Genomic DNA, 57671 nt, shown 5'->3' with positions numbered 1-57671 from the left:
CTACGGGTGAAGCTGACCCCGGCTGGTGTTAGAACCTTTGAGCGTAGTCATGGAGTGGCTGGTAACGTAGAAATTTATGACGATGGCAGTGGACGATTAGTGACCGACATGCATCGAAGTAATTTATCGTACTTTTCGAAGTATTTTCTCAGTTTAGGTGCGGACGCATTCGTTGAAGAGCCCTTGGAGATGGTGAATTGGATTCGGGAGCAAATTCGTGTGATGCAGCATGCATACGGGAATGATTTGACCTGACATGCGGATTTAATATGACCGTTGCAATGGCGGGCACCTTACATTTAGATGCAGATAGTGCATCTATTTTACACTATTTCGGCGTAATCGAGAGAATATATGCAAAAAGTACATTTAAATGAACGAATACATTGAAATTCCCTTGAAAATGGATATATTTGATGCACAAAATACATCTATTCTGCAAAAAAATGATCATTCAATCATTTTTTGATGTATTTTTTACATCTCTTTTTTTTGAATCTGCTACATGCCTTCTCATTTAAAACATCCTCTCCTTGAGTCTAACGATACATCTCTCCTGCGCCGCCAAATACTATGACAAGAATTGTCATGGATTCGTTGTAACATTAAAACTGAGCAAACGAATCGAATGATGCTGCCAGTTTTTCTGACGAAAAACGCTAAGTTCATGCTTACAATGCCAGTTTTCTGGCAAAAAACTCTAAGGAGGCATAACGATGCAAACAAAAAACTTGCAAGGACGAGTTGCCTTAGTTACCGGTTCCAGTCGAGGCGGAGGCCGCGGCATTGCCTTAGCACTTGGGGAGGCTGGGGCTACTGTCTATGTGACAGGACGCAGTACGAGAGCGAAGTCCACGAGAACAGATCTCACGGGTACGATTGAGGATACCGCCGAAGCCGTTACACAGCGCGGTGGATTAGGAATCGCCGTTCGTTGTGACCATACGATTGACGCAGATGTCAGAGCTTTGTATGAACGTATTAAACAAGAACAAGGCACACTCGATATTGTGGTTAATAATGCGTGGGGCGGTTATGAGGACTATTATGATGTCGATTTCTCCGTTCCTTTTTGGGAGCAGCCGATGTCGCGATGGGACAAAATGTTCGAGGCAGGACTGCGTGCTCAAATGGTTTCAAGCCGGTATGCGATGACTACCTTTTTCCTCGAACAAAATCGTGGTCTTTTGATTAACACAGGCGTCTACTCTGACTATGGCATCGACTACCCTATCAATGTTTTTTATGACACGGTGAAACGAGCAGTTGCGAATATGACACGCGCCATGTCTCAGAATCTGAAAGCAAACCATATCGATGTAATCGCACTTACTTTAGCACCTGGCTGGATGCGTACGGAAGCCGTTTATAAACATTATGGATTAGAAGCAGGTGATCCTGATTTCATGAAAGTTGAAGCACTTCATACAACAGAATCAGTGGAATATATCGGTCGCGCGGTTGTAGCTTTGGCATCCGACCCTCATGTAAGTCAAAAGGCAGGTCAACTTCTCGAGGTAGGTGCGCTAGCTGAACAATATGGCTTCACGGATATCGATGGCAGACAGTTGCCTCCGTTCCGGATTTAAGTCGTTCGTATGTGAGATTACTTCATAAACCATTTTTGAATAAAATTCGGCGGTTGGATGCGGCAATTGTGAAAAGCTGCAATTTTCCAATCGCCTTTTTCTTTTACTATCACATTCGTATTGATGGAATCTCTGTTCATTGGTGCTAATTTCTGCCATCTGAGTTTAACAGCTCCAACACAATGAGCAATAGCCATGTCGGGAGTTAGAAATCGGATTTGAACTGAACCACCATTCATCATGGACGAGCCTCTTAACACACCATTGAACAGCTTCTGATGAATTTCCGTAATGTCTTGGCGTCCCTTTATATGCTGTCCGTTGAAGGTCACATAGTCCGCATCTTCTGTAAAACATAAACCAAACGCCTGCCCATTATGTTCATTCCATGCTTTGCCCAGCGCCTCGAAAATGGCGTGTATCGCTTTCGTGTCTTGTTCTTTCACATCCACCATTATTAATCTCATCCTCTCTTTCAAACATCCCTCCACACAACTCCATTTTGACATAACAATCTCTTCAAGAAATCGCACCAGAGTAGAAAAAAATCCCAGTCCACAGACCGATTACATACCAAATTGATGAAATTCCACAGATTCCTCTAACCCTTTGACCTCCGAATGCATATGATATATAAACAAAACTTATCCATTCCCCAATAAAAAATGATAAAAAGATAGCATTAGCCCAGGAGGCGGAAACCATGACCTTATTAAGAGCAATTGAGCAGACATTCTGTAAATTGCAAGAACCTTCATTAGAACAGCTGAAAGAAGCCCTACAATCCTTAGACAACTTATTCCATGAGGTACCCGCTTATAAAACAGAGCCCAAGCAACTGCCTTATGGTCGGAATGTCGTTTATAGCACGAAAGATCTCGAAGTTATTGTCATTCACATACCTGCTTCGCAGGCAACAGCGATTCATAACCACGGCTTGTCCATTGGCTCGGCTTGTTTAATTGAGGGATCACTAGTCAATACCAAATACGCTTTAGACTCAGAAGGTTATCCAGTCGCCCAAACAGATGACTATATTGGTTCAGGTGAGTATTTTGAAGCTCCTTGCGAGCAAATTCATCAGTTAAGCAACCCTTTCCACGAGCCCGCTGTTTCCATCCATGTCTATAGCCCGCCTCTCCAGGGAGTAACACGCTACTTACCTTACAGTGAGATCTTGGATTATGTCATCTAAAAAAAGCCCCCTGTAATCACGTCAATCGACGTTCTTACAAGGGGCTTGGTATTAAAATTGAAGTGAGTTCTCAATGAATGCTTTCAATTCGGAAATGGGCATCCGTGTTTGTTCCATGGTATCACGGTCACGTACCGTTACTTGACCATCTGTCTCGGACTCAAAGTCGTATGTGATACAGAATGGTGTACCGATTTCATCGTGACGGCGGTATCTTTTACCAATAGAACCTGTATCATCATAATCCACCATGAAATGTTTCGCAAGATCAGCAAATACAGCCTGCGCGCCCTCATTTAACTTTTTGGAAAGCGGGAAAATAGCCGCTTTAATCGGTGCCAGTGCAGGATGGAAATGCAGAACCGTACGACTGTCTTCACCTTCAAGCTTTTGCTCTTCGAATGCATCGATCAAAAGCGCTAAAGTTACACGGTCTGCGCCAAGTGAAGGCTCGATACAGTAAGGAATGTAACGCTCGTTTGTTTCTGGATCAATATAGTTAAAGTCAGAACCAGAGTGCTCCATGTGCTGTTTTAAGTCAAAATCTGTACGATCCGCGATACCCCAGAGCTCGCCCCAGCCAAACGGGAATTTGTACTCGATATCCGTCGTCGCATTGCTGTAATGGGACAACTCATCCTCGTTGTGATCGCGAAGTCTAAGGTTATCTGATTTGGCACCTAGGGACAACAGCCAGTTATGGCAGAAGCTTCTCCAGTACTCGAACCATTTCATGTCCTCGCCGGGCTTACAGAAGAACTCAAGCTCCATTTGTTCGAATTCACGTGTACGGAACGTAAAGTTACCTGGCGTGATTTCGTTACGAAAGCTTTTACCGATTTGGCCGATACCAAATGGCAGCTTTTTGCGCATCGTACGTTGAACGTTTTTGAAGTTGACGAAAATCCCTTGTGCTGTCTCAGGACGTAAGTAAACCACGTTGGTGCTAGCTTCCGTTACACCTTGGAAGGTTTTGAACATCAAATTGAATTGACGAATATCCGTGAAATCCTTGCTGCCGCAATCCGGACATACGATGTTGTGCTCTACGATAAGCTTCATCATGTCGTCAAACGTCATGCCGTCAACGATGATTTCGATATCTTTCTCAGCTAGTTTATTTTCAATCAATTTATCCGCACGGTGACGAGCTTTACAGCTTTTGCAATCAATCATTGGATCGTTGAAATTACCTACGTGGCCGGATGCTACCCAAGCTTGCGGGTTCATCAAAATCGCTGCATCAAGACCCACGTTATACGGGGATTCTTGAATAAATTTTTTCCACCAAGCGCGCTTGATGTTGTTTTTTAGCTCGACACCAAGCGGACCGTAATCCCATGTGTTGGCCAAACCGCCATACACCTCTGATCCTGGGAATACAAAACCTCTGTGCTTTGCTAATGCTACAACTTGATCCATAGTAACGCTCATTGTTCATTCGCTCCTTCAGCTTCTCGTTTATAGGTCAATGACCTTTGACGACCCTTTGGATATGAGCAGACGCAAAAAAAGCTCAACATCCAAAGGCATCAAATAATGCCTAGGGACGAGAGCCTTACGCACCCGCGGTTCCACCCTAGTTGATACACCATTAAAGCAGCGTATCCCCTTTATCGCATTGGCTCCGGATAGCCTTTTCCTTGAGCTTCAATCTGGGCTCTCACCGTCCCCAGCTCGCTGAACTTGAAGTTGTTCAAGTACTATTCATCCTTCACAGCCACAATTGATCATTCAATTGGCTTTAGTTTACAGAAAAACCGACAAAAAATCAAATAGTTGCAGGTACATTTTTATTTAGACTAGTACAAATGTGGACGACGGTCTTCGAAGACCGGAATTTTAGCGCGAACACGTACGACTTCCGTCAAATCGATGGTTGCATGCAAAATCGCTTCGCTCTCATCGCCTTCCACCAGCACTTCGCCCCAAGGATCGATCACCATCGAGTGCCCAAAGAAATTCGTCGTTCCACTCGTCCCAACACGATTACAGGAAACGACATACATTTGATTCTCAATGGCTCTGGCCATGAGCAGCGTACGCCAGTGGTGCAAACGAGGGTGCGGCCATTCCGCAGGTACGAATAAAATTCGTGCCCCATCCAGCGCTAATTTGCGCGCAAGCTCAGGGAAACGAATGTCATAGCAGATCATCGCGCCAGCAGGAACACCTTCAAGTTCAAATCGGCCAAGCTGGTCGCCGCTATGTAGAAACTTTTCCTCGTCCATAAGACGGAACAAGTGAATTTTGGAATACTCGGCAGTTTCCGCGCCTTCACGATCAAACGCATAAATCGTGTTCAGAACACGATCGTCTCTTTTATCTGCAATGGATCCGCCGATAATATTGACATGATGGGTCCGGGCGAAATCACTCAAAAAGGCTTTCGTCCTAACACCGTTAGGATCAGCCAACTGCTGAATCTCCGTTAAGGCGTAGCCGGTGTTCCACATCTCAGGGAATACGATCACATCAGGCTTTTGATCTCCACTCACCGCTTGATGTAGAAGCTTCTCCAATTGAGCAAAGTTCGTATCGGGTTCTCCGATTTGAATATCCATTTGAATAAGTGCAATATGAAGTAATTGTGATTCAGACATATGGTGAAGACTCCTTCCAGCGGTCAGTTTACCAATATCTCTCTATAGTAGTCTAATTTTTGTTTGAACTCAATGGAACTCATGATGGTTTGAACGCTTTGGATTGTCCTCTTGCTATACTTAAAGTCTCCCAATGAGACTTTGCCCAATGCTTACTGAGCAGAACGATTTGACCCACATGGTAGCCATAATGAGACACTTGGCGCTGAATGGCTTGAAGCACAGAATGCCCTTCGCCTCGAATTTGAACAGTCCTAAGAACATCATCCGGAGTGAGTGCGTGCAATGTATCAAACAGAACCTGCCAGCCTTCCTCCCACTTGGAAATGAGCTCTTTCCGCGTGTCTTGGCTGCTTTCAAATTCACCGTCACGCTGGCGTGTTTCCTTTTCCCCATCCGTTGTTAAGAAATCTGTCCACCGTGACAACATGTTCCCATGCATGTGCTTAATCAGCATTTCTAACGAATTCGACTCCACATATAACGTTAGATAAAAATGAGCATCTTCCGTTTGTGCGAAAGCTTTATCCGCCAGCTTCTTCATATTTTCAAATGCACGTATGGATTCCTGCAAAAAAACCTGAGCCACTATTGTGTTGTCCGACATGGTCTTCAGCACCTTCCCTTAACTTATGAACTAACTTTATGATATTGGCTGCTTGATGTAAAATCGATTATTTTCATCACTATGAAAAAAAGATTAATCATGTTACATTAAGGTTAATAATTAAAATCCCGACCTCCGGAGTGTGAATTAAATCATGACAAAATTATCCCCAACAACAAGCCCATTTACTATACAGCCTGCTGAACGTATGAATGGACTTCCAACTCAATTTTTTGCAACACTCGTACGCAAAGCAAATGAGCAAATTGCTGCGGGTCATGACGTCATTAATCTCGGCCAAGGTAATCCTGACCGCCCTACGCCTCCGCATATCGTGGCATCCATACAAGAAGCTGCTGCTAACCCTTTGTATCATAAATATCCGCCGTTCAGCGGATTTCCATTTCTGAAACAAGCCATTGCTCAGCGTTATAAGGAAGATCACAACGTAGATCTTGATCCTGAAACGGAAGTAGCGATTCTTTTTGGCGGTAAAACAGGACTGATCGAGATCGCACAATGTTTGCTTAATCCGGGCGATGTCTGCTTGGTTCCAGATCCTGGCTATCCGGATTATTGGTCCGGGGTTGCTCTTGCCGGTGCCGAGATGGCATTCATGCCCTTGCGTGAAGAAAACAACTTTCTTCCTGACTACTCACAGCTCAACGAATCCGATTTGAACCGAGCGAAACTGATGTTCATTAATTATCCGAACAACCCAACGGGTGCAACAGCTCCCGCTTCCTTTTATGAAGAAACGGTCGAATTTGCGCACAAGAATGGCGTTGTCGTCGCCAGTGATTTCGCTTATGGTGCAATAGGGTTCGACGGTCAGAAGCCAGTTAGCTTCCTGCAAACACCAGGTGCCAAAGAAGTGGGAATCGAGTTCTATACCCTCTCCAAAACGTATAATATGGCTGGCTGGCGTGTAGGCTTTGCCCTTGGGAACCGTGAAGTTATCCGCCTTATTAACTTGATGCAAGATCATTACTACTGCTCTCTGTTCGGCGGTATCCAAGCGGCAGCCGCAACAGCTCTCACGGCCTCGCAAGATTGTGTTACTGAGCTGCGTGATGTTTACGAAAGCCGCCGCAATGCCCTATATACAGCTCTTGCTAGTATTGGCTGGCATGCTCGCCCCTCACAAGGGTCTTTCTTCTCATGGCTGCCCGTTCCAAAAGGACATTCCTCACAAAGTCTTGCCGATTTGCTTTTGCAAGAAGCGAAGGTTGTCGTCGCACCAGGCGTAGGCTTCGGAACGCACGGAGAAGGCTATGTAAGGCTTGGCCTCTTATCCTCTGAAGAACGATTAGCAGAAGCCGTGCAACGAATTGGCAAGCTGAATCTATTTGGATAAGCAAAAAATAGAGGCTGCTGCTTCTTTACAAACGCTTGTACTGCATGCTATTCTAGATAGAATAAAAAAAGGAAGTCCTTAAAAACTTCTATATCGCAATGTTATGATGGGAATAGTAGGAACCGTTAAGCACGTAAACAGAGAGTAAGCTCCATAGACTGAGAGAGCTTGCCGTGAACCGACTCCGAACCCGCCCCTGAACAGTCAACGATGAGTTGAACAGTGCCCTGCTGTTATTTAGGGAATCTAGAGTTGGGTGCAGCCGCTATCGGTGTGCGCCAATCTAAGGTGGTACCGCGGAAGCTACAGACTTTCGTCCTTATGTTATGAGGACGGGAGTCTTTTTTGTTATCTACATACATGTCAATCAAAGGATGGGATCGATATGACTCAGCGAATCGTCGTCAAAATCGGCAGCAGCTCTTTAACTTCAGATACCGGGGGCCTCAATCCGGAGAAGATACGTTTTTTCGCGTCGGAGCTGGCGCAATTGAAGCAGGACGGTCATCAAGTCCTGCTGGTTACTTCAGGCGCAGTTGCCGCAGGCTTCACCTCCCTTGGCTACCGCACGCGGCCCAAGGTGCTGCACGAGAAGCAGGCCGCAGCCGCTGTCGGCCAAGCGCTTCTCATGCAGGCGTACCACGAAGCATTTGCGTCCCACGGTATCAGCGTGGCGCAAATTTTGCTCACAAGGTACGACTTCTCTAACCGCAAGCGCGTGCAGAACGCGCTGATGACGGTCGACGAGCTGCTGCAGCGAGGTGTCGTGCCGATCATTAACGAGAATGACACCGTCGCGGTGGATGAACTGAAATTCGGCGACAATGATACGTTGTCAGCTTTGGTGGGCAATTTGGTTAAAGCGAACAAATTGATCATCATTACGGATATGGACGGTCTGTACACGGACGACCCACGCAAAAACGCGAACGCGCAGCGCATCGATCGCGTGGACGCCATCAGCGATGAGCTGTTCAGCTTCGCTGGAGGCTCTGGGAGCGCGGTCGGCACCGGCGGCATGCGCTCCAAGGTCGAGGCCGCCCGCATCGCGATGCGCGGGGGCGTGCCGGTGTTCATCGGGCGCGTACTCGAGCCCGGTGATTTGCCGCACGCTGTCGACGGCAGCGGCAAGGGCACGTACTTCGACACGGCGCTGAACAACCTGCCGGTGAAGAAACAATGGGTCGGCTTCCACTCGCTGCCCCAAGGGCAAATCATCGTTGACCAAGGCGCGAAGGCGGCCCTGCTCAGCGGTGGCAAGAGCTTGCTTCCTGCCGGCATCACCGGCGCTGCAGGGGACTTCCACCCCGGCGACGTCGTCGAGGTAATCAGCATCGAAGGCGCGCTGCTAGGACGCGGCGTTGTCAATTACGCGGCTTGGCAGGTGCAAGCCGCCGCAGGATTATCAACTGATGAAGTCCAGAAACGTGTGGAAGTTGCTCGTATCGAAGTCATTCACCGTGATGAATGGGTTCCTTTGACTTAATGACGAAAGTGAGGTTCTCCCAGCCATGAGACAACAACGATTGCTTAACCCAACCTTACGAGATATTCCGGGAGATGCGGAAGCAGCAAGCCACCGACTCATGCTGCGTGCGGGATTAATTCGACAGCTCTCCAGTGGCATTTACTCCTATTTACCCTTGGGTCTTAAAGCCCTGCACAACATACAACAAATTGTCCGAGAAGAAATGGATGCAGCCGGTGCACAGGAAATGCTTATGCCAGCTCTCCACCCTTCCGAATTATGGAAAGCCTCAGGCAGATGGGATGTCTATGGTCCCGAGCTGATGCGTCTTGAAGATCGGAACGGCCGAGAATTTGCGCTTGGAGCTACCCATGAAGAAGTCATCACGACGATCGTGAAGGACGAGATTCATTCCTACAAGAAGCTGCCTGTCACGCTCTATCAGATTCAAACGAAATACCGCGATGAACGCAGACCCCGATTCGGTCTGCTCCGCGGACGTGAGTTCCTCATGAAGGATGCCTATTCCTTCGACCGTACGGAAAGCGGGCTCGATGCGAGCTATCAAAGCATGTATAACGCTTATGTTAACATTTTCACACGATGCGGATTGGAGTTCCGAGCAGTTGAAGCCGATTCAGGCGCTATCGGCGGTACGGATACCCATGAATTCATGGCCTTGGCTGATGTTGGTGAGGATACAATCGTCCACTGCACTTCCTGTCAGTATGCTGCGAATATTGAAAAAGCAATTGGAACGGTACCAGAACATCGAATATCCATGCGAGTAGATACCATTTTATCAGCTTCGCAACCAGTGAAGGTTCATACGCCGCAAGTGACAAGTATCAAACAGCTTAGTCAATTTCTACAAATAGATGCCAATCAGATCATTAAATCTGTTGCCTTACAAGCTGATGGAATGCCAGTTATTGTCCTCCTGCGAGGCGATTATGAATTAAATGAGGTTAAGCTGAAGCAAGCCCTTGGGGCTGATGAGGTCTCTATGCTTTCCGAAGTTGATATAGAGAAGTTAGGATCCATTGCCGGATTTATCGGTCCAATTGGACTTCAGAATGTAAGATTCATCGCTGATACTTCTATCAAAGGCTTAAAAGATGCTATCGTCGGAGCCAATGAGCCCGATTTCCATCTGATTCAAGTGGAGGTCGAAAGGGATCTCGGAGCGATTTCTTTTCATGACGTTCGAAATGTTGCCCAAGGCGATTTATGTTCCAATTGCGGGCACGAGCTTTCTTTTGCGAAAGGGATTGAGGTTGGTCACGTATTTAAGCTCGGCACCAAGTACAGCCGTTCCCTTGGCGCATCGATCAGCGACGAAAATGGAGTTTTCGAGCCCATTATTATGGGCTGCTATGGCATTGGTGTCTCGCGTGTGCTAGCTGCCATTATCGAGCAAAATTATGATGAACGAGGCATTGTATGGCCTGAGTCCATTACGCCATTCTCCATTCATCTACTGACCATTCATGTTCAGGATGAAGTTCAAATGAAATTATCCGAAGAGATTTATACAACGTTAATTAGGGCAGGCTACTCCGTCCTATGGGATGATCGGGATGATCGTCCTGGCGTTAAATTCAATGATTCGGATCTACTAGGCTTCCCTCTTCGAATCACAGTCGGCAAGAAAGCAAGTGAGCGAATAGTAGAATGTAAAGAACGCCGAGACGGCAGTCAATATGAACGATCTGTAGAGCATATACTTACGCATTGCCATTCCTTATTCCAAACAGGAGGTCGATCTTCTCATGAGTGAAGTCGTTCAAAAATCTAAATTAGCCAAACAAGCTGCCCAGATCATGGGTAATCTTACAACAGAGCAAAAGAATGCGGCACTACTCCTTATGGCGGATAGCCTTGTATCGGAGCAGCAAGCGATTATCGAAGCGAACGCTAAAGATTTGCAGCGAGGCAAAGAGTTAGGCACAAGCGCTTCTCTACTCGATCGTCTAGCCCTGAATGAATCCCGTATCGCAGCGATCGCTGAAGGGCTGCGCCAAATAGCCGAGCTCCCCGATCCGGTTGGGGATACGTTGGAAGCATTTGAACGTCCAAACGGATTGCGTATTCGCAAAATCCGTGTGCCCCTTGGCGTGGTCGGCATTATATATGAAGCAAGACCAAACGTGACCGTTGATGCAGCTGGTTTGTGTCTTAAGACAGGCAACGCAGTCGTTCTGCGTGGCGGTTCTTCTGCTTTATTTTCCAATGAGAAAATCGTTGAAGTTCTGCACGGTGCATTAAGCCGTTCTGCCATTCCCGCTGATGCCCTTCAATTAATTCTAAGCGCAAACCGCAGCTCTGTGGATGAAATGTTGAAATTGAATGGTCTCATCGATGTGCTTATTCCAAGAGGCGGGCATTCACTTATTCAAAATGTTGTCAATAACGCCTCTGTCCCTGTCATTGAAACAGGTGCGGGTGTATGTCATACTTTTATAGATGAAAGTGCACAGCTCGATATGGCGGTTCGCATCGGGATCAACGCCAAAGCTCAGCGTCCTTCTGTTTGCAATAGCATGGAAACATTACTTGTGCATGAGGCGATTGCAGAAAAGCATTTAAGTGCCATTGCGGAGGCTTTCAAAGGTGCTCATGTAGCGCTTAAAGGTAATGAACGTGCTCGTGAGTTAGTGCCTAGCATGCAGGTTGCCGAAATCGAAGACTGGAAAACCGAATATGGGGACTACATTCTTAACATTAAAGTTGTGAAGGATCTAGATGAAGCCCTTGATCACATTCGTGAATACGGTACGATGCACTCCGAATGTATCGTGACGGAAGATGCGGCTAATGCCGAAAGATTTTTACAGGAAGTGGATGCAGCGGCGGTTTATCACAATGCTTCGACTCGTTTCACCGATGGTTTTGAATTCGGCTTCGGAGCGGAAATCGGCATCTCCACCCAAAAGCTTCACGCTCGCGGACCCATGGGGCTACCGTCATTAACTTCAACCAAATACCGCGTTTATGGAAGCGGACAAATACGCGAATAACACTTCAAAATCAAGGAGGAATGAACGATGTCCACTACTTTATCCCAAACCAAAATAGCCTTTGTCGGCGCCGGTTCGATGGCGGAAGCGATCATCCGCGGACTCATTGAAACCAAAGTCGCTGATCCCCATAATCTATTTGTAATGAATCGCTCGGATCAAGACCGGTTAGCTTTTCTACGATCAGAATACGGTCTGCAGGCAACATCAGACCCGTTAACGAAGGAAACCTTCCTACGCGAAGCCGATGTTGTCGTTCTCTGCATGAAGCCCAAGGATGTGGAGAATGCCTTCGCCGAGCTGCAGCCGCTTCTGAACGAGCAGCAGCTTCTCGTTTCGGTCATTGCCGGGCTCTCTATCGCGAAAACAGAAGCTCTGCTGCAAACCAATATGCCGATTGTTCGCACGATGCCGAATACGTCCAGCACAATTGGTCTAGGTGCTACAGGGATGAGCTTCTCCTCGAAGGTTAATGCTACATTCAGACAAGTGGCAACCCAAATGTTTGAGGCTGTTGGTATTGTAACGATCGTGGAAGAAGAGAAATTAGAAATTCTGACAGGCGTATCCGGCAGCGGTCCTGCCTATGTCTACTATTTCATGGAAGCTATGATCAAAGCTGGCATTGAAGGCGGTCTTACCGCAGAAGATGCACATCAATTAACACTTCAAACGGTGCTCGGAGCCGCGCATATGGTTCAGTTAACGCAAGAAAATCCTGCTGAACTGCGTCGCAAGGTCACATCGCCAAATGGAGCAACGCAAGCTTCCATAGAAGCTTTGGATCGTTTTCAGTTTAGTGAAGCCATCTCACAAGCGGTGTTTCGTTCGGCAGAGCGAGCCAAAGAAATGGGCGAACAAATTGCTGCGCCAAGCCCTGTAGCGAAATCCTCCTAAGTTTTTTTGAGATCTAATTCTATCTAAAGCAGGTGAAAGTTTACAATGAACGCATATTGTCTAGCCACCTATCGGAGTTTCGATGAGAAAGCCGATTTTCATAAAAAAGCAACAAGCATCGCTGTCGGCCTTACGGTTGGCAGCTGGACCGAACTGCCCGAAGCACAAAAAGCGCAAATGGAGAAGCATTTAGGAAAAGTCATTTCGGTTGAAGTCCATGAGCCTGCTCAGGGAGAAGCTATTTCAAACCGCTATGCCGATATCACAATCGCCTATCCTGATGTGAACTTCAGTCGGGACATCCCTGCCTTGTTGGTCACTGTATTCGGAAAGCTATCGATGGACGGTAAAATAAAGCTTATTGACTTATCCTTCTCATCTGACTTCTTATCTGCCTTCGCCGGTCCCAAATTCGGGATGCAAGGTGTGCGAGACCTTCTTGGTGTGCATGATCGCCCTTTATTAATGAGTATCTTTAAATCGGTTGTCGGGTATGAGCTTCCAGCTCTGCACGAACAATTTTATTTGCAAGCAGCCGGCGGTGTGGATCTCATTAAAGATGATGAAATTCTATTTGAAAATCCATTAACGCCATTGGAGAAACGGATAGAGATTTGCCTGGAAGCAGCCGCACAAGCCACCAAAGAAACCGGTCAAAAGCTGCTCTATGCTGTCAATTTAACTGGACCTACATCCAAGCTTGCAGCCCAAGCCAAAAAAGCTATCAGTGCTGGAGCTAACGCTTTACTATTTAATGTATTAGCTTACGGTTTCGATACGCTGCATGAGTTAAGCTCCGACCCGGAGATAACGATTCCGATCATGGCACATCCAGCCATGGCAGGTGCTACTTATCCTTCACCCCACTATGGGATATCCGCTTCGGTGCTGCTTGGCAAGCTTATGCGGTTGGCTGGAGCAGATCTGGTGCTGTTCCCTTCTCCTTATGGCTCTGTCGTTATGCCTAGGGAAGAGAACATGGCGATTAAGCATGCGCTTCTAACAGATGATTTACGAAAAGATTACATCTATAACGCTCCTGTCGATGTACAATTGAATCTAGCTTCAAGCTTTCCTGTCCCTTCCGCAGGTATTCACCCTGGTCTTGTCCCGCTTATTCTGCGTGATTTTGGCAAGGATGTCATCGTCAATGCGGGTGGAGGCATCCATGGACATCCACTGGGTACGATCGCGGGCGGGCAAGCCTTCCGTCAAGCGATTGACGCGACCATCCAAGGAAAGACACTTCAAGACTATGCCCAAATACATCCAGAGTTACAATCTGCTATTGACACTTGGGGGATTCGAGAATGAGTAAGGAACGCATTATTTTTTGCGACTTTGATGGCACCATTACCGTGAACGATAACATCGTTGCCATCATGAAGCATTTCAACCCAGCTGGTTGGGAAGCCATCGTTGAACGAATTTTGGACAAAAGTATATCCATACGTCAAGGTGTTGGTGACATGTTCGCCCTCCTCCCTACTTCCCGTAAGGATGAGATTGTCGAATATGCGATCAATAACGCCGTGATTCGTGATGGATTCAAAGAATTCGTAAATTATTGCAAAGAACAGAATATCAAGCTTTTAATTACTAGTGGCGGTATCGATTTTTTTATCTATCCTTTGCTAAAGCCCTTTGCAATCCCAATTGAGCATATCTACTGCAATGCCAGCACATTCGAAGGAAGCACCATTGAGATTTTGTGGCCAAACCGTTGTGACGAGCATTGTGCAACAGACTGTGGGATGTGCAAAACAAGCATTATTCGCGCTTATGACGCTAATCGATATGAGCGAATTATCATCGGTGATAGTATAACGGATTTCGAGGGCGCTAAGCTTGTCGACACGATTTTCGCTCGCTCTCATCTCATTGATATGTGCAAGCAGCTTAATTATCCGTATCACCCATTTGAGACATTCTTCGATATTATGAAGCAATTGGAGGCTGAACCTGTAACATGAGTATTTTACTAGAAGAAAAACAGCGTGCTTTCGCTGATTTGCGTGATATTAAAGCTAATTTAGCGGCCAGAGGATGGTTTCCTGCAACGAGCGGCAATCTGTCTGTTCGTGTAGGAGGCTTCGAGCCTGACGCATTCACTTTCGCTATTACATCAAGCGGCAGAGATAAATCCGTTCAAACACCTGAGGATTTTCTACTTGTAAATGAGAAAGGTCAACCGACGGAAGCTACAAGCTTGAAGCCATCGGCAGAAACCTTGATTCATAGTGAAATCTACCGTTTAACAGGTGCAGGCGCCATTTTTCATGTACATACGATATTCAATAATTTGATCTCTGAACTGTATTGGGAACGTAAAAGCATACCCGTAGACGGTGTTGAACTTATTAAGGCTTTCAATATTTGGGATGAAGAAGCTCAAATCGAAATTCCCATTTTACCCAATTATGCAGAAATCCCTCGCATCGCCGAGCTGGTGGAAGGTGCGATTGTCCCGCGAATTCCTGGGATCGTGCTGCGCAAGCATGGTATTTATGCCTGGGGAGCGAATGCTTTTGAAGCTAAGCGTCATCTCGAAGCATTCGAGTTTCTTTTCGAATATGTATACCGTTTGCACTTGTTGCATAAAGGAAACTAATCGCTTTAGTTGAATAAAAAATCAGAAGTCAGATCCTTGCCCAATGGGCGAAGTTCTGACTTTTTTTGTCTCATAGAATCAGTCGTGATGGGTCAAACTACTTTTACTTGTCAAATCCGTTTGCAAAGGAATATAACTACGCCTATGTTCTCAGTCATTAATATCAGTTTATTTCTACTGCTATTCATCGCATATGTATATGTTAAAAAAAACATGAGTCTTTTCGAAGTTTTAATCTATTGGTTCTGGGTCTCACTGTTCGGGGAAGATTTTTCTGAAATTGTCGTAACGAATTTACAGCTGATTGTACCTTTTCGCACTTACCAAATATTTTGGGATACCATGTTTTATTATTTATTATTATTTCCTATGTCCATGATTTGGTTTCTGCATTTTTATTTAAAAATGAGCCGTAAGTGGCAGCGCTTGATTCTCACTAGTGTTTATACCTTCATATTAGCAAGTATGCATATTGTTATGGAACTTGCGGGTTATGTATATGTCGTAGACTGGAAATTTTGGTGGTCTTTAGTAGTTTGGCTAACTTTTATCGTTTCTACTGTGGGACTCATGTACGTACTACGATGGTTGAAAGGTAGGGACAAACAGCCTGTATGATCTTAATTCCACCGATTACTTTTGACGCAAACGAAGGCTTTGCTACAATCATTATGATCGCTTTGATCCTGCTATATTGCATGCTTCCTAAGCGAATTCCACTTCCCATTGCACTGCTTATTATGATTTTCAACTCCTATTTGGGACGAGCCGTTGATAATATCCTGTCGTCCTCGTACCCTTTTAATGTGTATGATTCTATGGATACCCCAAACTATGATTTGTTTGATTTTCTGCTTTACACGATTCCTTTTCCTCTCGTTGGCTATTTCTATGTATATTTTTATGACAAGTATCCAATTCGTGCTCCTTTTCAGTTTATACATATTCTGGTTTGGTCGATTGCCTCTGTTGGTTTTGAAGCTCTTGCTGTCACTTTTTCAGTGTTTCATTATTATCGTTGGGAGATTAGCTACTCGTTTCCTGTCTATCTCTTAACCTTTGGGCTGAACACAATCTTATATAGTCTGGCTAAAAAGCATTACAAAAGCTGGCAGCCCCAATAAAAAACGTCCCATTTTCTCCAGTTGAGAACTGTGAGAAGATGAAGACGTTTTTTACTTATCTAGATTGTCGAAATCGTTGCGAATATTCCTTTGCTTGGTCCACAGTCGCTACTCGATTGCGGCTCCATTCCAGTAATATCCGGTCAATGTAACGGAAGTGTACTTTACCTGCAAATACGGCTTCTTTGAGAGCGGTCATAATGAGCTCTTCTTTGTACATATCCTTATCCAGCCAACCGCTGATTGTTTCCAGCTCCATAGGCGTTAACGGACGTGCAAATTCTTTTTCGAATGTTGTATAAATATTCTTGGCATTCTCGTCAGACGGAGTAGATGCACGGATCGTACTTAACTCTGCCATCTGCTGCTCGGCCACCCGTTTGGCTAACTTTTGGTATAACGGCGTAAGATTGTATCGCTCACTGCGTATCCCCGTTAGTTCTGCTGTATCCTCATCGATCGCGATGAACTGCTCATGAATCAATTTCTGCAGGCTGGCAATGACCAGATCTGGCGAAGCTGACATCCGGAATTGAATCTCATCCGTGGTTGGAAAGTCGTTCTTTTCCTTTTCCAGAAATGATATCAAATGAATCAGTGTCATGACTTCAATTTCGCTCAACTGAAGGGCGCGGTAATTTTTAAGAAGAAGACTTGGGACTCCAACATTCCCTTCCAGAAAGCCGGCCACAAGGACAGCTTCTATCTGCTGCTGTGTACTAAATTGTATACTCATCCGATCCCCTTTCTACCCATGGTCGATAAACCCGTTTACGGGTACAAACGGTATAAGAGACGAGGAAATGGAATCGTTTCGCGCACGTGATCCAGACCACAAATCCAAGCAACCGTACGTTCAAGTCCAAGCCCGAAGCCGGAATGCGGCACGGTGCCATATTTCCGAAGATCAAGGTACCATTGATAAGCTTCTTTCGACAGCTCATGCTCCTGGAAACGCTGCTCCATTAGCTCGGGATCATCAATCCTCTGACTGCCTCCAATGATTTCTCCGTACCCCTCAGGGGCAATCATATCGGCACATAGTACGACCTCAGGACGGCTAGGATCAGGCTTCATATAGAACGCTTTAATTTCTGTCGGCCAATGTGTAATGAACACCGGTGTTTCATATTGAGCAGCAATCGCTGTTTCATGCGGAGCGCCGAAGTCCTCGCCCCATTGGAATTCATGACCGTTCTTTTGTAGATAATCCACAGCCTCATCATACGTAATCCGCGGGAAGCTGCCTTGAATTTTCTCCAGCTTCGTTGTGTCTCTTTCTAAGGTTTCCAGCTCTGGTCCACAATTTTTGAGCACGTTTTGAACAATATAAGAAACGAATTGCTCCTGTACTTCCAGGTTCTCGACATGATCAACAAAAGCCATTTCAGGTTCAATCATCCAAAACTCGATAAGATGTCTGCGTGTTTTGGACTTCTCTGCTCGGAATGTTGGACCGAAAGAGTATACACGGCCAAGTGCCATTGCGGCTGCTTCCATGTAGAGCTGTCCGCTTTGAGTAAGGAAGGCATCCTCATCAAAATATTTGGTGTGAAATAAATTCGTTGTTCCTTCGCATGAGGAAGGGGTTAGAATCGGTGGATCCACCAAATGGAAGCCACGCTCATTGAAAAATTGTTGGACGGCTTGAATGATTTGAGCGCGAATCACGAGCACGGCACGCTGACGTGGACTCCGAATCCACAAGTGTCGGTTATCCATCAAGAAATCAACGCCATGCTCCTTCGGAGTTATCGGATATTCTTCTGTCACTTGGATGATTTCAATGCCTAGGACATCAAGCTCATAGCCGCCTTTACTCCTCGTATCCTCTTTCACTTTTCCTGTTATGTAAAGTGAGCTTTCCTGCGTTAGCTTAGAAGCGGCTTCCCAGACGTCTTCTCCTACATCACTTTTGACCACGACACCTTGTATATATCCGGAACCGTCTCTTAGTTGTAAAAACTGAATTTTACCACTTGAACGTTTCTTGTTTAGCCAACAGCCAATGGTAACCGACTCGCCGACATGATGTTTAACTTCGCTTATCGTACTTTTCATTCTGCTTTTGAACCTCCTTAAAGTTTTCGTGAAAAATCTAACTGAACACTTCTTTATTGTACACTATTTCTATTTCCATGAGAAAAATCTATCTTGGACAATTCCAATCAGACGTTTTGTGACTGAATGAGCCCATATGTATCTCGAGCGATCACCCACTCCTCATTCGTTGGGATCACAAGCACTTCCACTTTGGAGCCTTGCTTCGAAATCCGTCGCTCCAGACCTCTCCCAGTGCGATTCGCCTCTTCATCGAATTCCACACCGAGAAATGTCAGGCGTTCGCAAACCGTTTGACGAAGCAGCTCGGAATTTTCTCCGACGCCGGCTGTAAAAACAATCGCATCGACGCCATTCATCGCCGCGGCGTAAGCACCAATGTATTTGCGGAGCCGATATTCATACATTTCAAAAGCAAGTGCGGCGTTCTTATCGCCCGCCTCCAATGCTTCCACGATCTCGCGCATATCGCTCGAGATCCCCGAGATCGCCTGCAGCCCGCTGTGCTTGTTCAGCATGGAGCTGATCTCGCCCAGCGTCAAATCCTCCTTGCCCATCGCATAAGGAACGATGGCCGGATCGAGATCGCCGCTGCGCGTGCCCATCATCAGTCCTTCGAGCGGGGTCATCCCCATGCTCGTATCCACGGACTTGCCGCCCATTATGGCGGCGCAGGAAGCTCCGTTACCAATGTGACAGGTAACGAGCTTCAGCTGCTCCAGCGGGCGGCCTAGGAAGGCTGCGGCACGCTCGCTCACGTAATTGTGCGAGGTGCCGTGGAACCCGTAACGGCGCACCTTGTGCTTCCGGTACAGTGCCATCGGTACCGGATAGAGGTAGGCGTGCGCCGGCATCGACTGATGGAAGGCGGTGTCGAAGACGACGGCCTGCGGCACGCCGGGCATGTTCGCCTCCACCGCTGAGATTCCGAGCATATGCGCCGGGTTGTGGAGCGGCGCCAAATCGAAGAGCCGCTTGATCTCCTTCTTCACCTCGTCATTCACGAGGACGGAGCTCTTGAAGGATTCGCCGCCGTGAACGACTCGGTGGCCGACGGCGTCGATTTCCGACATAGACGCGAGCACGCCGTGTTCGGGGTGCACCAGCAGCTCAAGCACCTTGCGAATGGCTGTCGTATGCTCGAGAATCTCTCTTACCTCATGAACTTCGGCTTTCCCCGTCGGTTCATGGGTCAATATCGCCGTTTCCATCCCGATTCGCTCCACCCTACCTTTGGCGAGAATATTTCCCTCTTCCATTTGGAAGAGCTGGTATTTAAGCGAAGAGCTTCCTGCATTGATAACGAGAATATTCACAAACGATCACCATCCTTGTCATAACGGAAAAAGCCTTCTCCCGTCTTGACTCCCAGATGTCCCGCTCGAACCATTTGTTTCAGTAGGAAGGACGGACGGTACTTCATGTCTCCATAATCGCGGAACATGCCTTCAAGGGCTGCATGCACCGAATCTAATCCGAATCGGTCACACATTTCCAGTGGACCATATTTGAAATCATAACCGATCCGCATCGCGGTATCGATATCCTCAGCGGATGCCACTCCTTCGGACAGTGTGTGCAGCGCCTCATTAATCAATGTACAAATAAGCCTCGTTGTAATGAAGCCAGGCGACTCCGTGACCTTAATACTTTTCTTTAAAATGAGCTCGTCCACGAAACGACGTGTTTGATTAAAGGTCTCGTCTGACGTTTTCATCGCTCGAATAATTTCGACGAGGTTAATTTTCGCCACAGGATGCAAAAAGTGAAGTCCAATCACGCGTTCGGGATTCGTGGTGACCGCCGCAATCTCCGTCACGCTAAGCGTGGATGTATTCGTTGCTAGAATAATGGCTGGCGAACATATTTGATTCAGTTGGAAAAACACATGCTTCTTCGCGTTCAAATCCTCTGAAATCGTTTCTATAACCATATCGCAAGCGGCCATATCTTGCAGGGAATCGGCTTTTTTGATTTTGGCTAAAATCAGTTTTTTCTCCGCTTCTGTCAATGACCACCGTTCTATTTGCTTGTCTAAGCTAACCGTAATCTGTTCTATGGCTCGATCTAGCTTATCTGAAGTTTTCTCAATGAGTACTACGTCCAAACTTCGGGCAGCGAGCATTTCTGCAATCCCCTGTCCCATCGTTCCCCCACCGATTACACCTATTGTTTTGAATACCATGCCATTTTACACCTTCTCCCACGCTGCGTCTTACCAACTTCTAAATTATCCATATTCTTTATCGTTCAAATTCTCAATCCAACCTCATCTCGGAAACCCAATCCTATCATACAATTTTTGTTCCTCAATTTCATTAGTATACACAAAACATTCGCTGGATTATCTCAGCTTTGACACAATTCCTGCTGGATTGGAGAGGAGAAGATTATCTAAATAATAAAACATTTATCCTCTTAAACACTTGTAACATAGGTGTAGTGCATCAAATATCAAAGCAACCCCCGACTTATCCACAGATAGTTACTGGGAATAATATAATTGGCATATCCTCTCCTTCTTTTTCCGATCGACTCTGAGAAGCCTCATTCGATGCGAATTGGTCTATATTGGGCTAAATTGTTGTACATGATGCAACAATGAAGGGAGAGAGGCGAGATTTAGGCATAAATTGTTGCACTTTCTACAATTTCATTCAACAGCTAATATGAATTCAATCATCTATCAACCTCTAAGTGAGAAGAAATCAACTTCATTGTTGCAGTTTCTACAACTTTACAGCAATTAAGCCGATTGATGGACCGGAACTGAGGAGGAAAAAGCTACACAAAAAAACCGCTGGCCACAAGGCCAACGGTTATCTTATGCACTCTTCGACACAGAAGCATCGAATAAATTACGGAACGTGTCACCAGAAAGAACTTCTTCTTTCATCAAAATCGCAAAGGAATGTTCGAAAACACTACGCTGCTGCTCTAAAAGCTCCTTCGTGCGAATCATGAGCGCATCAAGGATAATCGTATTCTCTTTCATAAGCTGATCCTTCGTCACCATCTCACGATCAATGATACCGAGGGAAGTAAGTCCTGAATCCATCATATTTCGAACCATGGAAAGTGACTGCTCGAAATCGTTACGCGAACCAGTACTGCGTCCGCCATAGAAGATTTCTTCAGCCGCGGCACCACCGAGAGCAATCATGATTTGCTGCTCAATATAATCCTTGGTGTACAAATAATGATCTTTCGGAGGATTATGACGCACATATCCTAGCGCTTTCCCCCGAGGACTAACGGTTACCTGTGAAACAGAGCCAGGGCGCACAATTTCAGCGATAATAGCATGCCCCAATTCGTGATAAGCAACGCGCTCTTTTTCCTCTTGCGCCGTTTCTTTATCCGTTCTTTCCCCCATCATCACTTTATCAATCGCAGAAGCTAGATGGTGCTGTTCAATAGCCAGTTTATCTTCTCTCATGGCATAGATTGCTGCTTCGTTCAGAACGCCTTCTAGCTGTGCGCCAGAGAAACCAAAGGTTTGATCAGCGATCGTATCCAGAGAAACGCCTTGAGCCAGCGGTTTATTTTTGACATGAATATCGAGAATGGACAGACGTCCTTTCTTATCTGGTAAGTCCACTTCAATATGACGGTCGAAACGGCCAGGACGCAATAAAGCACTGTCGAGAATCTCCTTGCGGTTCGTTGCTGCAATAATCAAAATACGTGGAGCATCATTCGTATGAATACCATCCATTTCAGTCAATAGCTGGTTCAGCGTCTGATCGTACTCCCGATGTTGACCGCCATCCCGTTTACCGCCGATTACATCAATCTCATCAATGAAAATAATCGCATTGTCTTTGCCTTCTTTAACAGCACGGGTTCTTGCTTCCTTAAATAGGTCACGCACACGACTTGCACCGACACCAACATACATTTCCACAAATTCACTGCCTGAAGCGGCCATATAAACAGAATTCGTATAATGCGCGGCTGCTTTGGCCATTAACGTTTTCCCTGTTCCAGGAGGTCCAGTAAGCAGAATCCCTTTAAGTGGACGAATACCTAATTTCTTAATTTCTTCATGCTTGATTAGAAAATCAAGAGCTTCCATCAATTCTTTCTTAGCGCGATCTTGTCCGCCAATCTCATCAAACGTCAAGTACGAAGGCGTGCGATTCTTGCTTTTACGATCACCGCCACCTGCAGATATACCAGCACCGCCGCGGCCTCTTATCATATAAAACAAGGATACACCCAATACGCCAACAAACAAGATAGGTATCACATTCACACCTAGAAAGGCCAAAAAGATTAGGAGAACTGGTATAAATCCAATCCCAATTTCTTTATAAATTTTACTCATTCGGCCACACTCCTATCTGTGAAGTTCTAGGTAGCATGATGAATTTAGTGGCATCACCATCTGTCAGGCGAATATATACATAAGTTTGGTCCATTTCACTATCTACTTTCATGGTTGGAACACCCTCAGCATATTTCTGCAAGGTTGTTGGAATATCTGCATAATGCTTTGTTTCCATTGCTTGTGCTACCTCAAATAATGCTTTAGACCACCACTGGTCTAATTTTTCGGACGGGTTGCTTTTCACATCAATATTCACAGTACGCTTTCCGATAATGGATGCACCATCTTTATGAATACGATCCACCACATTTCGTAAATTGGCGTCTGGGTTTAGACTAACTTGTATGTCAACTTGGTTATTGTCAAGTTTCATCGTTGAGCTCGTTACACCGGGAACCTTGCTAATGATATCAGATAATGGATTTTCCATAGCTAAGCTTGTATAAGCGAACCAACCACCGAATAAAACTCCAGCAGAGATAATAACACTCATGACGACAGGTAAGAGACGCAGCTTCATCAGTCAACGTCCCCCTTTCTATACGTATTTTGTTGCCTCAATTGCTATACGATGAGTATATCACGCGATGCATGCATTAGCTCTATGAAATGAGTGGAAACAACAAAACCCAGCCTAATGCAGGCTGAGTCTGTACGTATCCATATAGAGTCCATCTTTGAATTTGTAATAATCATAGAAATAACGTGTACCGCTGTTTTCTTTCTTTTTATAGAAGACTTCCCAGACATAATCGTTACCAAGCTTACCTGGCAGCACGCGTTCTATTTCTATCTCTGGCGCTTTTTTTAGGACGGTTTCCCGTACCTGCGTTTCGGTGAACGCTTCAGCTGTCATCTCCGTATGAATACCTTTGTCTGAAACCCAAACGATGACGCCTTGACCTAGCTTGTCTTCGCCATAAACGATTTGGACAGGTTCATCACCATAAAAGAAGTCCACTTTGGTTGCTTTCGTCATAATACTTTTCTCGTAGGCTATTTCTACCGCTTTGCGCTTATCGTCCCAGTGCTCATTCTGAACATTTAAATAAAAGCGGCTAAGCACGACACCAAGTGTCAAAATAATAAATACACCGAATGTTATGATCCTTGTTCGCTTCGCATTCATGAATGCCGCTCACCTCCCCAGACGAACTTACAAGGAAATCACTTAGCCAATGAGCTTATCAAAGCATAGTTCAAACTCACGCTTAATTTTTTCTTCATCAAGTGTTAGACATTCTCCCTTGCGGACAATCCAATTACCGTCTACACACACATCAACAACATCTTTGGCACAGGCAGAGTAAACAATATGGGACACAAAATCCGTCTTCGGAAGGAAATGAGGTTGATCGATATCCAGTGCGATGAAATCTGCCTTCATGCCTGCCTGCAGTAAGCCTACATGTTCTAGCCATATGGATTCTGCGCCCATTTTTGTCCCCATAAGAAGCGCTTCTGCAGCAGGCACAGCTAAAGGATCGCCAGAAACACCTTTGTGAATCAGCGCGGCGAGTCTCATTTCTTCGAACATATCCAAGTTGTTATTGGAAGCCGCTCCATCTGTGCCAAGCGAGACCTTCACGCCTGCACGAAGAAGTTCAGGAACTCGGGCAACACCGCTAGCAAGCTTCAGATTGCTTCCTGGGTTGTGGGAAATACGAACATCATATTGCTTAAGGACACTGATTTCTTCATCTGTGAGATGAACACCATGCGCGATGAGCGTTGGTCTGCTGAACACTCCATGCTTTTCTAGATGTGCGACGGGTCTCAAACCGTATTGATCCACATTTCCTTGAACTTCACGAAGGGTCTCCGACATGTGAGTATGGATTGGCAGATTTAAATCATGGGCCACTTGAACAATTCGCTCAATAAAGTCCGGAGGACATGTATATGGTGCATGTGGAGACATCATGGTCGTGATTCTTCCATTCGCACCGCCATGCCAATTTCTTGCAAACTCGGTAGCTTCTTTCAGTTTAGCATCTTGAACTTCCGGTGGACAAAGACCAATAATACCTCGGGTCAGAACACCGCGCATACCTGACTCTTCAACGGCCTTAGCCACTTCGTTCATATGGTCATACATATCTACAAAAGTTGTCGTACCGCCTTTAATCATTTCTAAAATGGATAACAGCGTCCCCCATTTCACATCTTGGGAACTGAATTTGGCTTCCATCGGCCACATTTTCTCTTCTAACCAAATTTGAAGTGCTAGATCGTCGCCATATCCGCGTAAAAGCGACATCGCTGCATGTCCATGCGTATTCACAAGACCAGGCATATAAAGCTTGTTCTTACCGTCAATGACTTCGTCATAATTTTCTCGAGGTTCAGGTATTTCCTCACCGATGTATGTAATCTGGCTGCCTTCTATTACCATACAGCCCTTGATAGACGATTTTTCTGCATGATTTAAGATAAAAATACCGTTCATAATTAATGTTTTTTTCATACTAAAAATCCCTCTCTATGCTCATTCTATTAACAAACACTGCCTTATAAACTTTACCTCTTCGGGCTTGTAAAATCAAGGAAGCTTCACTATGTTAAGAAATTGTAAAATTTCACGGAATTTTCGTTGCTTTCCATACAATTGTTATGATATTTTTAACTTCGTGAGTTTTTTCTACCATTTGGTCTGTTTATCTTATATATTCGATCAAAATCTAGTGCATATAGCAAAATATAGGAGGATTATATGACAACGTTATTCACAAAAAAGAACGAAGTCGATTTCTTGCAACTTCTCATCCGAGCTGCAGAAAACGCCTTGCAAACTGCTCAACTATTTCGCACAGCCATGATGGGGGATAAACCGCCTATTGAGTATGTTAAAGCGATTAACGATTTAGAGCACGCAGGCGATACCATTACTCACGAAATTTTTAAAGGTTTAAACAAAGTTTTTATAACACCAATTGATCGTGAAGATATTATGGTTCTAGCCTCCAAAGTGGATGATGTAACAGACGGTATAGAAGCTACAATCGCTCGTTTCGACTATCTTGCTGTATCACATACAGATTCTTATATGAAAGAGTTTTCGGCTGTCATTGTAGACTCTTGCCAGCATATGCTGGATGCGTTCAAGCTTCTGGCGAAGAAAAAATACATGCAAATTCCTGAGCATACGGTTGCTATTAATTCCCTCGAGAATGACGGAGACCGTTTGATGCGCGAAGGGATTCGACAAATTTTCATCACACGCAAAGACCCGTATGAAGATTTTAAACTAAAAGAAATCTATGAGCGTTTGGAAGAAACAACAGATGCTTGTGAAGATGTAGCCAATATCCTTGATAGCGTTGTACTTCGTTATTCATAAGACACATTCGTGTCCTATGTGGTACGAAGAAAGTTTTCCAATGGAAAACTCTTAGGAGGAAATCATGTTAACTTATTTAATCGTTATCGTAGTGCTTGCCTTGCTTTTTGATTTCATTAATGGATTTCACGATACGGCTAATGCAATTGCAACTTCCATTTCCACACGAGCATTAAGTCCGCGTGTAGCCATCGCCATGGCCGCAACACTCAATTTTGTCGGAGCTATGGTTTCCTCAAAGGTTGCCAAAACCGTTGGAGGAAGCATTGCCAACCCAGCCAAAATTGAACATGGCGTTGAAATCGTCATCGCTGCCTTACTTGCCGCCATCATTTGGAACTTATTGACATGGTATCTGGCCATTCCTTCATCCTCTTCGCATACACTTCTTGGTTCTCTAGCCGGAGCAGTTATCGCTGGCGCCGGAGTTCATGCCGTGAATTGGAGTGGTTTTACGCAGATTATTATCATTTTGATTCTATCGCCGATTATTGCTTTCGCCTTAGGTTACCTAATTATGATCTTGATCAAGTACATCGTTTTATGGTCTGGGAACACATCTAGATCGAAGCTAAATCGCGTATTTCGTACCTTGCAAATTTTATCCGCGGGATTGCTTTCTTACTCTCATGGCGGTAACGATGCACAAAAAGCAATGGGTATCATCGTATTTGGTTTAGTCGCAGCTGGTGTTCAAACAGACTTGGAAGTACCACTCTGGGTGAAAATTGCTGCCGCTTTAGCCATGGGGCTTGGAACATCCATCGGTGGATGGCGAATTATTAAAACCGTTTCCGGCAAAATTGTTAAAATCGAGCCCATCAATGGCTTTGCTTCGGACTTAACGTCATCACTCGTTATTCAATTCTCTACTTACTTAGGTAAACCATTATCAACGACGCATGTTATTTCCTCCGCGATTATCGGGACAGGCAGTGTCATGCGCTTCCATGAAGTTCAATGGGGCACGGTTGGACGCATGTTGATCACTTGGGTTATTACGATTCCGATTAGCATCGCTCTCGCATTCTCGATCTACTTCGTTTTGTTCAGACTCATTTTCTAAAAATAAAGGCACGACCCAAGCTAATCGGGTCGTGCCTTTTTCTAATCCAAATAATAAGCTAAGCTTTGCAATTCGGTTGTAAAATCCGCATGGTGCACACGCACTTCGGGAGGAACCTTTATAATGACCGGAGCAAAATTCAATATCGCTTCGATTCCGCAGTCAACGAATTGATTGGCTACATTTTGAGCTTCGTTCGCTGGGACCGTAATGATGCCGATCCGGACACCTAATTCAGATAAAACCTTCTTCATCTCATGCATCGGTTGAACGATTAGGTTGTTGATCGATTCCCCGGCCTTGCTTGGCATAGCATCGAATACAGCGACAATTTTCATATCATTGCGTAAGTAAGTATTATAATTGCACAAAGCGCGGCCTAGATTACCCGCTCCAACAAGAGCAACTTGAATATGGCGATCCAACTTCAGGATCTGTCTAATTTTTTCAATCAAATAAGCAATGTCGTAGCCGATTCCCTTTTTCCCGAATTCTCCGAAATAAGCCAAATCCTTGCGAATCTGAGCCGGATTCAGATCGAGCTTTTGACCCAAATCCTGCGAGGATACCGTCGATACATTTTTCATTGCAAGTTCATTTAGAAAGCGTAAATAAATGGGCAGCCTCCTGACGACTGCTTCCGATATTTTTTGTGTTTTCAACTTTACGCCCCCCCCATCCACTCTTCAATCCTAGGTAACATTTGCTCAGTCGTCATATGCTCAATCTTCGGACCAGGCAATGAATAAAGGAAGTGCTTGCCATAATACGTATCAATCACTCGAGTATCATAGATAATAACGATGCCTTTATCGGATGCACGTCGGACAAGTCGGCCAAAGCCCTGCTTAAATCGAATGACAGCCTGCGGAACTGAAAATTTCATAAATGGATTTTCGTTGCGTTTCTTTATATTTTCACACTTAGCTTCAACTAGAGGGTGATTCGGCGGTTGAAACGGCAAACGGATAATAGCAAGACAGCTGAGTGCATCTCCAGGAATGTCGACACCCTCCCAGAACGAGCTGGTGCCCAGTAGGACGCACATTTTGTTATCTTGGAACATCCGGGTCAGTTTACTCCGATTGCCGCTGTCTACCCCCTGCCCGAGCACGGTAATCCCATGGGGCTTCAATAGGTCCTTCATGCCCGCATAAATTTGCTTAAGCATGCGATTCGACGTACACAAAATCAACATTCGTCCTTTGGTAATACGGGCCACATCACTAAGCGACTCAATTAGCGCGTTGATAAAAACAGGATCACCTGCACCTTTGATCATTGGGAAGTCGCGAGGAATTACGACGAGAGCTTGCTCTCTGTAATTGAATGGAGACGGCAATTGAACGGTTTTCAATTTGCCCGATTCTTCATCCTCAGGAATGGCTAACCCTAATTGATCTGCTGAATATTGAAAAGATTTATTAACAGACAACGTCGCGGAGGTCAAGATAATACTGTCTTTGGTCTCAAAGAAGTGCTGCTGCAGCAGCCCACTTACATCGGTAGGCACGGATACAAGCTGCAGCGACTTCGATTTGGCGTAGGTACCCGCTTCCATCCAGTACACATAACCTTCATCGGCCATTTTCATAAAAAAGTGCAGAGCATCTCGGTGATTATACAGTTCCTTTACCGTGCCATTCAAATCGGTGACTAAACCTTGAACCCCGAAGACTTCCTGCATGTCCTTCACTTCATTTAACAATTTATCCAGCGTGCGTAGTAAATCATTAGCATTCAAATAAATATTGTCTTCCATAATCAAAAGCTCTCGCCACTCGGATGGAAGCGTTTCGGGCTTCATCCGCAGCACGTACTGTGAGTTTTCCGATTGGGAAGGATCGCTTCTAGAAGATAACACCTCATAGAGCGCTTCGCTGAGCCGATCCCAATCCTCTTTGATTTTCACGATTTTGGGAAAGAGCCCGTCAATGGTCTGACTCCAAGCGGCCGCGCGTTCCGGCTGCTCATCCGATTTCTGCAGCCGAAACCGCAGCATCGGCAGTTGGCCGCTGCGATTATCTTTATATAACCATAACAACGAATGATAAAATGCGGAAGAATGCAGCTCAATGCCAAGATGCTTACTAGCCACTTCTTCGAAGTGATGTGCCTCATCAATGACAAGGTGCTTGTAAGACGGTAGAAGGCGGTTCTCAGCCTTCATATCCGTGAAAAGGAGGGAATGGTTCGTGATGATCACATCGGCCGTATTGGCATCATTCCGAGCGCGGTGATAGAAGCATTTCTTATACCAGGGGCACATGCGATTCAAACAAGAATCGGTGTCACTTGCAACCGAATACCAGAACTGTGCACCCTTATTTCCAAAATGCAGCTCCTCTTCATCCCCATGTTCCGTCTCACTTAGCCATACAACCATCTGTGCGGCCGTGATCGGATCTTCCTTCCCATTCTCGTAATCACGTGTCGTTAGCTTTGTCTCGAATTTACGCAAGCATAAGTAATGACTTCTGCCTTTGAGCACAGCAGCTTTGAAAGGGATAGGGAAAATTTCCTTCAAGAGAGGAATATCCCGCTCACGAAGCTGTTCTTGTAAGTTAATCGTGTGCGTAGAGACGATCACTTTCTTCTCATACTTGATGCCATAATAAATGGATGGAATCAAATACCCAAGCGACTTCCCGGTTCCCGTTCCCGCTTCGATCATCAAATGCTGATCTTGCTCAAGTGACTTCTCGACTTCCCGGATCATTTGCTCTTGGGATTCACGGTCTTCAAAGATCTCGAATTTTTCCCGTAAGGCCGTTTTCAAACCTTGATGGAACTCTGTAAAAGAAGAACCTAAATCATCCGCATCGGAGTCTTTGCGCGTATCTTCCTCTTCGCCCCAATCCGTGACATTCAGCGTAAATTGCCGGAAATATCGATTCGTATCCATATCCACACTAGTGATAGACTCTTTGTAGATGCATATTTCATCGAGGAACCAGCCTAAATCGCTGTTGCCGTTTTCGAAAATATGCTGCAGGCGCTGAATAGTTAGAAGTGGCAACCCCAGCAAGCGTTCCAAACATATAATCCATATGGCCGCCGTTACTTCCGCATCACTATCCGCTTGGTGCGGCCTTTCATGATCAATACCAAACAAACCGGCCACCATGCTGAGCTGAAGACTCGAAATAGAGGGAAATAAGATGCGCAGTAAATCCATCGTATCCAACACACGTCCTGTGAAGGGCGGGTATCCTGTTTTCGTTAATCCTTTTTGCAAAAAAGAAAGATCAAAAGCCGCATGGTGCGCCACAAGTACACTATCGAACAACAGCGGAAACATATCTGCCATGACTTGGTCTAGTGAAGGTGCATCCGCAACCATTTCTTCCGTAATCCCTGTAAGCGTTGTAATCGAAGAAGGTATACTTATCCCTGGTTTTACCAGAGAAGTATACCTGTGAGTAATTTGAAATTGATCTATAATGACGAGTCCAACCTGAATAATTTCGTCCGCAGGCTGACTTCCTGTCGTTTCAAAATCCAAAACCGCAAATTTCATGACGTGTACCTTCAATCCTTTCGTCCTGCACTTCTCCTAGCATACCAAATCTTATTAGGAAAAGGGAATACCCAGTTAGCCGCTTCCGTATTAGGATTCGTCCAAATTGATCAGCGGCTCCATGCAAGAAGGATCAGTGTGATACGCTTTTTGAAAATATTCAAAGGCTTTTTCCATATTCTGATTTTGCACTTGTATGCAGCCCATTGCGTTGTAGGAAATGGCCTTCATCTTGGTATTGTCGGTCAAGGGCAGAAGGAACTTGAAGTGTTGATAAGCTTCTCCAAACTCCCCTTTGCGCAAATGCCCCATCGCTAAATACACCCGAGCCAACAAGAAATCCGGCTGCCTTTGAATCAGCACTTCGAATTCTTTGATCGCTTGATCGTACATATAAAGTTTGTAAAACCCCTGGCCCCGCATGAACTCATCCGTCTGCTTCCCAGACACATCTAGATCCATTAGCTCATCATGAAGGGTTTGGGTACTCATCGGTACGGCCCCATAAAACTTTCCCAACTTCTCCTCAAAAAGCAGCCATGCCTCGATGAACTCATCGCTCATCGTCTTCAACACCTGCAATTGTTCGTCGAGCTCCGCCTTTTTTTCCACATCACTATTCGGATATTCTTTTTGGATTTCTTCCAAAACCTCGTTCATTGTGGAAAATAAATGCTTAAACATTTGGCATCCCACCTTTGCTTCGAAAGCTTATCCTCATTCTTTGTAAACAGAGCCGATTTCATGCATGGAAGTCATCCTCTTAAAGGATCGTGGAATGCTCTTCTTCCTTCAAAAGCTGTGCAACTTTATTATTTTCACTCATAATGGCAACCGTTGGTTGATGCTTCTTGGCCTCTTCATCTGTCATCATCGCATAGGAAATAATAATTACCGTATCTCCGGTCTGAACTAATCGGGCAGCCGCCCCATTTAAACAAATCACACCTGTGCCGCGCGGCCCTGGAATAATATAAGTTTCGAGACGAGCGCCATTGTTGTTGTTCACAATTTGCACTTTCTCATTCGGCAGCATACCAACCAGATCGATCAAATCTTCATCAATCGTAATGCTTCCGATATAGTTCAAATTCGCTTCCGTAACGGTTGCGCGATGGATTTTAGCTTTCATCATGGTTCGAAACATGGAGGTCACTTCCTGACTTGTAAAATTAAATTATCGATCAAACGCGTCTTGCCGAATTTCACGGCCAAAGCAATAATAATAGAATCGGTATGATGGCTATTTTCAAAAGGTTCTAAAGTCGGATAAGCAAGTACCTCTACATAGTCAATGATGGCTAAAGGTGCAGTTGCAAGATGTTGGCTGACCAAGCTTTCAAGCTCCTGCGGAGTAAAAGCTGCATGTGATTCCACATATGCCTTTGCTTTCTGTAAGGATTGAGACAAAACGATAGCTTGCTTACGTTCTTCCTCAGACAGATACACGTTACGCGAACTCATTGCCAGCCCGTCTGCTTCACGCAATATAGGACAAGGAACAATCTCGATATCGAGATTGAGATCTTGCACCATTTGTTCGATAACAGCAACTTGCTGGGCATCTTTCAGGCCAAAAAAGGCTTGATCCGGCTGCACAATATGAAACAGCTTGCTCACGACAGTCGCGACCCCATCAAAGTGTCCAGGGCGCGATGCTCCGCAAAGTCTGGAGGTAAGACCTGTCACACTGACGGTAGTATGTGTAGGTGCCGGATACATTTCGCTCACAGATGGCATAAACACCAGGTCAACCCCCGCCGCTTCGGCTAATTGCAAGTCCCGCTCCGTATTGCGCGGGTACCGCTCGAAATCCTCACCTGGACCGAACTGGAGCGGATTAACAAATATACTTAGCACGACAAGTCCGCTTTGAGCACGTGCTTTGCGGAGCAGACTAGCATGGCCTTCGTGTAGATAGCCCATTGTGGGCACAAACCCAACCGATTGGTCGTTCTTGCGTCGGAAGTCCTTAATGCGAGAACGCAAATCAGCAATTGAATGAATCACTTCCATGGTCTGGATCGCTTCCACGGCTCTCACTTCTCCTTATCGCCATATAAATATTCAACAACATCGTTGTCCATATGAAACGTATGCTCTGGCGCAGGGAATGCCCGCGCTTTCACTTCTTTCACATATTCGCCTATACCTGCACGAATAGTTTCCCCTATATTCGCGTATGCTTTTACGAACTTTCTGGCAGCACTGTCAGAACCATACTGAAGCAGATCATGATAAACAAGTACTTGCCCATCGCAGTGAATGCCAGAACCAATGCCAATCGTCGGGATCGACAGCTGCTTCGTTATCCACTCAGCCAACTCGTCAGTCACCAGCTCTAAGACCACCGCGAAAGCTCCCGCTTCCTCCAGAGCTTTGGCATCATTGAGCAGTTTCTCGGCTTGCTCGGAGCTGCGTCCTTGTACACGAAATCCACCAAGTTGATGTACAGATTGCGGAGTTAAACCCAAATGTCCAACGACTGGCACACCGGCTTCCGTGATCGCTTTAACGGTTGCCGCAATCTCAGCTCCGCCTTCCAGCTTAACTGCCTTTGCTCCGCCTTCCTGCATTAATCGGGCAACACCTCGAAATGTCGTGTCCAAGCTTCCATGATAAGTTAAGAAAGGCATATCTGCTACAATGAACGTATTTGAAGCTCCTCGCACCGCGGCACGTGTCTGGTAAACCATATCATCCAGTGTGACCGGCAGGGTTGAATCGTAGCCTAGTACGACATTCCCCAGCGAATCTCCAACAAGGATAACATCAATTCCAGCCTCTTCCGCCAATCGGGCTGAGGGATAATCATAAGCAGTTACCATGGTAATGGGAACGCCATCTTGCTTCATTTTTCTCATCTTTGCTGTCGTAAGCGGCTTACGTTGTTCCATTGATATCCCAACTTCCCTATAAAAAATAAAAAACCTTTTAGCTAAGAGCTAAAAGGATCGCATGCAGAAAGAATCCAATGATCCCTCTGTCTCGGTCCCATAAGGCTCAGAGCAGAATCCAACATCTTGTTTCAAGTTCTATTCCTTTGTAACTAATCTAACCGTCAAGCTGCAAGTGCAGTTCCTTTAAGGATACCGCCTTGTCATGTTATTATACCAAATGTTACTTCCATTTGATACCTTTACTTCAGTTCAATATCTCCGGAATAGATCTTTATTTTCTCTCCAGCTTGTGTTATTACCGTTAAAGCACCTGAATCATCCAATGAATCAGCGATGCCTTCAACGACACCTGATGGAGTGTGCGTACGGATTGGACGCTTCAAAGTAACACTGAGTGCCTCCCAAAGCAATCGGATGGGGGCGAAGCCTTTCTCCAAATAAAGCGCATAAAGCTCTTCAAATTCTAAAAGAAAGGCTTGTACCAAACTTTCTCTTGGGATGTCTGCGCCCGATTCAATCGCAAGTGAAGTCGCAATATTTCGAAGTTCTTCGGGATAATCCTCCGTCTTCAAATTCACACTGATGCCAATCCCTGCAATCACATATTTGAGCCTTTCATCTTCCCCGCTGCTTTCTAGCAAAATACCGCTCACCTTTTTCCCTTTAATCAGAAGATCATTGGGCCATTTAATGCCGATGTCTACCTGGCAAACCTTCTGGATGGAGCGACACAGAGCTACCGCGCTAAGCAGCGTTAATTGAGGCATGAAAAAAACAGGAATGCGAGGCGTTAACACGAGACTCATCCAGATCCCTTTACCGGCCGGAGAATGCCACGCACGCCCCATTCGGCCTCTTCCCGCTGTCTGAGCCTCTGCCAGCACAAGCGTGCCCTCAGGAGCTCCTGATGCAACGAGAGCGTGTGCAATGGTCTGCGTAGATTCGACTTCTCCGTAAACATGGATTTTCTGACCAAGAACCTTGGTTCTCAGCCCGCTCAACAGTTCGTTCACTTGCCATGTATTAGGCTTGCTCAGCAATCGATACCCTTTGCGCGGGGCTGCTTCAAATTCATAGCCTGCCGATCGAAGCTCTTCGATATGCTTCCAGATCGCAGTGCGGCTAACGTTAAGTCGTCGGCTGATTTCCTCGCCGGAAACGTAAGCTTCCGGAAATTCTTGGAACAGCTCTAAAATACGTTTGTTCATACGATCACTCACGATCTATCGGTAATTTATTTTGAGATTGATTCATCTGGTAATGCTGCAGTTGTTGTAGTTCGTGCAACATTTGTATCCAATACAACATCGCTCGAGTGGACGGATTACACCCATAATATCATCATTAAAATAATAAAAAAACCGCGCTGCGCTGCTACTTCGCAGCACGCGCGGCTAGTAAAAGTGATTCTCGCTCGTTCGCAATTTCACCGAGCGCGGTTCGTTCAAGGAGCTGCTGCAGCAGCATGCCCATCCATGGGCCCGGCTGCCGGCCAAGCTCCACCGCCAAATCCGTGCCGGATATGGCAAGTTCCTTCAGGCTGAAGCAGGGGACCTCCTTCAGCCAAGCCTCCCCGCGTCGCAGCAGCACCGGCGCGGCGGTCTGCAGGAAGCGCGCGAGCTCGCCGCGCTGCTCCGTGCATTGCGGCAGCACGCGCAGCAGCCGCAGAAGCGCGCGGGCAGCGGCTTCGCCGCTGCGCACCGCGCCAAGCTTCCAGACCCGCTCCAGCGGAGCCGGGTCCTGCACGAATGCGGCGTCCTGCGAAGCGCCGCCGCTCATAAGCTGCGCGGCCACAGCCTCGCGCAGGGCCAGCACCGCCACGACCGCTTGGCAATCGGCGCGGGAGAAGGTCAGCTCCTGGAGCGCCGTGCGGACCGTGTCCGCCGGCATCTCCAGAAGCATGAGCAGCATGGCCCAGCGGTCATGCTGCCCTTCCAGCGCGCTGACAGCGTCCAGCGCGTCATCCCAGGCGAGCCATTGCTCAAAAGGCAGCGGCAGCTGCTTTTTGAGGTGCGCCGTGAGGCGGCTCGCCAGTAGTAACCGCACAGCCCGTGCGGGGGCTGGGCCTTCGATCATGCGCTGCAGCTCGCTGCGCACGCGCTCCATGGCGATGTGGCGCAGCAGCGGAGCTTGCGCAAGCAGCGCCTGCCACGTACTCGCCTCGACCTCCAATCCATAGGTCGAGGCAAAACGAACACAGCGAAGCATGCGCAGCGCATCTTCGCCGAATCGTTCCTCTGCAGCCCCCACGCAGCGGAGCACACCTAAGCCCAGATCCTGTTGCCCTGCGAAAGGATCCAATACAACACCCGCTGCGTCCATCGCCATTGCGTTCATCGTAAAATCGCGCCGCTTCAAATCCTCCGTCAAATCCGAAATGTATTCGACGGAAGTCGGGCGGCGGAAGCCCTCATACTCGGTTTCCTTGCGAAACGTCGTCACCTCGTACGTCCCCTGTGACAGGATAACCGTTACGGTACCGTGCTGCAGACCCGTTGGCGCCGTCCGCGGGAAACACGACATCACCTGCTCAGGCAATGCAGACGTCGCAATGTCGATGTCCTTGATCGGTCTGCCAAGAACAGCATCACGAACGCAGCCACCTACAAGATACGCCTCATAACCAGCTTCCGTAAGCTTAGTGAGAACGATAGAAGCTCCAGGATCTATTACTTTTGCTTTAACAACATCCGACATGTTACTCCTAACCTGCTAACGTCCTTTTATTGACAGGACGAAGCTGTAATACGATGAGATTTTGGCAGTTCTCTGCCCAACACGCGATAATAAATTTCCTCATATTGAACCGTAGTTATGTCATTACAGAAGGTATGTCGAGCACGAGTTAGGCAATTCTGCGATACTCGCTCATACAATACTTGATTGCTAAGCAAATTTACGACATGTTCAGCCATTTTATCAGTATCCCCAACATCTGCTAAATAGCCGGTTTCACCGTGCGTGATGAGCTCGGGAATCCCGCCGGCATTGGAGCCGATTGTTGGTACTCCGCATGCCATTGCTTCTAGAGCCACTAAACCGAAGCTCTCTTTTTCCGATGGAAGCAGCATCACGTCGGCAAGGGAAATCACCTGCGCTACATCATCCTGTTTACCGCAGAACGTGACCTTATCAGTGAGACCTAGTTCCTTAACTTTAGCAATCATTTTGGACAGATCAGGACCTTCTCCTACGAACAAGAGACGCGACGGAATCTCCTTGCTGACTTTTGCAAAAATATCAATGACATCCTGCACCCGCTTGACAGGTCTAAAATTAGAAATATGAATCAGAATCTTCTCATCAGGCCGGGCAAACTCGCCTCTAAGCTTCGTTATATCACGCGGGTAATACACCCGTTTATCGACGAAATTATAAGTTAGATCGATGTCACGATCAATATCCAATAATTCTCTTGTTTCTTTGATTAAATCCTTCGAAACCGCTGTAACCGCATCGCTTTCATTAATCGCATAACGAATCAAGTCGGAAATGGATTGATCCTGTCCTAGAACGGTTATGTCGGTTCCATGGAGTGTCGTGACAACCTTGAGCTTAGTTCCAACCATCTGTTTCGCCAGAAGTGCACACACGGCATGAGGAATGGCATAATGAACATGAAGTAAATCCAGTTCCTCCATCTTGGCGACCTGCGCTAGCTTACTGGCGAGAGAAAGGTCATAAGGCGGATACCGAAAGACATAATATTGACTAACTTCCACTTCATGATAAAAAATATTTTTATGAAATTTGCCCAAACGAAAAGGCATGCTGTGTGTAATAAAATGAACCTCGTGCCCTTTTTCGGCAAGCAGCTTGCCAAGTTCCGTAGCAACAACACCTGAGCCACCTAAAGTCGGATAACAAGTAATTCCAATCTTGAGTTTATCTTTCATCATGCACCTCTTTTCCGATCAAACGAATCGATCTACCACGAACGGCAGCTTAGAAACGAAACCTTCTGCATATTTTAACAAACGCTTTTGACCTAATACGCGATCTCGAGCTTCAACTCTTTCGATATAGCCCTGATTTAAAGGCGTGGCAACCGTACCTTGACCTGTTATAAATTGTGAGCGGTAAGCGCTCAGTGAAGCAATTTTATCATCGTAATAATCGGTTACATCTACCATAAGATCAGCTTCGTATACATCATTTATAAAATAAAAGTACAGCTGCTCCACATTCACAGGCTCTGAATCAGGCAAATACTTGCGAAGCTTTGCGTTAAAAACAGCTTCCTGAACCAGCCCCGAACAGGCCACATGGTCTGGATGCCGGTCCTGCCAGTAGGGCGCAAACACGATTCTCGGCTTGAATTTACGGATTTCTTGCGTAATCCGCTCAATATTTGCCTGCGTGGCAACTAATCCTCGATCCGGCAGTCCCAGATTCGTACGTACCTTCACGCCCAGAATACTTGCAGCTAGTTCAGCTTCCTCGAGTCTTGTTTCCACTGTGCCATTGGAGGACATTTCGGCATAGGTTAAATCACAAAGTCCAACCTTAAGCTCAGACTTGGTATGTTTGGCAATGGTGGCCCCCATTCCAATCTCAGCATCATCTGCATGTGCGCCAAATATAAGAATATCGAGAGTTTCGCTCATCTTATTCAATACCTGGCTTATATTTATGTACTAACTCTCTCCAAGCGAAATCACCGCGGTCCAGCGCTCTGACGAGGAGTTCAGCTGTTGCTACATTCGTGGCGCAAGGAATTCCTTGAACATCACATAAACGCAGAAGAGCAATAATGTCCGGTTCATGTGGTTGAGCCATTAATGGATCGCGCAGGAAAATAATAAAATCCATCTCATTTTCCGCTACCAATGCACCAATTTGCTGGTCGCCCCCAAGTGGACCTGACATAAATCGATGTACGTCTAATTTCGTGCCATCCATAATGCGCTGTGCTGTCGTACCTGTTCCATATAGCTTATGACCTTCGAATACATGTTCATACGCGGTAACGAAGTTCACCATTTCATCTTTCTTGCGATCATGGGCAATTAACGCAATCTTTAACATCTTAACTTCCACTCCCCTAGGGCTCTTTAATCTATAAAATGCTCGAATCCATAAATCATTCCGCTATATGTCATCACTTTACGTACAGCAATCGCGACGCCAGGCATATAAGCTGCACGATCATAGGAGTCATGTCTAATTTTGAGCGCTTGGCCCTGCTCCGCCATAATTACTTCCTGCTGAGCAAAGACGCCAGGCAGTCGAACGCTATGTATTCTAAATCCATTGTAATACCCGCCGCGCGAACCTTCAATTGTTTCTTCTTCTTTCGGATTGCCTTGACGAAGCTCTCCTCTAACTTCGGAGATAAGCTCCGCGGTTTTCACAGCCGTTCCTGAAGGCGCGTCCAGCTTTTGATCCCCGTGATACTCAATGATTTCAAGATTTGGAAAGTATTTTGCCGCTTGAGCCGCAAATCTCATCATAAGTATAGCTCCAATTGAGAAATTCGGTGCTATGATTCCGCCAATTCCACTTTCCTGGCACTGCTTGTCCAATTCAGCAATAGCTTCCGGCGTAAATCCTGTTGTACCCATTACTGGGCGAATTCCAAGGCGAATAGCCAAGTTTGTATGTGAAACCGCTGTTTGCGGTCCTGTAAAATCTACTAAAACGTCTGGTCTGGATTCTGTGAGTGCCTGCTCCAAATCATTGCTCATTTGAACCCCACATTCTTCAAATCCTACCATCCTTCCTAAATCAATTGGACCGGAGGAGCGGTTAACCCCCGCCACCAATTCCATATCGGACTCTGTGAGTACGGTCTTCACGACCTCTCGCCCCATTCTTCCACTTGCACCAATAACGGCAACTCGAATTTTACGATCCATGTTGAGAATATCTCCTTTTTGTATGTTTCAAGCCTATAATTTCATCTTTTGTTGATAGAGAGCCGCATGCTGTCTGGCAATTTCATGGTGAGGCTCCAACCGCACCGCTTCCATAACGGTTTGATACGCTCTCCCATAATCCTTTCGAAAAGCAAATGCTTCTCCTAGAATAAGATACGCTTCAATAGCCAGAGGATCAAGAGCAATCGCTTCTTTTAGTAAGAAAATCGTGCTTTCCGAATGCTCAGATTGGGTACTCAGCTGTTTTTGTGCTTTCTCAACTAATTTTCTTGCATGCAGCACTTGCAAATGATAACGATAAGCTTCATTATCTTTAACCAATTCTAGTGCCTTAGAAGCATGCTCTATGGCTTTTAACAATTTGTTGCTTCTTGCGAAGGTAATCGATAGCTTGTAGTGATAGGCAGCATTGTTTGGTTCTTCAGCTATCGCTTTTTCAAACCATTCAATGGCTTTTTCAAAATCATGACCAAGTATGGATTCGTACGCTTTCTGTATTTGAGTTTCTCCATTCATCTGCCCATCCTCCTCTACCCGAAATCGAGTCTCCTGTTATTGGGGATGGTATAGTTTATGAAGCTTATGTAGTTTCGGTGTTAATTTTAGTCCATCGACCCGCGTCCCGCGTGTTGAATTTATGCATGATTTTATCATGCGCTTCCGTCAAATCAATACCCAAAGAGTTCGCGAAACAGATGGTAATGAATAGAATATCACCGAGTTCAAGCTCTATAGAATTGTCTTCTTCCGTGCTTTTTTTTGGCTTTTCACCGTATGTATGGTTCACTTCTCGGGCTAATTCACCAACTTCCTCTGACATTCTGGCTAGCATAGCTAAAGGACTGAAATATCCTTCCTTGAACTGGGAAATATAAGTGTCAACCTCTTGTTGTATATCTTTAAGAGTACGTTCGGACATGTTCACCCTTCTTTCCATCATCTTCACCGAGCTATCATTACTATGTTAAACTATAGAAGAAAAGTTGACAAATTTTTTTGGCTAAACCCATCAAGTATTTGGAGGAACAGGAATGAGATTCAAGGAACGATTTGCTGATCGATTTACGAATGTAGTTGCAATCATGATCGGCACGGCTATTTATGCGTTTGGTTTGCACTATTTTGTTATTTCTAATGAATTAATGGAGGGCGGGGTTACAGGTGTTTCCTTGCTGCTCAAATATGTACTAAATGTCCCACCTTCCCTATCTACCCTGTTGATTAATATTCCTTTGTTTTATATCGGATGGAAGAATTTTGGTAAAGGACGGATGCTTTACACCATCTTCGGCGTCGTTTCGTTGTCTTTCTTTCTATGGATCATGGAGCTGCTCATTAAAAAAGAATGGCTAATCCCTTTTCACACCACTCAGGATTACTTTCTAGCGACTCTATATGCGGGTATTACACTCGGGGCAGGACTTGGACTTGTCTTCCGTTTCGGAGGTACTACGGGCGGCTCTGACATCTTGGCTCATATCGGCAATAAGAAGAGAGGCTGGAGTGTTGGCCAAGTTATCCTTATTATTGACGTCATCGTCATTGGCTCTTCGTTAATCTACTTACCAAAAGAGAAGGTCTTATATTCACTTGTTGCCGTCTTCGTAAGCTCTCGGCTTATTGATTATATTTCCGAAGGCGCTTACGCTGCCAAAGTATTTACCATTATTAGCGATCAAGCAAATCAGTTAGCACAAGCCATTACTACGGAACTTGACAGAGGAGTGACTTTATTCCCAGCTAGGGGAGCCTACTCCGGCAATAATAAGGAAGTTGTCTATTGTGTCGTCTACCGCCACGAAACGAGAAGGCTTCGAGAGCTCATTCATGCAATGGATCCTAGTGCATTCATCATTATTGGTGAAGTACATGATGTTATTGGTGAAGGATTTAAAAAACACTAACGTAAAAAGTGGGTTGAGCAGCTATTATAGCTTGCTCAACCCACTTTTATGTTCTATCTATTTTCGCCTTCTTTTGTTTGCTTAACATGTACAATATGTCGTCCAGATTGGTACATTCTCCATCCAACAAAGGATAGCACACTGACTATAATGAGACCTATACCTAACGACCAAATGATAGGCTGCCTAGGGTCTGTTATTGGCACGAAAGCGATGGCATCCTTGTTCTTCATGAACAAATCATCCAAAACGTGATTTAAATGGTCAAGCCCTGATTCCAATTGTCGAACCGACATAGGCTGACTATTCAAATTCGTGCGGATAAAAGCAAGCAGCGAATCCAGCTTTTCGACGGAAGCTGCGTCTCGGCTAATCAGCAAGGAAGGATGGATAATGGCAATATGCTGCGAGAGTTTACCGAAATTCGCCACTGCCTCCTTCTGTTTATTCGCTTTAACGGCCTCATTCAGGATATTTGTATCATTTTGCAGCAGTTTATAATATTGCAGCCACATGGGCTGGTTCTTATGCGTTAAGGCATCTGTGGCAAGCCGTATTTTGGCAACAGCGATTTGCCCTTCTTCTGGCGAATAGGCTGCCGCATTGTAAACCCTTTTCGCTTGTGTAATCGTCTCTGTTAAAGCATTTAACCCCTCAACAGATGTAATCCCTTCGAAATGAATCTTAGGTATCTGATCAGACATTTGCATCAGCTTATTTCTCGCTTCAATGACTTGACCATCCATGGTTTGTTTGTACATATCATCGGCAATTTGGTTCAAAAACGCTATCCGCTCTACTTGTTCAGAATCTATTGGCTTAGCGGCTTGTCCGCTTGTACTCGTGCTAACTCCACAAGCTGAGCTTATACTAATAACGGCTGCCAGCAGAAGTGTGGTCGTTAACCATTTCATACCGGAACAATTAAACATGGGACATCCCCTCCTTCACCATCATCATATGGAGGTTTGTCCCAATTTAGACCAGCTGCTATGCGGTTATGTACTTCTTTTCTTGCGGGTAAGCAGGCATACAATAGCTATCAAAATGCCTGTCACACTTAACCCTACTGTGAACCACTCGATGTTATTTAAATAATTGTCCACAAGTACATCAGGTAATCTTGGAAAAACACCTCTTTCATAATCCATGAAATCGTTCCAAAATGTCCAAATGGCAACTAAGATAATAGCCGTTAGCCTGTACCGGTACCATCGAACAAATAGCAGCGCTTCCACAGCCATGGCCAAATGGGAAGCCGTCAACATCCAACCATCCCAGCCGACTGGAACTCCTTGCCAAGCACCAGCCCAAATCATAGTAACTGCCCAGATTCCATATTTAAAGGAAGTAATCAATGCGAATGCCTCAACAAACCCGCGAATAGCACGATAAAGCTTACTAGGTTGCTGTTCCAAAGAACGGTCCATCAGCAGAAAGCCGATTGAAAGAGTGAAAAACAAGCTAGCTGTTGGACTGTCTGGAACAAAATATACGTACCAAGCAGGGTAATTAGCAATCGTATCGACCATCTGTGCCCAGTACCACTCATAACCATAAATAGTTCCTAGAAGGTTTGAAATAAAAAACGCCCACAACATCTTTTTGCTAAGCAGAAAATCCTTACTCCAAAAATAGGAAACGGACAACCCTTGCTGCAAGTAAGCTCCTCCTCTTGTACGAACTTATCTAAAAAAACCTGACCGCTCTCGCGATCAGGTTTTCCTATTTTATTGGGCCTTTTGTTTGGATAGCCACTCCGCAAGCTTTGTGATATCGGCATCAGATAAGCCTTTATCAATGTTAGCTTGGTATTGTTTACCCATGTTACCCTTACCGTTTTTGATAATTCCAAGAATTTCATCTTGAGGATGCTTATCGCCAACACCAAGTAAGGCAGGTACACCTGAAGCAGGCATCCCTTTAAGTCCAGCACCGTGACAAGATAAGCAAGTTGCTTTCTTGTAAATCTCTGCACCAGGATCATCCGCTGCAACGATTGCTGCAGTTTTCTTCGTATCCTTCGCAGCGCCGCCGCCACCAGCAGCTGCACCTTTTTTAGCGTGCATCTCTTCCTCACGCTTAATGTGCTCTGGAACGATGTTTTTATCTTTCAATTCTACTTGGTAATGAGACCAAGATGTATACGTCAAATACGTACAAGCGATAAGAGATAAAATCATCAAGCTTGAAGCAATTGGTCTTCTGTAGAAACGACGCTCTTTACCTGTATCCAAGAAAGGAGCAAGCAGCAAGCCGCCGAACAGTAAACCAGGTACTACAACCGCACCAAGAACAACATAATCTCCTGATGTATATGGGTATTTCAATAATTGATACATGAATAAGAAATACCAATCCGGCATTGGAATGAACGCTGTGTTCTTAGGATCCGCAGGGTAGCCTAGCGGAGCTGGATCCGACATGACCAGTACAAGCATACCGACCAATACGACGACACCAACCATCCATTCTTTCAACAAGAAGTTTGGTATGAACGCTTCTGATTTCCCCGGATATGCAGAATAATCTTTAGGAATCAGTCGTTGCTCTTGTGTTTTTTTAATTACGCGGGAATCTCCCACATAAACGATTTTTTCGTCTGACTTATGACCATGCGCCACGCATTGACCCTCCTTTCAATTATAGCGGTCCGGAAATACCTTGTTTGCGAATCATGAAGAAATGTCCAGCAAGCAAAGCTAGCAGAACGCCCGGCAGGAAGAATACGTGGATGGCGAAGAAACGAGTCAATGTTTGAGCGCCAACAATGCTTCCACCTTGCAGCAATGTTTCAATATAAGGGCCCGCGAACGGTACCGCTGCTGCGATCTTCATACCTACTTGTGTAGCGAAATACGCTTTGTTATCCCATGGAAGCAGGTATCCGGTAAAACCAAGACCTAACATAACGAAGAAAATCAACATGCCTACAACCCAGTTCATTTCACGGGGTGCTTTATAAGAGCCTGTGAAGAACACGCGCAGGGTATGTAAAAACATCATGACAATTACTAAGCTGGCTCCCCAATGGTGCATACCTCTAACAATAACACCGAAAGCCACTTTATGTTGTAAATAGTCAACGCTGGCATACGCGTTGATAATATCAGGTGTGTAATACATAGTTAAGAACATACCTGACAAAATTTGAATGACTGTAATGAAAAACGTCAATCCGCCGAAGCAATATACGAAAGCGGAAAAATGATGAGCAGGGTTTACGTGCTCTGGAACCTCGTGGTCTGCTACATCCCTCCACATTGGCGTAATATCAAGACGTTCGTCAATCCAGTTGTATACGTTTTTAAACATCTGATGCTGACGCCTCCTTATACTCTTGTGTTAGCATGTAGTTGGCCCACATAAACGAAGCCATTCTCTACTTTGGTCGTGTACTCATCCAAAGGCTTTGGCGCTACAGCAAGGTTCTTACCATCTTGCGTATAGTGAGCACCGTGACAAGGACAGAAATACTGATCTTTGTAAGCAGGATTATCGTTCCAGTTAACTGTACATCCAAGATGCTTACAAGTTGGATTCAACGCAAAGAGCTTGCCGCTCTTGTCTTTGGAAATCCATGCAACCAGTTCAGCATCGCTTTCGTACCAGCCGTCAACCTGATGAATTTGGAACGTAAACGCTTGTGGAACATTTGTAATTTTACTTTCTTCGACAACTTTAACCCAATCCGAAGCACTTTTCTTTTGAAGGACAGGATCAATAGCAAACCGTATCATCGGTATAATAATACCGGCTCCCATGAATCCACCAGCGCCACCAAGGGTGTAAGAAAGAAATTGTCGACGAGACATTTCGCGTTTGGTCCCGGGCTTCTTCCCATGCTGTTCTTCTTTGTGATTGTTATGATCACTCATTCTCAGGTCTACCCTCCTACATTGGCCGAAGTCCGAACCCTCTCGGACATCAGTTACCTCTATCACGTGTCGTTCGACATTACACTACATAACTAGGACATTACTAATAATAGCCTACGTCTACTAGGTCGTCAAGAATCCATAACTCCTTTTCATCGGTTGAAATCTCGGCCATCGGACAAATTTTAACGAAATTGTCACAACTTTTTGGAAGCTAAAGAAATTAATTTCTCCCCTTATCCTGCACAACTTTTTTTCCATTAATACGCTTATCTGTTTAAAGTTAATCGTTCTGCTGCCATAGTTCTTGTACTTGTTTGGAAATGCTTGATTTGATTAGTTCCGATTGGCTCGTCCATTGCTCCATATCGACAACAATCAGCAAATCCGTCTGCTCATCTTTCCATAGAGCTGCTTCTGTATGTATGGTAAGACCGATGACATAACGGAACCCCATTCTTTTTAAATGAAGGGAGACGGCATTCAATTGTTCTCGCATATCCGTACCCGTTATGTAGTGAAGCGCTGGATAGGTTACTACTCTGCCCTTATACGGAATTTCAATCGTTTCCAGAGCATCTCGAAGCTGTTCTAAGGCGATTGTCACTTGTGCTGGATCTTCAAACCCAGTCAACCCCGTCATTGGAAGTAAACAAGTGTCCAAATACGGTTTCAATTCAGGCCAATCTTGTGCGGATATATCATTAAACTTCAACGAGTTGTCCTCCCCTATTGTTTGCCAAATGTACGTTTGCTATGTAATGTCATGATACACATCTTGTACTTTAATCCGTCCTTTTCTGCCTGTCAATCTGCTCGCCAGAGTGTTCACCGCGCAAAGCGTCGAATGCTTCCTCTAGATCTTGCTTCTTCACAACCAGATAGGGGCTCTCCCATTCACCTTTTAATTGGATATAGCGAACGGTTGATGGCTTCAAATCTCGGTAGGATTTTGTCAATGTACGAATCTCATCGGCTGGAATATCCGTTTTAATGGTGCTTCCAATGATATCAAGCACTCCTCCCCAAGCTGTCAAACCGTTCAATGTGGTTAACTTATCTAGTAACTGATTAAGTACTAGCTGTTCTCTTTGATTACGCTCTAAATCAGATGATTCTGCCGTGCCCAAATTGGATTTCCGATAACGAATAAAATCTAATACTTGCTTGCCATTCAACTGCTGTGTTCCTTTATTCAAATGAATATCCGTTCCGTCACTTTCGTCCTGATAGCGCATATCCATATCCACGTCAACGGTCATTCCACCTAATTGATCGATCATCTTCCGAAAGCCATCAAAATTAATAACGGCCATATAATCAATTGGAACTTGATAAACATCACTAAATAATCTTTTCGTTTCATATAGGGCTGTGTCTCTATTTTTATTGTAATAATACGCATAGAAATAATTAGCTTTGTGAGATCCGTCTAATCCCGACTTATCAGCTTCAATCTCCAGATCCCTAGGTATGGATACCACAGTTCCTTGATGCGTTTTCGGATCAATGCGGAAGAGCATCATGACATCTGTATTCAACGAGCCTTCATTACCTTCTCGTTCATCTATTGCCGTTAGGAGGAAAGTTAACGGCTTCTCTATGGGATTGGTTGCTTGTGTTACAGGCACCCTACTTTCGCCATTTAAGTTTGATGTTGTAGCGGCTTCAGGCGCAGCAATGTGATCCAACGTCTGATTCAACTTGTTATATAAAATAGCTGCATAAACAGATGCAGCTCCTAGAATTAGCCCTGTGATCATAAGAACGGGTAGCATGATCTTTCGAATTCGGTAATTTTTTATCATTTTTTTCATTCGTAGTCTCCTTATGTTTGGATGTAAGAGTAAGTTTCATAATTAAATAAGGGTTTGGAATTATGAAATTGACTCTATAATGCTCTTTAAATGGACGCGCGAGTCGTCGAATTAGTTCTTTTTTCACCCGATAAGCAGCAAAAAAGACACGTGAAATAGATTCACATGCCTTTCTTTTACGTGTTTATCGCTGCCACCACATAAATAATTAACCCAATGATTGTAACGTTTTAAGCTCAGATGTAAGAGCTAGGAACGTAGTTTGGTCTCCCTTGGCTAAAGCGCGGTCAATCTCTATATAGAGATTTTCTTCTTTATATTTGCGTATGGCATTATCCCAAACCATTTCCGCGAAAAGTGCCAGCAGCGCATCGTTAGATACATTCATTTTTCCCATGAGACCTACCTCCAAATGTTGTCCGCGGTTTGTCAGGAGCTTCTTTTTCGCAAAAACATGCAAGTCTGTTTCTTGGTGTATGCCAATCCCTTTTGTATGCCCCTACTCCATCATATTCACTCGGTACATTACCGCTTCATTCAATCGCCCGATTCACTAGGAATGTGTCTTTACCTATCTATTTGACATCTTCTTTGAACAGTCTGCTTTCTTTATCCAGAAAGAGGACGACTTTATCTTCTTCAGCAACAAAGGTTCCTTGAATGACTTTCGTACCAAGCTTGGTGACTTGAATTACAGCTCCATACTCCTGATCTTCCCCGATCCGAATCAAGCCCAAATGCATCATCATTTGTAGAATACGCTGTTCCACTATCGATTCAGAAGTATCATAATAGAAGGGTTTAACAAGCTTGCAAAGCACCTCAGCTAGAGATGCCATGGTCACCCATTGCCCGCCTAGACGATCAATCCAGGCTGCAATGGTCTGAACATTCGGAATCGGGTTTTTATAAAGGCGCAGCCAGAACTTATACACATCTGATAGGTTTTCTTTCCTGCCTTCTATCAGCCGCTCTTTTCCATCTTCTGTTAATCGAAGTGTTTGTGAGTGCTCACTAATCAGTTGCCTGTAAAAGCAATAATCATAGATGAAAGAAAAACGGTTCGGATACTCTTTAAACATGCGGCCATAGCCGAATCTCCATGTCCCTTTGGTTACCATCTCTTCTTGAACCGATAAACGATTGAGAATTTGTTGAAGCTGTCTTTTGTACATTGAACCTTCAGCAGTGAGCGATAGTTCCTGTTCTTGAGAGATGAACGTCAAGAAATGATAGATGTCATCAACGATAAGGAGTTGCTCATCACGATATACATTGGGTTCGCTAGTTGTTTTCAGGCTTTGTTTGAACTGACCTGTTAGAACATCACTGAATCTACGCTTCAGATCTTGCGGGACATGAAATAAAAACTTCGTTTGCTGGGAATAGCCGTTAAACAACCATCCAAGTTTCTTGAATTTAATGATCATATCCCGAGGATTCCAATCCTCTGAGTTCTCCTTCTGAAATCGTGATTGTTGAACTCTAGCGATAAGTTCTTCAATACTGAAAGCATTGCGAGGATCGAAAAGCAGTGAATTCAAGAAACGAATATCCTCTAAGGCTAGACCTTGAATATGCTTCTCGAAAATCTCTCTGCGCAGCGCCGTGCTCAAAATCGATTGAATCAATTCATTCTTCGAATGACCATTACACTCACACTCGTAGGTATGAGCAATTCGGCCTAATTCATGGATATCGGCATAACTGAGCATATCCGCTAGGTTCATTTCCATCCTACATCCCCCATTTAGCGAAGCTTTCAGCTCCGAGGTTTCTAGTAACCATTATGGGATTTTTCACCAAAAATATTCCAATCGAAATAAAAAACATGACTCTTTCAAAAAAGTCATGTTTTATAGTCATTATTCAGTTATAGATTGTAAGTGAGTTAAACAGTTATATAATTGAAGCTCCCAGCCTTCATCTTGACGCAGTAGAATGGTCAGTGATGTATTCTGTAGAAAGTCTTCACTATCCATGCGAAGCACTCTAAGAATCTGCACGATGAAACCACCATGCGAAATTAATAATATTTTCCCCTTCGGATAGGCCTGAATCAATTCTGCTTCAAGCTCTATCCATCGTTTCCATAGTTCATCATCCGACTCTTGACCTAGTTCCTGAAGCTTCCAATTAGGCCCCCAACGCTCTTCTCTTTCCGCAATGGTAGTTCCTTCGACCTGTCCATATTTACGCTCCCTTAGCCTCTTGTCCGTGCGTATTAAAGGTATTCCCGATAGATCCGAAACAATTTGCGCAGTTTCTCTTGCTCTCGTCAAATCACTGCTAATAATGCCATCCCAGGTTTCTTTAGCTAATCTTAGTCCAAGTAACCGAGCCTGTTGTCTGCCTTCTTCCGTCAAATCCGTATCTAGCTGCCCTTGAAGCTTACCAAGACGATTCCATTCTGTACTCCCATGACGTATGAATCCGATTGTTGTCATTTGCTTGCCCCTCCACATGTCCATAAAATAAAAAATGCTCCTATAGGAGCATTATGCTTTTGTTCGTGACAACCAATTCATAATAATAATTGTTGCAATTAGACCTAGTATCGAAACAACCAGTAAATAATGTGGATAAGAGTGAATAGGTCCAACGTGGAAGCGTAAAGGTTCCATGAAACTAGGATTCAGACTCGCTACCGCGTCTCCCATCTTATGGCCATTCATCGATTCCGTACCGCTGCTCTTCAAGGCTTGCGGCGCTTGGAGATCAAACAAAGAATTATCCGCCGTTGCTATTGAAGATTGTGGCGTTCCATCATACACAATTGCAAATAAGAAGCTGAAAACGAATAAGGCTAAACAAAAAGAAATAACTGCGGTAAGATTCCGTCTAAGCGTGTAAGAGATGGCATACATACGTTCAGAAACTGGAATTCGCCATGACTCATTTCCGTATATCCGATTCATAACCTTACCCGAAACCATTGGCTCATAATCAGGCAGCTCACTCTCGATCGCTGCAGTACGAATGAGTATCGTACTTTCTTCCCATATTTGAAATTCTTCTGCACATTCGGCACAAGTTAAAATATGCTCATCTACCGCGGCACGACGCAGGTCATCATTCGGCAAATCCCAATATACTCCAAATAATTCCTGGATCTCACTACATTTCATGCTCTTTCATCCCTTCGATTCTTCGAATATCGGTTCACTGAAATAAGGATCCAGTTGTAATTTAACGGATGCCCTTGCTCTAAACAAGAGTGACTTCACTGAGCTCACTGTTTGACCTAAAATGTTCGCGATTTCCTGATAATCCATCTGATCGTATTCTCTAAGGATCAAGGCCGATCGTTGTTTCTCTGGTAAACTATTAATAGCTTCGCGAACCATAGTCACTTTCTCATTACGCAGCATAGCTTGCTCTGGCATGGCATCAAAGGATGCATGTGGCGTCAGACCACTTTGTTCCAGCGATACTTGTACGCTTTTATTTTTGCGCAGCTCACTCAGAACCGTATTTCGGGCAATGGTGTACAACCAGGTTGAAAAGGATGCCTCGATTTCTCGGAATGAATGCAAACTGCGATACGCTTTATAAAAAGTTTCGTTACACAGATCTTCAGCGATGGCTTCCATCTGCGTATTCTTTAACATATGAAAAATAAATGCAAGGATTTTACGCTCGTAACGACGCATAAGTTCATTGTAAATCTGAACATTTCCATCCTTGATTTCTCTGATCAATTGGGAATCGGTCATTACGTGGCGGCCCTCCTATCGATCCCGGGTACCACTCCAACTGCTCATACATGTTGTACTGCAGCTGGAGTGAAAAGTTGCGGTTATTTGTAAAAGAATTATGAATTTATGTACGAATAAAATATGAGCCTATAAAACCTTCTTGATTCATCACGAAATTCCTGCTAGTTTCGACAAATTGTTCGATAAAGTTCAATTTGCAGTGTGTCAGATGCACACAACAAACTGTCCTTCCCATTATATAATAAAATCAGAAAAATATGGTACATAAACACAAAAAAAAACCGCCGAATCGGCGGTTGCACTTATGGTGCGATTATCGGATAGGAGTGGAGAGAAACCATACTGTACTTTTATTATATGTATACGGTTTCATTCTGTCAATACTTATTTTGAAAACGTTTACCAACTCATTTTATTAAGATTAAATGGGTTGTATTTGATGCCTCTTGGCTTGTTTAATCAAATTGTTTATGGAATGTGGACGAATGAAAGGACTGCCTGCATTGATACGTGGGATTTGCATAGGATCCGTATCCTTCATAGTTATACCTGATTTAGTTGTAAAGGCAAACTTAACTCCTGCTTCCTGAAGATATGTAATCGTATGATCATCATAGCTTCCGAAAGGATACGCATAGGAATCGACGGATTTTGAGCCATTCACTTCAATGAGTTTAGCAAGGCCTGTACGGGTATCGTTCAGGATTCTTTGTTTGAATTCATCGTCTGTTTCTGTTATACCGTTTTGTGTTAGTTTGTTGGTTAACAGAGGCTTGCCATTGTTCATCGCATGCAGAGCATCCGAATGACATTGAAAATCAATACCAGCAAATTCTTTTCTCATCTTCTTAATCTCTTCTCTAGACAAAGAAGGTAACAGTGTTCCACCCGGGTTGTCCATATCTTTGGTAATAACGAAATTCACAGCAGGTATTTTCATCTTTTTGAGTATCGGGAAAGCATTGGTATAGAAGCTTTTGTAGCCATCATCAAACGTTACAAGTACCGCATTGTCGGGAATTGCCGTCCCCTCTGACTTAAAGCTTTTAAACTCATCCATGCTAATGAAATGGTAGCCTTTCCGCTGCATAGCTTCCAACTGCTTTTCGAACAGCGTTGTCGAAATCGTCACGGAGCCCTGTACTTGATCATCGATATGGTGATAAACCAGAACAACAACTTCATTTGAATAAACAACATCGTTGGCTCGAACTAAAGATGGTAAGAAATTCATGAAAGCGATTAACAAAATAAGCATACTTTTCCATAACAATTGAATTTTCATCACGTTCGCCCCACAAGTAATATATATATGAATAGATTGTCATTATATCACGAAGCTTTTTCTTTGAGAATCTATTAATAAAAATAAAATAAGCTGCTCCCTTCCTCTTTTCGAATTGTGCAAAAAAGGAAAGAAAACAGCTTATTTATGATAAAACGATGAGCGTTATACATGCACAGCGTAAGGACCACTGAGCAGCCCAGATGCCCGATCGGCGTCTTCCTGATTTCGAAATGAAAGTCTGAGTACACCGGGAACATCTTCACGGCTTTCAATAATTTGAATGTTGCTTAAATTTATTTTAGCGTTACCAAGTAAGGTGGTAATTTGGCCGATGATGCCAGGATGATCTGGAATATCTACATAAATATCGAATAAGGACGTGATCATCCCTTTTCTGCGTTCAGGCAATTGACTCCGGAACTCACCTGCAGAACGGAATTGTTCAGCGATCCCTTCGCCGTCACTTTGTTCCAGCAGCTTAATAAAGCGAGACATTTCTAGATTCCAATCCTTGAGCAGTTTAAGCAAGACGTCTTTATTGTTAACAAGAATATCGCGCCAAATCATCGGTTCACTGGAAGCGATACGCGTGATATCCCTGAAGCCGCCTGCAGCCAAATTTTGATACAACGGATTCGTTTCGTTATAGCCTCTTACTTGATTTACCAAGGCAACCGCAATAATATGCGGTAAATGGCTGATTGCACCTACGATGTCATCGTGTTCGCGGGCACCTACTTGAACAATTTGCGCCTTGGTCTTCCTCAGCAGCTCCGTCAGACGATCAACCTCAGCTTGCGGTGTACCCTCTGCCGGTGTCAGGACATAGAACGCATTTTCGAACAGGTGCGAGGAAGCTGCCTCCACCCCATGACGTTCGGAGCCTGCCATGGGGTGACCGCCGATAAAATAGACGTTTTCCTTGACAAAGGATGCTGCACTCTCCGTGATTGAAGCTTTAGTACTACCGACATCTGTAATGATACAACCATCTTTCAGAGGGAGCTGCACGAGCTGTTGGACATATTCCTCTAACATACCTACTGGCACGCAAAGAAAAATGTAGTCCGCTCCTTCTACCGCTTCAGCCATACTCGTTGTAGCCGTATCAACAACATTCCGTTTCAGAAGTTTTTCAACTGATTTCGGATTCGGTGAGTGACCGACGACTGTAAATCCTGGTTTTCCTTTATAGCATAGGGCGAGTGATCCACCGATCAGCCCTACACCGAATATCGCAATTTTCGTCAATGAAATCAACCTTTATGATTTAAATTAGGCCTGAACTGCAACCTCAGCTAGCACTTTCGTTAAAGCCGCAATGATTTTCTCATTCTGCTCGCGCGAACCGATTGTAACGCGAAGCGACGTTGGAAAGCCCAACATGTGACCTCCGCGAATGATGATACCTCTGCGCAGCAAACCATTAAATACATCCGCAGCTGGCTTGCCAACATTCACCATGATGAAGTTACCATGTGCCGGAAATGCTTGAAGACCCATCTTGTTGAACTCTTCTGTTAAGTATTGTAAGCCAGCCGTGTTTGCTTCTCGGCAACTTTGGATAAAATCTTGATCTTTAATTGCGGCAAGCGCAGCGGCTTGAGCAAATCTGGTCGTGTTAAAAGGTTCCCGCACTTGATTAATGGATCGAATAACATCTGGATGTCCGATCCCGTAACCAATTCGCAGAGAAGCCAACCCATAAATTTTCGAGAAAGTACGCAGCGCTATGACATTGCGGTATTGACCAATTAATTCTATGCTGTCCGGGAATTCCCCTGTCGTGTTGTACTCACAGTAAGCTTCGTCTAGAACGACGATAACATGATCTGGAACTTTGGCCAAAAACGCCTTAATCTCCGCATCGGTATTCATCGTCCCTGTCGGATTGTTCGGGTTACAAATCCAAACGATTTTCGTACGTTCCGTAATGGCAGCAAGCATGCCATCCAAATCATGTGTTCCTTCTTTCAAAGGAACCTCAATGGACACAGCCCCTTCGATTTCACAGTTATGCTTGTACTGAGGGAACGTGTGTGAAGCCATAACGGATTCGTCACCTTGAACAAGGAAAGCCCGCGCCAGCATCAGAATAACTTCATCAGAGCCTGCGCCAAAAATAAGCTGATTCGTTGCCACGCCAAGGGATTCAGCAACCGCTTCTGTCAATTGAACAGCTCCCCCATCAGGATACAAGCTGATGTTGGATAATTCCGCTTCTATCGCTGCTTTTACTTTGGGCGAGGAGCCGAAAGGGTTTTCGTTCGATGCCAGCTTAATCACTTCTGTCAAACCTAGCTCACGTTTCACTTCTTCAATAGGCTTACCTGGTTGATAGACAGGTAAATGTACAATCGTTTGTTTCGGTTTCATGATAGTCACCTCGTCAATTAGTTATCCGAACGTTTTAATTGTCCCACAAAGTTACGAATTTGCAAGAGTCCTTCCGGATGTGCAGCATCAGCCTCAAGATGAGGCAGTACGTTCTCAATCGTTCGTACAATCGCACTGCCTACTACGACACCGTCACAAAGACTCTCAAAGCGCTTAACTTGCTCACGATTCGAAATACCAAAGCCGACGACAATCGGAACACTGGCTGCTTCCCGTACGGTTGCAAGGAATTCCTCAATGCCTCCGAAGAATTCGGCGCGCTCGCCTGTTACACCTAATGAAGACACACAGTAGACGAATCCGCGAGCTCCAGCTGCAATTCGCTTAACGCGCTCATTGGATGTTGGCGCAACCAGCGGGATAAGATGAATCCCATTTGCTTCAGCAATCGCTCTTGTCTCACTGTCTTCCTCCAACGGAAGATCAGGAATAATGATGCCGCTGATTTCATTCTCCTGCATCGCTTTGAAAATACGATCCAGTCCAATCTGTAACACTGGATTATAATACGTAAAAAGAATAAAAGGCAGCTTAGAACCTCTGCTTCTTGCCTGAAGAGCGACGTCCATGACATCAAAAATGGAAATTTTGCGCTGTAAAGCACGTTCAGAGGAACGTTGAATCACAGGACCGTCAGCTAAAGGATCGGAATAAGGTACACCTAACTCGATCAAGTCGGCACCTGCACGTTCCATTTCAAGAATAAGCTCAAGGGATGCTTCTAGGGAAGGATCACCGATGGTCAAGAAAGGAATCATCGCTGTTTCTCCGCGCTCTTTGAGCTCGGCAAATCGACTATCAATACGATTCATCGCTTATTCCCTCCCCGTGTCGAGATAGCTCATGATGGACTCAACATCTTTATCGCCGCGTCCGGAAAGATTTACGATAATAATTTCATCCTTGGACATGGTAGGAGCTATTTTAACCGTTTGAGCAATGGCATGTGCACTCTCTAAGGCTGGAATGATTCCTTCCGTGCGACTAAGCAGTTGAAGCGCGTCTAGTGCTTCCTGATCCGTGATTGGATAATACGTTGCTCGCTCGATGTCTTTGAGGTAGGAATGCTCCGGTCCAATCCCAGGATAATCCAAGCCTGCTGAGATGGAATGTGCCGGCAGAACTTGACCATACTCATCCTGCAGCAAATAGCTAAGAGAACCTTGGAAAACACCTGGAGTTCCCTTGGTCATTGTTGCAGCATGTTCTTCGGTATGAATACCGTGGCCAGCCGCTTCCACGCCAATCAGTTTCACTGATTCGTCTTGGACGAACGGGTAGAAAATACCCATGGCGTTACTGCCTCCGCCTACGCAAGCAATGACAGCATCAGGCAATCGGCCTTCGGTTTCAAGGATTTGCTCACGTGACTCATCGCCAATGACACGTTGGAAATCACGTACCATCATGGGATAAGGATGCGGTCCTGTAACGGACCCTAGGATATAATAAGTATCCTGAACGTTGCTAACCCAGTAACGAAGCGTTTCATTACAAGCATCTTTCAGCGTACGTGTGCCAGACGTAACAGGTATGACATCAGAGCCAAGCAATTTCATCCGGAAAACATTTAACTGCTGACGCTTCGTGTCTTCCTCGCCCATGAATACTTTACACTCAAATCCCATTAGAGCAGCAACCGTTGCTGATGCAACACCGTGCTGCCCAGCTCCAGTTTCCGCAATAATCTTCTTCTTACCCATTCGTTTAGCGAGAACCGCTTGCCCGATGGTGTTATTAATTTTGTGAGCACCTGTATGATTCAAATCCTCACGCTTCAAATAAATTTTGGCTCCGCCCAAAAGCTCAGAAAGTCGCTCTGCATAATAAAGCGGTGTTGGCCGGCCAGAATATTGTTTTTGTAGGTAGCGCACCTCGGCAATAAATTCAGGATCATTTTTATATTGTTCATAAGCTTCTTCAAGCTCAATCAGAGCATTCATCAACGTCTCGGGAACATAACGGCCGCCGAACTTGCCGAATCTGCCGTGCTGGTCAGGTACTTGCGTCACTTTCGAGTCACCCTTTCCACAAATGCTGTAATTTTGGCTATATCTTTTACGCCATCGGTCTCAACGCCGCTGGAAACATCTACGCCATCGGGGTAATAGGCTGTTACTAGTTGATCAACATTATCAGGTTGTAGTCCGCCTGCTACAAGCAGCGCTACTCCTGCTGAACGCGCCCACTCCTGATAAACAGGAATGCAGTCCCAAGCAAAGGTTTTGCCTGATCCTCCCCCATATACAGGGTCGAACGTATCCAATAAAACAGCATCGACAGTCCCAATATAAGGGTCCAGCTGCGCGGCTACATCCTCTAAATCAGGGACTTTATTTTCTGTTTTGGAAATCGAAACGGACTTGAATACTTGCACCTGTAAATGTTCTCGAACCCATCGGCAAAAGTCAGGTGTTTCCTGACTATGTAACTGGACGACATCAAGTGGAGCCACCTCCAGAATGTCCGTTAAATCCTCCTTGCTCGGATTCACGAATACCCCTACAGTTAGTGGGACAAACACACCATTTGCCTCTTCTGATTTCAAAAAAGAAATCAGTTCTGCAGCCTTCTCTGCCGTGACTTGCCGCTTGCTCGGTGCGAAAACTAAACCGATATGATCTATCGGCAAATGCACGATTGATTTTAACACTTCAACGCTTTGAAGTCCACAAATTTTTACCGTTGGAACCGTCCCCACAGCCATCAAATTCGCCTCTTTCTCCTTCAACTACTTCGCCTTTTGAACCCTCGTACCCATCAGATCATGAACGGCCTGCTCAACAATAGGTTGTCGCATGAAGTGCTCACCGATTAAAACGGCTTGAGCACCCACTTGCTGTAAATAAGTCATATCTTTGACCGTAGAAATGCCACTTTCACTGACGACAGTTTTCCCTGAGGGAATGAATTGAATCAGTTCCTCCGTTGTGCCTAAGTCGGTAACAAATGTTTTCAAATTCCGATTGTTGATACCTATCAATTGTGTATTCAGTTCCAGTGCACGTTCAAGCTCTTCACGATCATGGACCTCAACGAGTGCATCTAGACCAAGATCACTTGCTAGCTTCAGATACTGCTTCATTTGATCTGTCGTT

General features: G+C 45.0%; 60 protein-coding genes (2 of these 60 only partly in view). 15 read left to right on the top strand and 45 right to left on the bottom strand.

Features of this window, described 5'->3' with window-relative positions:
* A protein-coding gene (locus G519_RS0100960) for a helix-turn-helix transcriptional regulator (RefSeq protein WP_029193081.1) crosses the window boundary here: on the top strand, positions 1–255 show its 3' portion. The gene continues 714 nt to the left of window position 1, outside the view; only the last 255 of its 969 coding nucleotides appear in the window; its start codon lies off the left edge, out of view; it ends in the stop codon at positions 253–255.
* A gap of 461 nt (positions 256–716) precedes the next feature.
* Positions 717–1589 (top strand): SDR family NAD(P)-dependent oxidoreductase, encoded by an 873-nt coding sequence (locus G519_RS0100955; RefSeq protein WP_036631726.1) that lies wholly within the window; start codon positions 717–719, stop codon positions 1587–1589.
* A 17-nt stretch (positions 1590–1606) separates the two neighbouring features.
* Here G519_RS0100955 and G519_RS0100950 read toward each other — a convergent pair whose 3' ends face one another.
* Positions 1607–2044: an SgcJ/EcaC family oxidoreductase gene (locus G519_RS0100950; protein WP_307720076.1), complete on the bottom strand. Its 438-nt coding sequence runs from the start codon at positions 2042–2044 to the stop codon at positions 1607–1609.
* Between the two features lie 248 nt (positions 2045–2292).
* Between G519_RS0100950 and G519_RS0100945 the strand changes: the two genes are divergently transcribed.
* Complete coding sequence (locus G519_RS0100945) at positions 2293–2784, top strand: cysteine dioxygenase (protein ID WP_029193078.1); 492 nt, start codon at positions 2293–2295, stop codon at positions 2782–2784.
* Positions 2785–2835: 51 nt separating this feature from the next.
* On the opposite strand, the gene G519_RS0100940 is transcribed toward G519_RS0100945, so the two are convergent.
* The 3 genes from G519_RS0100940 to G519_RS0100925 form a co-directional block, all read right to left on the bottom strand.
* Positions 2836–4218: a glycine--tRNA ligase gene (locus G519_RS0100940; protein WP_029193077.1), complete on the bottom strand. Its 1383-nt coding sequence runs from the start codon at positions 4216–4218 to the stop codon at positions 2836–2838.
* A gap of 368 nt (positions 4219–4586) precedes the next feature.
* The gene (locus G519_RS0100930) at positions 4587–5387 is read right to left on the bottom strand and encodes a carbon-nitrogen family hydrolase (protein ID WP_029193076.1); all 801 of its coding nucleotides are present in this window, start codon (positions 5385–5387) and stop codon (positions 4587–4589) included.
* Positions 5388–5466: 79 nt separating this feature from the next.
* Entirely contained in the window at positions 5467–5994 is a 528-nt protein-coding gene (locus G519_RS0100925; protein ID WP_029193075.1) for a DUF1572 family protein, read from the bottom strand.
* A gap of 154 nt (positions 5995–6148) precedes the next feature.
* Between G519_RS0100925 and G519_RS0100920 the strand changes: the two genes are divergently transcribed.
* The 9 genes from G519_RS0100920 to G519_RS0100875 all read left to right on the top strand — a co-directional run bounded on the left by G519_RS0100920 (position 6149) and on the right by G519_RS0100875 (position 16471).
* Positions 6149–7351, top strand: coding sequence for a pyridoxal phosphate-dependent aminotransferase (locus G519_RS0100920; RefSeq protein WP_029193074.1), 1203 nt, complete (start codon positions 6149–6151; stop codon positions 7349–7351).
* A 385-nt stretch (positions 7352–7736) separates the two neighbouring features.
* Positions 7737–8837, top strand: coding sequence for a glutamate 5-kinase (gene proB, locus G519_RS0100915; protein WP_029193073.1), 1101 nt, complete (start codon positions 7737–7739; stop codon positions 8835–8837).
* A gap of 25 nt (positions 8838–8862) precedes the next feature.
* Positions 8863–10599: a proline--tRNA ligase gene (locus tag G519_RS0100910; RefSeq protein WP_029193072.1), complete on the top strand. Its 1737-nt coding sequence runs from the start codon at positions 8863–8865 to the stop codon at positions 10597–10599.
* A complete protein-coding gene (locus G519_RS0100905; protein ID WP_029193071.1) occupies positions 10592–11839 on the top strand; it encodes a glutamate-5-semialdehyde dehydrogenase in 1248 nt (415 codons plus the stop codon). The genes G519_RS0100910 and G519_RS0100905 overlap by 8 nt, the downstream gene beginning before the upstream one ends.
* Positions 11840–11866: 27 nt before the next feature.
* Positions 11867–12736 carry a pyrroline-5-carboxylate reductase gene (gene proC / locus G519_RS0100900; RefSeq protein WP_029193070.1) on the top strand — a complete coding sequence of 290 codons (870 nt, stop codon included), beginning with the start codon at positions 11867–11869 and terminating at the stop codon, positions 12734–12736.
* 45 nt (positions 12737–12781) lie between these two features.
* A complete protein-coding gene (locus G519_RS0100895; RefSeq protein ID WP_029193069.1) occupies positions 12782–14050 on the top strand; it encodes a 2,3-diketo-5-methylthiopentyl-1-phosphate enolase in 1269 nt (422 codons plus the stop codon).
* Positions 14047–14709 (top strand): 2-hydroxy-3-keto-5-methylthiopentenyl-1-phosphate phosphatase, encoded by a 663-nt coding sequence (locus tag G519_RS0100890; RefSeq protein WP_029193068.1) that lies wholly within the window; start codon positions 14047–14049, stop codon positions 14707–14709. The genes G519_RS0100895 and G519_RS0100890 overlap by 4 nt, the downstream gene beginning before the upstream one ends.
* Positions 14706–15347 (top strand): methylthioribulose 1-phosphate dehydratase, encoded by a 642-nt coding sequence (gene mtnB / locus G519_RS0100885; protein ID WP_029193067.1) that lies wholly within the window; start codon positions 14706–14708, stop codon positions 15345–15347. Before G519_RS0100890 ends, mtnB begins: the two co-directional genes overlap by 4 nt.
* Positions 15348–15961: 614 nt before the next feature.
* On the top strand, positions 15962–16471 hold the full coding sequence (locus tag G519_RS0100875; protein WP_029193065.1) for a hypothetical protein: 510 nt from the start codon (positions 15962–15964) through the stop codon (positions 16469–16471).
* Positions 16472–16526: 55 nt separating this feature from the next.
* Here G519_RS0100875 and G519_RS0100870 read toward each other — a convergent pair whose 3' ends face one another.
* The 8 genes from G519_RS0100870 to G519_RS0100835 form a co-directional block, all read right to left on the bottom strand.
* On the bottom strand, positions 16527–17207 hold the full coding sequence (locus tag G519_RS0100870) for a DnaD domain-containing protein (protein ID WP_029193064.1): 681 nt from the start codon (positions 17205–17207) through the stop codon (positions 16527–16529).
* A gap of 35 nt (positions 17208–17242) precedes the next feature.
* Positions 17243–18532: an asparagine--tRNA ligase gene (asnS, locus tag G519_RS0100865; RefSeq protein ID WP_029193063.1), complete on the bottom strand. Its 1290-nt coding sequence runs from the start codon at positions 18530–18532 to the stop codon at positions 17243–17245.
* A gap of 107 nt (positions 18533–18639) precedes the next feature.
* Positions 18640–19848, bottom strand: coding sequence for an acetate/propionate family kinase (locus tag G519_RS0100860; RefSeq protein WP_029193062.1), 1209 nt, complete (start codon positions 19846–19848; stop codon positions 18640–18642).
* Positions 19845–20717 (bottom strand): 3-hydroxyacyl-CoA dehydrogenase family protein, encoded by an 873-nt coding sequence (locus G519_RS0100855; protein ID WP_029193061.1) that lies wholly within the window; start codon positions 20715–20717, stop codon positions 19845–19847. Before G519_RS0100855 ends, G519_RS0100860 begins: the two co-directional genes overlap by 4 nt.
* A gap of 639 nt (positions 20718–21356) precedes the next feature.
* Positions 21357–22862, bottom strand: coding sequence for an AAA family ATPase (locus G519_RS0100850; RefSeq protein ID WP_029193060.1), 1506 nt, complete (start codon positions 22860–22862; stop codon positions 21357–21359).
* Positions 22855–23385 (bottom strand): hypothetical protein, encoded by a 531-nt coding sequence (locus G519_RS0100845; protein WP_029193059.1) that lies wholly within the window; start codon positions 23383–23385, stop codon positions 22855–22857. The genes G519_RS0100850 and G519_RS0100845 overlap by 8 nt, the downstream gene beginning before the upstream one ends.
* Before the next feature lie 114 nt (positions 23386–23499).
* Complete coding sequence (locus tag G519_RS0100840) at positions 23500–23994, bottom strand: cell wall elongation regulator TseB-like domain-containing protein (protein WP_036631724.1); 495 nt, start codon at positions 23992–23994, stop codon at positions 23500–23502.
* Positions 23995–24036: 42 nt separating this feature from the next.
* The gene (locus G519_RS0100835) at positions 24037–25332 is read right to left on the bottom strand and encodes an amidohydrolase (protein WP_029193057.1); all 1296 of its coding nucleotides are present in this window, start codon (positions 25330–25332) and stop codon (positions 24037–24039) included.
* 246 nt (positions 25333–25578) lie between these two features.
* Between G519_RS0100835 and G519_RS0100830 the strand changes: the two genes are divergently transcribed.
* Positions 25579–26205, top strand: coding sequence for a DUF47 domain-containing protein (locus G519_RS0100830; RefSeq protein WP_029193056.1), 627 nt, complete (start codon positions 25579–25581; stop codon positions 26203–26205).
* A gap of 64 nt (positions 26206–26269) precedes the next feature.
* Positions 26270–27271 carry an inorganic phosphate transporter gene (locus tag G519_RS0100825; protein WP_029193055.1) on the top strand — a complete coding sequence of 334 codons (1002 nt, stop codon included), beginning with the start codon at positions 26270–26272 and terminating at the stop codon, positions 27269–27271.
* 41 nt (positions 27272–27312) lie between these two features.
* Here the strand turns inward: G519_RS0100825 and G519_RS0100820 are convergent, their stop codons facing one another.
* The 14 genes from G519_RS0100820 to G519_RS0100755 all read right to left on the bottom strand — a co-directional run bounded on the left by G519_RS0100820 (position 27313) and on the right by G519_RS0100755 (position 40489).
* Positions 27313–27933, bottom strand: coding sequence for a redox-sensing transcriptional repressor Rex (locus G519_RS0100820; protein WP_029193054.1), 621 nt, complete (start codon positions 27931–27933; stop codon positions 27313–27315).
* Positions 27934–27935: 2 nt separating this feature from the next.
* A complete protein-coding gene (gene dinG / locus G519_RS0100815; protein ID WP_029193053.1) occupies positions 27936–30791 on the bottom strand; it encodes an ATP-dependent DNA helicase DinG in 2856 nt (951 codons plus the stop codon).
* 90 nt (positions 30792–30881) lie between these two features.
* Positions 30882–31475, bottom strand: coding sequence for a tetratricopeptide repeat protein (locus G519_RS0100810; protein ID WP_029193052.1), 594 nt, complete (start codon positions 31473–31475; stop codon positions 30882–30884).
* Positions 31476–31554: 79 nt separating this feature from the next.
* A complete protein-coding gene (panD, locus tag G519_RS0100805) occupies positions 31555–31938 on the bottom strand; it encodes an aspartate 1-decarboxylase (protein WP_029193051.1) in 384 nt (127 codons plus the stop codon).
* A gap of 5 nt (positions 31939–31943) precedes the next feature.
* Positions 31944–32807 carry a pantoate--beta-alanine ligase gene (panC, locus tag G519_RS0100800; RefSeq protein WP_029193050.1) on the bottom strand — a complete coding sequence of 288 codons (864 nt, stop codon included), beginning with the start codon at positions 32805–32807 and terminating at the stop codon, positions 31944–31946.
* A gap of 23 nt (positions 32808–32830) precedes the next feature.
* A complete protein-coding gene (gene panB, locus G519_RS0100795) occupies positions 32831–33688 on the bottom strand; it encodes a 3-methyl-2-oxobutanoate hydroxymethyltransferase (RefSeq protein WP_029193049.1) in 858 nt (285 codons plus the stop codon).
* A 242-nt stretch (positions 33689–33930) separates the two neighbouring features.
* Positions 33931–34899 carry a biotin--[acetyl-CoA-carboxylase] ligase gene (locus tag G519_RS0100790; RefSeq protein WP_029193048.1) on the bottom strand — a complete coding sequence of 323 codons (969 nt, stop codon included), beginning with the start codon at positions 34897–34899 and terminating at the stop codon, positions 33931–33933.
* A 166-nt stretch (positions 34900–35065) separates the two neighbouring features.
* A complete protein-coding gene (locus G519_RS0100785) occupies positions 35066–36388 on the bottom strand; it encodes a CCA tRNA nucleotidyltransferase (protein WP_029193047.1) in 1323 nt (440 codons plus the stop codon).
* A gap of 26 nt (positions 36389–36414) precedes the next feature.
* Entirely contained in the window at positions 36415–37587 is a 1173-nt protein-coding gene (gene bshA, locus G519_RS0100780) for an N-acetyl-alpha-D-glucosaminyl L-malate synthase BshA (RefSeq protein ID WP_029193046.1), read from the bottom strand.
* A gap of 18 nt (positions 37588–37605) precedes the next feature.
* Positions 37606–38298, bottom strand: a complete 693-nt coding sequence (bshB1, locus tag G519_RS0100775; RefSeq protein ID WP_029193045.1) for a bacillithiol biosynthesis deacetylase BshB1 — start codon at positions 38296–38298, stop codon at positions 37606–37608.
* A gap of 1 nt (position 38299) precedes the next feature.
* Positions 38300–38719, bottom strand: coding sequence for a methylglyoxal synthase (locus G519_RS0100770; protein WP_029193044.1), 420 nt, complete (start codon positions 38717–38719; stop codon positions 38300–38302).
* Between the two features lie 26 nt (positions 38720–38745).
* Complete coding sequence (dapB, locus tag G519_RS0100765) at positions 38746–39549, bottom strand: 4-hydroxy-tetrahydrodipicolinate reductase (protein WP_029193043.1); 804 nt, start codon at positions 39547–39549, stop codon at positions 38746–38748.
* A gap of 33 nt (positions 39550–39582) precedes the next feature.
* Positions 39583–40086, bottom strand: coding sequence for a tetratricopeptide repeat protein (locus G519_RS0100760; protein WP_029193042.1), 504 nt, complete (start codon positions 40084–40086; stop codon positions 39583–39585).
* A gap of 64 nt (positions 40087–40150) precedes the next feature.
* The gene (locus tag G519_RS0100755) at positions 40151–40489 is read right to left on the bottom strand and encodes a nucleotide pyrophosphohydrolase (protein WP_029193041.1); all 339 of its coding nucleotides are present in this window, start codon (positions 40487–40489) and stop codon (positions 40151–40153) included.
* A gap of 112 nt (positions 40490–40601) precedes the next feature.
* Between G519_RS0100755 and G519_RS0100750 the strand changes: the two genes are divergently transcribed.
* Positions 40602–41474 (top strand): YitT family protein, encoded by an 873-nt coding sequence (locus tag G519_RS0100750; protein ID WP_029193040.1) that lies wholly within the window; start codon positions 40602–40604, stop codon positions 41472–41474.
* Positions 41475–41527: 53 nt separating this feature from the next.
* Here G519_RS0100750 and G519_RS41230 read toward each other — a convergent pair whose 3' ends face one another.
* From G519_RS41230 to trpC, 19 genes are all read right to left on the bottom strand, one after another.
* Positions 41528–42406, bottom strand: coding sequence for a sporulation protein YpjB (locus G519_RS41230; protein ID WP_051252981.1), 879 nt, complete (start codon positions 42404–42406; stop codon positions 41528–41530).
* A 66-nt stretch (positions 42407–42472) separates the two neighbouring features.
* Complete coding sequence (locus G519_RS0100740) at positions 42473–43135, bottom strand: DUF1405 domain-containing protein (protein ID WP_244279970.1); 663 nt, start codon at positions 43133–43135, stop codon at positions 42473–42475.
* 69 nt (positions 43136–43204) lie between these two features.
* Complete coding sequence (locus G519_RS0100735; RefSeq protein ID WP_029193038.1) at positions 43205–44098, bottom strand: menaquinol-cytochrome c reductase cytochrome b/c subunit; 894 nt, start codon at positions 44096–44098, stop codon at positions 43205–43207.
* A 19-nt stretch (positions 44099–44117) separates the two neighbouring features.
* Entirely contained in the window at positions 44118–44789 is a 672-nt protein-coding gene (gene qcrB, locus G519_RS0100730) for a menaquinol-cytochrome c reductase cytochrome b subunit (RefSeq protein ID WP_029193037.1), read from the bottom strand.
* 17 nt (positions 44790–44806) lie between these two features.
* Entirely contained in the window at positions 44807–45352 is a 546-nt protein-coding gene (locus tag G519_RS0100725; protein ID WP_029193036.1) for a QcrA and Rieske domain-containing protein, read from the bottom strand.
* Between the two features lie 283 nt (positions 45353–45635).
* Positions 45636–46067: a DUF2487 family protein gene (locus G519_RS0100720; protein ID WP_029193035.1), complete on the bottom strand. Its 432-nt coding sequence runs from the start codon at positions 46065–46067 to the stop codon at positions 45636–45638.
* 70 nt (positions 46068–46137) lie between these two features.
* On the bottom strand, positions 46138–47169 hold the full coding sequence (locus G519_RS41225) for an LCP family protein (RefSeq protein WP_051252980.1): 1032 nt from the start codon (positions 47167–47169) through the stop codon (positions 46138–46140).
* A 208-nt stretch (positions 47170–47377) separates the two neighbouring features.
* Entirely contained in the window at positions 47378–47566 is a 189-nt protein-coding gene (locus G519_RS0100710) for an IDEAL domain-containing protein (protein WP_029193034.1), read from the bottom strand.
* A gap of 178 nt (positions 47567–47744) precedes the next feature.
* Positions 47745–48899 carry a hypothetical protein gene (locus G519_RS0100705; protein WP_029193033.1) on the bottom strand — a complete coding sequence of 385 codons (1155 nt, stop codon included), beginning with the start codon at positions 48897–48899 and terminating at the stop codon, positions 47745–47747.
* Positions 48900–49034: 135 nt separating this feature from the next.
* Positions 49035–49616 carry a histidine phosphatase family protein gene (locus G519_RS0100700; protein WP_029193032.1) on the bottom strand — a complete coding sequence of 194 codons (582 nt, stop codon included), beginning with the start codon at positions 49614–49616 and terminating at the stop codon, positions 49035–49037.
* A 51-nt stretch (positions 49617–49667) separates the two neighbouring features.
* Positions 49668–50297 (bottom strand): anti-sigma factor family protein, encoded by a 630-nt coding sequence (locus G519_RS0100695; protein WP_029193031.1) that lies wholly within the window; start codon positions 50295–50297, stop codon positions 49668–49670.
* Between the two features lie 6 nt (positions 50298–50303).
* A complete protein-coding gene (locus G519_RS0100690; RefSeq protein ID WP_029193030.1) occupies positions 50304–50885 on the bottom strand; it encodes an RNA polymerase sigma factor in 582 nt (193 codons plus the stop codon).
* Between the two features lie 424 nt (positions 50886–51309).
* On the bottom strand, positions 51310–52173 hold the full coding sequence (locus G519_RS41220; protein ID WP_036631721.1) for a polysaccharide deacetylase family protein: 864 nt from the start codon (positions 52171–52173) through the stop codon (positions 51310–51312).
* A 165-nt stretch (positions 52174–52338) separates the two neighbouring features.
* Positions 52339–53427, bottom strand: coding sequence for a prephenate dehydrogenase (locus G519_RS0100680; RefSeq protein WP_029193029.1), 1089 nt, complete (start codon positions 53425–53427; stop codon positions 52339–52341).
* 24 nt (positions 53428–53451) lie between these two features.
* On the bottom strand, positions 53452–54552 hold the full coding sequence (gene hisC / locus G519_RS0100675; protein WP_029193028.1) for a histidinol-phosphate transaminase: 1101 nt from the start codon (positions 54550–54552) through the stop codon (positions 53452–53454).
* Between the two features lie 17 nt (positions 54553–54569).
* The gene (gene trpA, locus G519_RS0100670) at positions 54570–55385 is read right to left on the bottom strand and encodes a tryptophan synthase subunit alpha (RefSeq protein ID WP_029193027.1); all 816 of its coding nucleotides are present in this window, start codon (positions 55383–55385) and stop codon (positions 54570–54572) included.
* Positions 55386–55388: 3 nt separating this feature from the next.
* Positions 55389–56585: a tryptophan synthase subunit beta gene (gene trpB, locus G519_RS0100665; RefSeq protein WP_029193026.1), complete on the bottom strand. Its 1197-nt coding sequence runs from the start codon at positions 56583–56585 to the stop codon at positions 55389–55391.
* Positions 56582–57280, bottom strand: a complete 699-nt coding sequence (locus G519_RS0100660) for a phosphoribosylanthranilate isomerase (RefSeq protein WP_036631720.1) — start codon at positions 57278–57280, stop codon at positions 56582–56584. Before G519_RS0100660 ends, trpB begins: the two co-directional genes overlap by 4 nt.
* A gap of 24 nt (positions 57281–57304) precedes the next feature.
* Positions 57305–57671, bottom strand: partial view of an indole-3-glycerol phosphate synthase TrpC gene (gene trpC / locus G519_RS0100655; protein ID WP_029193024.1) — the end only. 431 nt of this gene lie beyond the right edge of the window; 367 of the gene's 798 nt are visible here — the last part of the coding sequence; the start codon falls outside the window, past its right edge; its stop codon occupies positions 57305–57307.

The sequence above is a fragment of the Paenibacillus alginolyticus DSM 5050 = NBRC 15375 genome, from assembly GCF_000422905.1.
Classification (GTDB): Bacteria; Bacillota; Bacilli; order Paenibacillales; family NBRC-103111; genus Paenibacillus_E; species Paenibacillus_E alginolyticus.
This window is presented reverse-complemented; position numbering and strand designations above follow the sequence as displayed.

Bases quoted from the DNA above. Each gene is read 5' to 3' on its own strand.
- G519_RS0100875 (WP_029193065.1), top strand. From the start codon at position 15,962: ATGATCTTAATTCCACCGATTACTTTTGACGCAAACGAAGGCTTTGCT.
- G519_RS0100725 (WP_029193036.1), bottom strand. From the start codon at position 45,352: ATGAGTGATCATAACAATCACAAAGAAGAACAGCATGGGAAGAAGCCC.
- G519_RS0100705 (WP_029193033.1), bottom strand. From the start codon at position 48,899: ATGAACCTAGCGGATATGCTCAGTTATGCCGATATCCATGAATTAGGC.
- G519_RS0100925 (WP_029193075.1), bottom strand. From the start codon at position 5,994: ATGTCGGACAACACAATAGTGGCTCAGGTTTTTTTGCAGGAATCCATA.
- G519_RS0100845 (WP_029193059.1), bottom strand. From the start codon at position 23,385: ATGAAGCTGCGTCTCTTACCTGTCGTCATGAGTGTTATTATCTCTGCT.
- G519_RS0100835 (WP_029193057.1), bottom strand. From the start codon at position 25,332: ATGAAAAAAACATTAATTATGAACGGTATTTTTATCTTAAATCATGCA.
- G519_RS0100855 (WP_029193061.1), bottom strand. From the start codon at position 20,717: ATGGTATTCAAAACAATAGGTGTAATCGGTGGGGGAACGATGGGACAG.
- G519_RS0100870 (WP_029193064.1), bottom strand. From the start codon at position 17,207: ATGAGTATACAATTTAGTACACAGCAGCAGATAGAAGCTGTCCTTGTG.
- trpA (WP_029193027.1), bottom strand. From the start codon at position 55,385: ATGAATCGTATTGATAGTCGATTTGCCGAGCTCAAAGAGCGCGGAGAA.
- G519_RS0100830 (WP_029193056.1), top strand. From the start codon at position 25,579: ATGACAACGTTATTCACAAAAAAGAACGAAGTCGATTTCTTGCAACTT.
- G519_RS0100760 (WP_029193042.1), bottom strand. From the start codon at position 40,086: ATGAATGGAGAAACTCAAATACAGAAAGCGTACGAATCCATACTTGGT.
- G519_RS0100940 (WP_029193077.1), bottom strand. From the start codon at position 4,218: ATGAGCGTTACTATGGATCAAGTTGTAGCATTAGCAAAGCACAGAGGT.
- panC (WP_029193050.1), bottom strand. From the start codon at position 32,807: ATGGAAGTGATTCATTCAATTGCTGATTTGCGTTCTCGCATTAAGGAC.
- G519_RS0100840 (WP_036631724.1), bottom strand. From the start codon at position 23,994: ATGAATGCGAAGCGAACAAGGATCATAACATTCGGTGTATTTATTATT.
- G519_RS0100890 (WP_029193068.1), top strand. From the start codon at position 14,047: ATGAGTAAGGAACGCATTATTTTTTGCGACTTTGATGGCACCATTACC.
- mtnB (WP_029193067.1), top strand. From the start codon at position 14,706: ATGAGTATTTTACTAGAAGAAAAACAGCGTGCTTTCGCTGATTTGCGT.
- G519_RS0100700 (WP_029193032.1), bottom strand. From the start codon at position 49,616: ATGACAACAATCGGATTCATACGTCATGGGAGTACAGAATGGAATCGT.
- G519_RS0100770 (WP_029193044.1), bottom strand. From the start codon at position 38,719: ATGTTAAAGATTGCGTTAATTGCCCATGATCGCAAGAAAGATGAAATG.
- G519_RS0100690 (WP_029193030.1), bottom strand. From the start codon at position 50,885: ATGACCGATTCCCAATTGATCAGAGAAATCAAGGATGGAAATGTTCAG.
- G519_RS0100910 (WP_029193072.1), top strand. From the start codon at position 8,863: ATGAGACAACAACGATTGCTTAACCCAACCTTACGAGATATTCCGGGA.
- G519_RS0100825 (WP_029193055.1), top strand. From the start codon at position 26,270: ATGTTAACTTATTTAATCGTTATCGTAGTGCTTGCCTTGCTTTTTGAT.
- G519_RS0100810 (WP_029193052.1), bottom strand. From the start codon at position 31,475: ATGTTTAAGCATTTATTTTCCACAATGAACGAGGTTTTGGAAGAAATC.
- G519_RS0100955 (WP_036631726.1), top strand. From the start codon at position 717: ATGCAAACAAAAAACTTGCAAGGACGAGTTGCCTTAGTTACCGGTTCC.
- dinG (WP_029193053.1), bottom strand. From the start codon at position 30,791: ATGAAATTTGCGGTTTTGGATTTTGAAACGACAGGAAGTCAGCCTGCG.
- G519_RS41220 (WP_036631721.1), bottom strand. From the start codon at position 52,173: ATGAAAATTCAATTGTTATGGAAAAGTATGCTTATTTTGTTAATCGCT.
- dapB (WP_029193043.1), bottom strand. From the start codon at position 39,549: ATGGATCGTAAAATTCGAGTTGCCGTTATTGGTGCAAGTGGAAGAATG.
- G519_RS0100750 (WP_029193040.1), top strand. From the start codon at position 40,602: ATGAGATTCAAGGAACGATTTGCTGATCGATTTACGAATGTAGTTGCA.
- G519_RS0100785 (WP_029193047.1), bottom strand. From the start codon at position 36,388: ATGTCGGATGTTGTTAAAGCAAAAGTAATAGATCCTGGAGCTTCTATC.
- qcrB (WP_029193037.1), bottom strand. From the start codon at position 44,789: ATGTTTAAAAACGTATACAACTGGATTGACGAACGTCTTGATATTACG.
- G519_RS0100790 (WP_029193048.1), bottom strand. From the start codon at position 34,899: ATGAACAAACGTATTTTAGAGCTGTTCCAAGAATTTCCGGAAGCTTAC.
- G519_RS0100930 (WP_029193076.1), bottom strand. From the start codon at position 5,387: ATGTCTGAATCACAATTACTTCATATTGCACTTATTCAAATGGATATT.
- bshB1 (WP_029193045.1), bottom strand. From the start codon at position 38,298: ATGAGCGAAACTCTCGATATTCTTATATTTGGCGCACATGCAGATGAT.
- G519_RS0100895 (WP_029193069.1), top strand. From the start codon at position 12,782: ATGAACGCATATTGTCTAGCCACCTATCGGAGTTTCGATGAGAAAGCC.
- hisC (WP_029193028.1), bottom strand. From the start codon at position 54,552: ATGAAACCGAAACAAACGATTGTACATTTACCTGTCTATCAACCAGGT.
- bshA (WP_029193046.1), bottom strand. From the start codon at position 37,587: ATGAAAGATAAACTCAAGATTGGAATTACTTGTTATCCGACTTTAGGT.
- G519_RS0100850 (WP_029193060.1), bottom strand. From the start codon at position 22,862: ATGAGTAAAATTTATAAAGAAATTGGGATTGGATTTATACCAGTTCTC.
- asnS (WP_029193063.1), bottom strand. From the start codon at position 18,532: ATGAAAAGTACGATAAGCGAAGTTAAACATCATGTCGGCGAGTCGGTT.
- G519_RS0100755 (WP_029193041.1), bottom strand. From the start codon at position 40,489: ATGTCCGAACGTACTCTTAAAGATATACAACAAGAGGTTGACACTTAT.
- G519_RS0100695 (WP_029193031.1), bottom strand. From the start codon at position 50,297: ATGAAATGTAGTGAGATCCAGGAATTATTTGGAGTATATTGGGATTTG.
- G519_RS0100945 (WP_029193078.1), top strand. From the start codon at position 2,293: ATGACCTTATTAAGAGCAATTGAGCAGACATTCTGTAAATTGCAAGAA.
- panB (WP_029193049.1), bottom strand. From the start codon at position 33,688: ATGGAACAACGTAAGCCGCTTACGACAGCAAAGATGAGAAAAATGAAG.
- G519_RS41225 (WP_051252980.1), bottom strand. From the start codon at position 47,169: ATGAAAAAAATGATAAAAAATTACCGAATTCGAAAGATCATGCTACCC.
- G519_RS0100905 (WP_029193071.1), top strand. From the start codon at position 10,592: ATGAGTGAAGTCGTTCAAAAATCTAAATTAGCCAAACAAGCTGCCCAG.
- proC (WP_029193070.1), top strand. From the start codon at position 11,867: ATGTCCACTACTTTATCCCAAACCAAAATAGCCTTTGTCGGCGCCGGT.
- G519_RS0100950 (WP_307720076.1), bottom strand. From the start codon at position 2,044: ATGGTGGATGTGAAAGAACAAGACACGAAAGCGATACACGCCATTTTC.
- G519_RS0100710 (WP_029193034.1), bottom strand. From the start codon at position 47,566: ATGGGAAAAATGAATGTATCTAACGATGCGCTGCTGGCACTTTTCGCG.
- G519_RS0100660 (WP_036631720.1), bottom strand. From the start codon at position 57,280: ATGGCTGTGGGGACGGTTCCAACGGTAAAAATTTGTGGACTTCAAAGC.
- panD (WP_029193051.1), bottom strand. From the start codon at position 31,938: ATGTTTCGAACCATGATGAAAGCTAAAATCCATCGCGCAACCGTTACG.
- G519_RS0100920 (WP_029193074.1), top strand. From the start codon at position 6,149: ATGACAAAATTATCCCCAACAACAAGCCCATTTACTATACAGCCTGCT.
- G519_RS41230 (WP_051252981.1), bottom strand. From the start codon at position 42,406: ATGTTTAATTGTTCCGGTATGAAATGGTTAACGACCACACTTCTGCTG.
- proB (WP_029193073.1), top strand. From the start codon at position 7,737: ATGACTCAGCGAATCGTCGTCAAAATCGGCAGCAGCTCTTTAACTTCA.